The sequence below is a fragment of the Arsenicibacter sp. R0_47 genome, from assembly GCF_057652235.1.
The window spans coordinates 738,692-796,362 of record NZ_JBYFCJ010000001.1; the positions used below are offsets into that span (position 1 = coordinate 738,692).

Consider the following 57,671-nt stretch of genomic DNA (forward strand, 5'->3'; position numbering starts at 1 on the left):
GTAAAGACAGAAATTTTAATGACTACTTCATCCGGAAAGGATAAAATTTACTTAACGCCCATTTGCAGTAAGGTTTCCTTGATGGTTTCAACCCGTTCACGGCGCCGCAATAAAATCGGTTCGGCCTGACGTTCCTGACAATCAACGGCACGGCAGCGTTCACAGGACTCGTTTACCTTACGGTGGATAAGAGCAGGGTCAGCTAAGAACCTGATCCGGGCTTTGGTTGCCTCATTTACCAGAATGCCCATTGACACACTGTGATTAAGGTTTTTGATCGGTGTGAGCGGGCGGGCAAAGCCAAAGACCAGATAGGCGTTGTGGGAGTCGATGTAATCGGAAATTTGTGCCCGCAGGATAGGGGCTTTAGGCGCATTTGCCTGCTGCATAGCGGCCAGCTCAAACAGCATAGACAACGAAACCCACCGCCGGCAGTAATGTTCATTGGTAATGCCATGCGGGTTGTGCAGCCGTGCCAGGTGCATTTCCTTAGTAAGGTCAAACGTCTGACTGCCGGGCTTGTGCTCAAACCGCAGGAAAAAGAGCTGGTCAACGCCGAAGTACTTTGGCAGAAAGTTACTCATACGGTGCAGCAGCGTTTCGGGCGTAGCCTGTAGCTCATCGAGCATGCGATGCAGAAACTGACTGGCTTTTTCCCAGGTGGGCAGCGCCAGCCACTGTTCGAGCAGTGGTAAGACCTTGTCTTTTGGCATCAAAATGGCGCCGGCAAAGTAAGATGCCCGGAAGTTATTCAGCACCTGTTCAAAAGACGTCACCTCTACCCACGACGATGTCAGCGGTCTTTCTTTAATCTGTAGGCGCAGGAAACCGATTTCCCGCCCCAGCGTAAAGGCGCGCTGGTCGTGGGTAAGGATCCGGTTCAGCAGCAGTTTTTTCTCGCCCGGAATCAGAACCGACCGCAGACTGCCGAGGTTTGGAAAGTCCTGTTCGTCGAAAATCTGAATCGTGTAGCCGTATACAGCTTCCAGATGCTTCCGCAGGAACTCTTCACCCACTACCTTTTTGGCTTTAATGTTGGTTAAAAACGCTTCTGCGGCGTTTTCAATGTCTTCAAAGTAGTTCTCATGGATTTCCTGATAGGTCCGCAATACGGAGAAATACAGCTCTTCGACACCAAGGTTATAGTGACGGCTTATTTCCATCATGGTACTGATGAACGCACTGAGCTTGACCGGAGCATCTGACAGCAGTTCGAGCAGATCGGCGGGTTCAATACCAAACATGCTTAGCGGCAGATCCTTGAGCAGGTTCGACCGCAACAACTCATAGATGGGTTCCATCCGTTTGCTGAGCTGAAGCGAGACAAGGGCATCATACGATACGCTCATGGCTTGAGCGAGGGCAATGATCTTTTCTGTTTTAGGGTATTTCTTGCCCTTTTCAATCTCGTTGATATACGAAACCGATAACCCCGAAAGGTCTGCCACATCGTACTGCGTCATGGCTTTATCGATACGTAGCTGCCGGAGTTTAAGGCCAAACAGAATTTTGATGCTGTCCGAATTAATGTCCATTCAAGTGGGTATTTCTGCTTCAGTGTCAAACTTACGCATTTCATTTTTTACTACATAACCACACTGACGGACACCCGGACAGAACAAACCGGACAGGTTATGCCGGCTGAAGGAGGAAGTTAATGGAAAGCAGGGGAGACGATTCACCCCTGCTTTTTTTATTACTTGATCAGGCCGATGGCTTTTGCTTCATCGAGTGTCAGCCAGTCTTTAAAGTTGTCATTAATTACCCATTCCGGACGGCCGCGGAGTATACGCCATGCTTCCTCCAGACCACATCGTTTCAGCCACACGCCATGCACTTCAACCCGAATGTCATCCGGCTCAGCTTTTGAGATATTTTTCCTGATTTTCTGAATCAATGTCAGGGTATTTTCCTGTGGAGGTAACTCTTCTAAGGAAGAAGTTTCAGGTGAAAGGCTTTGCTGCGCTACCGACTGAATCAGGTTCGCCGTGATGGTTTTACCGGTTTGCTGCGAGGTCTCATTCACCTGTTGCCACACCTTTAACCGTTCGTCCTTAGGGATTGAGGACAACGCATTCGCGTGAGATTCCCGTTCGGGCATCGGGTAAGCAATATCGTTGTCGGAAATTTCCGACACAGCCGGTTGTTGCAGGCTGTTAACAACTTCGGCAGCTCCCATCAGCTCGTAGGCACGCTGGCGCTTGATGCCGAAGCGATTGCGGCAATAGACCTCAAACGTCCGGTATTTTTCACGGTACAGCTTGGAATGACGGATTTCAATCAGGGCATTTCCAACAGCCATGAATGTTGCCAGCCCTTCGTCGATAATACGCTCGCAGACGCTCAGTCGCTCCTGTTCGTCGACGCTAAGCGGAGACAACTCCGTCACATCATCGGAATCGAGTGCACCCAGTACCGACATGTTTACATCCGCCACCGGTTCGCTGTGCAGGTCGGTCAGTAGATTATCAAATGACTTGGCTCGTTTCATGCTGGTTGGTGTATTGTAAAAATTCGTCACAAAAATTCATCAGGTCATGCGCTCCCCGTGAATTGGGTGCGTAGTCGAAAATGCTTTGGCCGAAGGCCGTACACTCCATCAGACTGATATCCTGCCGGATTGAGGCGCTGAAAACCCGTACTGCCGGATTAGCCGACAGCTTCTGATAAACACTCTGGCCAAACTTTGTCCGCAGGTCGAATTTATTCATCAGAATACCGGCCAGCTTAATCTCCGGATTAATCCGGCGGCGTACTTTGGCGGCACACTGCAAAATCTCGTCAAGCCCGATATAGGCGAAGTTCTCTCCCTGCATCGGAACAATAAACCAGTCGGTAGCGCTGAGAGCACCAAACGTCAGGGCACCGAGGCTCGGCGGGCAGTCGATGATTACGTAGTCATACGGCCGGTTTTCCAGCTGTTCACGCAGCAGATAGCCGCTATCCGGTTCGGCGTTGAGGCGGTGCTCATAGCTGAGCAGCATGCGGCTGGCTGGTATCAGGTGTACGGTCGGGCCTGTAATCAGGGTTTCTTCCCACGATGCTTCGTCCATCAGCAGTTCACCCGCATGGTGGCGGGGCTGCCGGCAGCCGGTGGCAAGCGTCAGGTTGCCCTGTGCATCAAGGTCGATAAGCAGCACACGGAAGCCCTTTTTCTGCAAGGCAGCTCCCAGGTTCAGGGCCGTGGTTGTTTTGCCGGTTCCGCCTTTGTTGTTCGTTATTGAAATTGTAATCGGTCTCTTTGACATATCAAGGAGTTCTGTACGGCGACAGTATTTTTTCTGCTGAGAACGTTGCTGTAAATTTAACAGCTTTTTAAGCAGTGGCTAATACAAAAAAATAAACTTAGTGCGTCTTTCTGATAGCATTTGTTGTCTTGTTGCCTTATCGTACGTTCTTATCCTAACATGAAAAACCAATACAGTCGCCTGCGTGTATGCCTTCTTCTTGTTTTGCAAGTCATTGGCATTCAGTTTTTATGGGCACAACCTTTGCCTCATTACAGCACCAGCCAGAAGGCTACGCTGAAGACACTTCAGAAACAACTTCAGGACAATCAACAAAAGAATTACGAACGGGCAAGAACGCAGGCGCTTACGCTGGGCCGCCCGCTGACGGGGAATCTGGGCAACGGCCGGACATTTGCCCTCGATGGCGTTGATGAAGCCGGAAACCTGCTCTATGTCGCCAGTAACAGCACCACAAAAGCCGGGGTTACTACCCGTACCAACAGTCTGTATACAGGTGGCAGTCTCGGGGTGAGCCTGTCGGGTAATGGCTCGGCAGTCCGTGACCGGATGGGTATGTGGGAAGTACGTGGCAAGCCAAGAGCATCTCACGTAGAGTTTGGTACCCGCCTGATTCAGCGCGATACGCCGGCCAGTACTGATGCTACCGGAAACCAGCATTCTACGCACGTATCAGGGATTTTGATGGCGGCCGGCCGAAATCCGCTGGTGCGCGGCATGGCATACGGTGCCAACCTGCAGGCTTATGATCAGACCAACGATGTTTCGGAAATGACTGCGGTTGCGGCTGACCTGCTGGTGTCGAATCACTCCTACGGGACTATTTCGGGCTGGAATTATAATGCAAGCCGCAGTGGTTCAATTTTTTGGGAATGGTACGGCGACACAACCATCAGCGCCACGGAGGATTACAAATTCGGCTTTTACAATGCACAGGCGCAAAGCTGGGACCGTATTTCGTACAATGCTCCGTATTACCTGATCGTAAAAGCGGCCGGCAACGAACGGGGCGATTCAGGACCAGGCGCTAATCAGCCGTATTATCTGGTAAATCACAACAACCGAATCAGTACGCGTCCGCGGTACGACCAGAATGCATATGACCTGATCAGTACCTATGGTACCGCCAAAAATATCCTCACGGTCGGTGCCATTTCAAATACACTCAACGGCTATAATCAGCCCGGAGACGTAAAACTGGCCAGTTTCAGCAGCTGGGGCCCGACGGATGACGGCCGGATTAAGCCGGATATTACCGGGGTAGGGGTGAGTGTGTTGTCGACTTACAACACGACAGACAGTAGTTATGCTGTTTTAGACGGGACATCCATGGCTACGCCCAACGTAACAGGCTCCTTGTTACTGTTACAGGAATACTACAATCAGCTCAATACCGGCAAGTTTATGCGCTCATCAACGCTGAAAGGTCTGGTGCTGCATACGGCCGATGAAGCCGGCGATACGCCCGGACCCGATTATCGCTTTGGCTGGGGTCTGCTCAACATTGAACAGGCGGCTAAAGTGATTAAAAATGATGCACAGAATCACTTGCTTGAGGAGCGAACACTCGCGCAGGGAGAAACCTACACACGACAGATAACCGCATCGGGCAAAGGCCCGTTACGGGTTACGATTTGCTGGACTGATCCGGAGGGTACGCCCTCGGCCGTTAATGCAAGCGTTATTAATAGCCGGACGCCTAAACTGATCAATGACCTGGATATTCGGGTCAGTGACGGCCAACAAACCGTTTTGCCGTGGACGCTGGATCCGGAAAATCCGGCACAGGCCGCACAACGGGGTGATAATATCCGGGATAACATTGAGCAAGTACTGATTCCGGGCGCAGTGCCGGGCCGTTCGTACACCATTATCATTTCCCACAAGGGAAACCTGGGCGGTACCCGACAGGAATATGCCTTACTTGCCAGCGGAATTGGCGGAATCGCTTACTGCAGCTCAACGCCGGTATCGTCTGCTGATAGCAAAGTGCTTGGTTTTCAGCTAGGCCAGACACAGCAGAAAGGAAACGATAACTGTACTACCTATACGGATCTGACCCGGACAATTATTGACGTACAGCCCGGACAGACACTGCCGTTTTCGGTAAGTGTCGGTACATGCGGAACGCCGCAAAACACCATGCTCCGTGTTTTTGCCGACTGGAATCAAAACGGGAGCTTTTCCGACGCGGGTGATACGCTGGCCACTTCAGGAGTTCTGAATGGCATAGCTACATTCTCCCGCAATGTGCAGATCCCGTCGGGATTAAATAGCGGACAAGTGATCCGCGTACGCTTGGTTTTGGTGGAAACGACAGACGGAAAAGCTGTCTCTGATTGCGGGACGTACAGTAAAGGCGAAACAATGGAGTGGCTGCTGCGTACCATCCGTTCTGCCGCCGATGTAGGGGTAACAGCACTTGTGTCTCCTGATAATGCATTTTGCCGGGTAACAGATGAGATTCCGGTAGCAGTTCGTATCAGAAACTATGGTACCGATACACAGCAGAATGTGCCGGTACGTATCCGCATTGCCGATGCCGCTAACACAACCCTGACGGTTTTAACCGGTACATTACCGGCCATTAACGGGTTTAATGACGCCCTGTTTACCCTTAATGTGGCTGCCAGCCGCTTCACAGCAGGGCAGAGTTACCGTTTTGAGGCAACAACCGAACTCGCCAATGACCAGAATCCGGCGAATAATACCTTCGTTGATTCACGGACCGTAGCTGTGGCCGCAGTACCGTCGGCTTTAGCAGCACTGCAATGCGGCACGGATACGGTTGTTGCGCTGACGAATAACGGGCAAGGAACAGCATTCTGGTACGATGCACCGGCAAGTGGTAATCTGTTGGCAATCGGTAACCGGGCGACGACCAATATAAAGCCTGTGACCAATACCTATTTTGTTTCCCTGAACGACTTCAGCGGAGTATTAGGTCCGGTTAGTAAAAATGCGTTCGGCGGCGGTTCGTATGCGGGCAATTTTGGCCCTTCACCGTTAATTTCGACGAAGATACCGGTTGTACTGGAGTCGGCGAGGCTGTACATTGCCAGTGCCGGGCGGTTGACTTTTACCGTTCGCCGGTTAGATGACGTTGCTATTTCGAGTGTTTCGCTGGATGTAGCGCCAACACGTAATACCAGCCTGACTACCGTAAATGCTAACGGTCAACTATTGGATGACCCTGCTGATGCCGGAGCCCAATACCCGCTGAATCTGCGTATTCCGGCTGCCGGGGACTATAAAATTACCATTGAGTATGAGGGTGGAGCGTCAATTTTCCGGAGTAATGTCGGCGTAACCGGATTTCCGTATCGCCTGACAGCGCCTAACGGTATGACGGTAGTCAGCTCAAAAGGCTCACTGTTTCCGCAGAGCGGGCGGGTTGATACACTGACAACGGCCTGGTATTATCTCTATAACCTTAAAATTCGTTCGCTGGATTGCCCGTCTGCACAGCGGGTGGCCGTGACAAAAAGCGGAGGTACTGCCCCGTCTGCTTTGGTAACGATTAACGGCTCAACGACCATCTGCCGTGGTTCGTCCGTGGTATTACAGGCCAATACCGGTGATAATCTGTTCTATCAGTGGTTCAGAAATAACCAGGCAATTTCCGGAGCCGTGGCCAGCATCTATCGGGCAACCGATGAAGGCGTTTATTTAGTGCAGGTATCCAATAACTGCCAGCCTGCCAGTTCATCTGCTGTTCAGGTCAGCGTAAACGATCCTGTTGCGCCGGCGATTACGCTGAACGGGTTTGTCCTGACCTCAAACTCTGTAACAGGGAATCAATGGCTGCTGAACGGTGTACCCATTACGGGAGCAATCGGTCAGAGTTACACAGCGGTTCAGTCAGGCCGGTATTCCGTACGTGTCAATGCCAGCGGATGCGGGGAGTTGATCTCAACGGAGTTGTCGGTAATCATTCTGGGACTGGAAGAAGCGGCTGCCGGTGTGCAGGTGTACCCTAACCCAACCACTAACTACCTGACCGTTACGGTTGATGCTGCTATTGCCAAAACACCACCCGCTACGCTGATTCTGACCAATACGGAAGGAATACGGGTAAAAACGGGGATTATGAAGCGCGACGGAAAAAATTATTCAGGGATGTTTGATTTAACGTCATTGTCAGGCGGTATATTTTTTGTGACTGTTCAGGATAACCAGGGTCAAATACTGGGAGTAAAACGAGTCCTTAAACAGTAAACTTTTCGTTCTGAAACGATTTTCTACATATACGGAAGGGCGGTTGCCAACCTCTTATCATGCTGTTTGTCAGGTGGCAAACAGCATGATAAGAGGTGTTTTTTTATGCCTGGTCACCATTGTTCTGTTATCAGAACAGGCCGCGTCTCAACAGCGTCAGGAAGTGCCGGATCCTTACCGGATAAACCGGCAACAGGCCTTTGAACTGGCCGGAAAGTATAATTGGGCTATCAGCAAAAATTGTTCCAATGGCCGCATTATGGCGTTGCAGGGGGTTGACCCGACCGGTCACCCGATTTATTATATCACCCACAACGCAATTGCCGCGCAAATAACGCGGACTACCGCATTGCGTGCCGGAGGGTCGCTGGGTTTGTCGTTGAGCGGGAATTCGGCGTTTATGGCAGGAAAACTGGGCATGTGGGATGGTGGTCAGGCGCTTACAACGCATCAGGAATTTGCCGGAACAGGTACTGCACGAATCATTCAGGCTGATCAGGCAACGGTAGTCAGTGAGCACACAACGCACCTTGCAGGGACATTAATCGCTAAAGGCGTCAATGCCCAGGCAAAAGGAATGGCTTTCGGGGCGAATCTCCGGATCTGGGACTTTAACGATGATATCAGCGAAATCGGTACAGCGGCTAAGGACCTGCTGCTTTCTAATCATTCCTACGGTCCGGTAGCTGGCTGGGTGTACAACGCGGACCGGCCCGGTACCGATCCTGATCAGAAATGGGAATGGTGGGGTAACACCGGTGTCAGTCAGGTAGAGGACTATCAGTTTGGCTTTTACTCCTCACGGGCCGCCGATATTGACCGGATCGCCTACAGTAACCCGTATTATCTGATGGTCCGCTCGGCTGATAACAAGCATACGGAGACCGGTCCGCCGGCAGGAGTAGCCTATTATCTGCGTAATACCAGTGAAAAAAGTACCGTCAGCCGTAGCCGCAATGATGGATACGATGTTATTGCGGGAGAAGCCAACGCCAAGAATGTCCTGACCATCGGTTCGGCCGAGGCTACTTTACAAAATGGTCAGCCGGTTTTATTCAGTATTGCCCCCTACAGCGGCTGGGGACCGACCGACGACGGCCGGATTAAACCGGACTTACTAGGTTCTGGGACAAAACTTTACTCAACAATATCATCAGCCAATAACGCTTACGGAACAAATACCGGTACATCAATGGCCTGCGCCAACGTAACCGGCTCATTATACCTGCTACAGGAGTTGTATGCTCGGTTGCAGAACAGTACTACAGAAGGCCGTTTTATGCGGGCCGCAACACTACGGGGGCTGGCTATCCATACAGCCGACCGGATAAATGCCGCAGGCAATGTGCAGACCGGTATCGGGCCTGATTATAAGCAAGGCTGGGGCATTCTGAATGTGGAAAAAGCCGCTTCTGTCTTACTGAATCCTACCGGTTCACACATGCTGACGGAACAGATTCTGCAGCAGGGAGGAAAATATACAACTCAGATTAAAGCACAGGGAAGTGAACCGCTGATTGTAACCATCTGCTGGACAGATCCCGAAGCCACCGGTACGGCCGTAAACAGCCTCAATCTGGACAGCCGTACCCCGAAACTGGTAAACGACCTCGATGTCCGGCTATCAGACGGGCAGACAACAGCCTCTCCCTGGGTACTTGATCCCGCTAATCCTGATCAGGCTGCTACCGCGGGGGATAATATCCGCGATAACGTAGAGCAGATTATTATTAAAAATCCGGTGGCCGGGCAGGTGTATACACTCACCGTTTCCCATAAAGCGCAGCTGAAGTACAACGCTCAGCCGTTCTCGCTGGTGGTGAGTGGTTTATCCCGTAAAGCCTGTGTCCTTACGGTTGGCATCACACCCAATAAAGATACCTCGTTCTGCGCAGGAGCAGCCATTACATTGCAAACCGATCAGGCAAAAATAGCCTCTTCAAACGGCCAGGTATCTTCCCTTACCTATGAGTGGCTGAAAAACGGCGTTTCTATAGCCAATGCGGCAGGAGCTGCCTGTCAGGTTTCGCAAGCCGGGACGTACGTTGTCCGTGTAACCGACAGTAAAGGGTGTGTCGGCACATCTTCACCGGTTATTATTCAGCTAATTACGCCAACGGCAACCCTGACCCCATCGGTTGATCAATGGCTTTGCGAAGGCCGGTCCAGTGTACAGATAGCAGCTAGTGCTGAAGCAGGGACACAGTATGAATGGCTGAGAAACGGTCAGGTTATTTCCGGTAGCCGTAGTCAGTCTGTCAGCGCGACCCAAACGGGATTGTATCAGGTACGGATTACACAGCAGGGTTGCCAGCGAATAACAGACGGAGTGCGGGTAGGGCAGGCTGCCTCTCAGTTACCGGAGATTATACCGGTAAATCAGGTGATTGCTTTACCGAGAGGTGCTTCTGTGCAGCTAAGTGCCCCGGACGGAGAATTTAGCAGCTACCAATGGCTCCGGAATGATACTGAGATTAACAGCGCAACTACCGGTACACTATCAGTTAAGGACCCGGGTACGTACAAGGTCAAGCTTAAGCAGGCCGTATGCAGTATTCTCTCACAAGGGCGTGTCGTAAAATGGAGTGATGATACGGCTAATGACACCCTGATGACGATATCAGCTGACAGTACCCTGATGTTATATCCGAATCCGGCAAGGGACTATATATATATAAAGTACAGCTACCCGAAAGCAAACAGGATGGTACTCACCGTATATGATATAACGGGCAGGGCGTATGCCGAAAATGTAGCTATGAAACAGGTAAATAATACCTTTGAATATCAGCTTGATATAAGTACGCTACCGTTAGGTTATTATTTTATACGATTATACGATGGCTATCGTTACAAGGATGCACGCTTTTTTAAGTATTAGTTCTGGTTACCAACTAATTACACATTAGTATAAGACCTGCTCATTCGTTAATGACATGTTAATCGCCGGCTATTCAATCAATATCACTTGTCCGAACGGCGATTTATCGCGTACTTTACAATAGAAAAAGCTAATATTTCATTATTGGATATACATTTATATAACTGTATGAAATCTCGTCCAGCCCTCTCTTCGGTTTTTGTTCGGTGGGGATTTTTGTTAATCATGCTTTGCATGACTATAGCCACAACCGTTAATGCACAGAGCACACTAGCATTACTTGATCCTGCCTACGATTGTAACACCCGTCAGCTGACATTCCGCACAAGCGGGGGGGATGGTTCATCCGTTGAATATATGGCGCCGGGCGTAACCGGCTGGACAACCAAAGCGGCCAACGTATTGGATGCTGCAACAGCAGCTGATGGTTCGGTGACGGTGGTTAAGCTGTTTGCTCGCCAGGGCGGTAAGATAGTTAGCCGTGATTTTAACATCCGCCAGCTTTGCGGCAGCACGGGTATTATCCCGCCAAACAAAACCGGCGATATAGGCTCGACTGATATTACATTGGTAGATCCTTCATACGATTGTACTACCCGCCAGCTTACTTTCCGGACTAGCGGTGGTAATGGCAGTACGGTAGAATATATGGCACCAGGCGTAACCGGCTGGACAACGAACGCTGCTAATGTTGTTGAGGCCGGTACGGCAGCTGATGGCTCGGTAAGCGTTATCAAACTGTTTGCCCGTCAAAGCGGCAAAATCGTCAGCCGTGATTTTAACATCCGTCAGCTTTGCGGCAGCACAGGTATTATCCCACCAAACAAGACAGGCGATGTTGCTACAACAAACCTGACTTTAGTAGCCCCTTCATACAACTGCGCTACCCGCCAGATAACGTTCCAGACCAGCGGTGGTAACGGCAGTACTATTGAGTATATGGCACCAGGTGTGACTGGCTGGACAACGAACGCTACCAGCACTGTGGATGCAGCAGCAGCGGCAGATCCGGCAACAACAACACTGACGCTGTTTGCGCGTCAGAGCGGCAAAATAGTATCCTACAAATTCAATCTGAAAGATAGCTGCAAATAAGCGCTTTCTCTTGCCTGAAGAGGGTAGGGGAGGGGGAGTAACCGTCTTCAATGGCCCGCTAATAATTATAGCGGGCCACTTTCAATATACAACCATCGTAGAAAAACTGAAATAGTCATGTTACCAATGCAGACAAAGGTGTTTTTGAGTTTGCTACTTGTATTACCATATGTACTCATAGCCCAGACGAAAACGCCTGTAAAAAAAGCGGCCCCCGCGCAAATCAAAAAAGCGGCTCCTGCACCGGCTCCTCAGGCAACTCACCCGCCGGAACCTGACTACAAAAAACTTGGTGGCATTGCGTTCATGAAAGAGCCCATTGACACCGTTTTTGCGCAGGCGAAGAAAGTTGGTAAACCTGTATTCGTAGAAATATATTCACCCGATTGTCATACCTGTCAAAGCTTCATGCCGATACTGGCCGGCAAAAAAGTCGGTGATGTATACAACCAGTATTTTGTCAGCAAGAAGCTCGATCTGATGCAAAAGCCGACGCAGGAATGGCTGGAGAAGAAAAAGCTGTATATCCCGTCCATTCCGATGTTTCTCTTCTTTGATGCCGACGGGAATCTGCTGCATGCGACAATGACTAACAATGGTCCTGACGAGATCAATGGCCGTGCTGCCGCGGCACTGGATCCGCGTTACCGGAGCCAGCAATATCCGGATCGGTTTGCTGCCGGTGAGCGTGGTGCTGACTTCCTGATTGAGTACGGTCTGTTCACAAAGATTGTTAAAGATACAACGGCCAACTCGCGGGTTATGGAAGAGTATGCCAAACAGCAACCGGTGACCGAATATGCCAACGGTACAAACTGGCTGGTGTTGCAGAAAGTGATCATGGATTACACTAACCCGATTGCGCAGCATCTGATCAATAATCAGGGAGCGTATAAACAGTACGGCGAAGGTACTGCCCGAGAGGTTGCTGAGAACCTGCTGCTGTCTTCATTATACAGTCCGCAGGCTGCCCGCTTTGCTCCGGAGAAGATTCAGCAGATAAGGGAGCAGTTAGTGAAAATCGGTGTCGACCCTAAAATTGCCAATGCACGGACATTGATGCAGGAAATAAACGCCTACATCTATCAGAACAAGACGAGCCAGGCAGCTGCCCGCATGGATAAGCATGTAAATGACTTCCCGTTGTCTGCGCCGGAGTTTATCTATGTAGCCCACTATTTTAATGCAAACAGCAAAGACGGTAGTGATGTCCCATCAACGGTTAAATGGCTGGAAAAAGGGCTTGCGTTGCCTAAACTGGAACCAGCCGAAAAAGCCGATCTTTACTTCGAACTAGCCGATGCCTACAAGCGGGGTAATAAAGTGCAGGAAGCCTTAAAGGCAGCAAACAGCTCATTAACTGTAGCACAGGCCGCCAAGCTGAATACAAAGAAATACACGGAACAGGTCGATAAGCTTAAATAGGATTTTTTTTATTCGTCATTAAGACTTGATCCTATAAAAAGACATTTATGCTTACATTAGCATATCCCTCAAATTTCCGGCAATTGAAAAATAATAACATCACAAAGAGATCGAAACCACCGGTTATATAGAAAGGGTATATCAAATGGTATACTTAATATATATAGTTTATGCCTAACGACGACTTTGTTAAAAAATTTTCAATACCAGCCAGAAATTCGCTTATAATTCAAACAGTTTTTTTTTATTTGCATCCCGATGTGAGATTGTGCTAAATGTGCATATAACGTTCATGGAGAAAAAAAAGTCTATTCGAATTGTAGGTTGTTTGCCTTTTGTACATCTTTTATTGTTAAACATTAACCCTAACACCGTTGCGCCTATGATTTAACCACTGTCTGTAAACCTATTCGCATTCACTGAAGCTCTCTGTTGAAATGAAGCAGGAAACTGCTTAAAAGCTATGGCACCCGCCAACCCGTTACGGTTCAGAAAGAAACCGGTAAATCAGGCCTCAAAGCCTGATCACGCTAATTCACAAACAAAATCTATTTTAAACACTTAATTGCTGTTTATGTCTTCACGATTATACTTAGCTAAGATAACCGTTTGGCTATTGCTTATGCTGGGTGGGTATGGAGTGGTACAGGCACAGAACTCAATCACGAGTCTCTCTCTTACGGGTGGCTCTAATTTGACGGCGGCTTGTGGTGGCACGACGATTACAATCGTACCATCTATCCAGACAACAAACCCGACAACTGTGACGGCTGTCGTTTACTCTCCTGTGCTGAACGGGATTGTACAACCACAGTTCAATGGAGCAGGTGTAGGTTTCAATGGCTCATACACCCTTCCTGGTGTGACTACATCGTCAACATTAGTTGTTCAGGCTACAGGTTACTTCTCAAATGGTACGTCAAGTACCGCGTCTTTAACGATTGGTATATATCCATCAATTCAGACGCCAGTTAGTACAACTGTTTCGCCTGCCGCTATTTGTGCCGGTAGTTCTTCCTCTATTACTGTGCCATCAGATCTGACGATTCAAAGTGCGTCGGGTCCTGGTTTCCTGTCGTTGGTAACACCAACGCCGACAAATGTTCTGAATGTTACTACGTCTGCGGCTGCCTCAGGTATCCAGACGTATTCACTGGTTGTGTCTAATACATCTGGTTGTACGGCGTTAGCTACGGCTGACTTAAACGTAAACCCGATTCCTGCGATTTCTATTACGTTTAGCAATACGCTGTTGAACTGTACAAACCCTGCTACAGTTGCAACGGCTAACGTTACGCCTGCCGGTTCGTATACATATGTATGGTCTGGTGCTACTAGTTCTACAACAAGTGCATCATCTTACACATATACAGGTACTGGTACTGGCCCGATAGCCTTCTCTGTTCTGGTAACAAGTGCAGGTGGTTGTACAGCAACTGCGTCTGCATCTGTAACAGCTGACCGCGTAGCTCCAGCTGCCGGTCCTTCAGTTTCTATCGTTTCTGCCGGTACATTCAGCAACACACTGGTTGATGCAACGGCTGCCAATGCAAGTACATCCGGCACAGTTTGCCAGGGCACTTCGCTTGTACTGAGTATTTCTGGTTGTGTAGCTCAAGCGCCATCATCAACGTCAACAACAAATAACGATCCGGTTATTTTTGTGACAGGTCCTGGTGGTACAACAATCATCGGTGCATCAACAAGCACAGTGGTTGCCGGTGCGCCTGGTATCAACGTGTTTAACATTCCAACGAATATTGTAACAAACGCTGGTTCTCCATTTGTCTATACAATCCCATGTATCGGCGCGAATGGTTGCCAGAGCACGAATGTTGCAACACTGACGTTGACAGTTAACCCGACGCCTGCTGCTCCTGCTCCAATTGCTCCTCAAGTAGTTTGTGCGGGTCCGGTAGCTAGCCTGACAACAAGCTGTGCTTCGTCTACAGCGGTATTCAGCGGTGCAACGTCATTCACAGGTAATAGCTTAACGGTTGCTACAAGTGGTATTACGTCAGCAACAACACTGACTTATACTGTCGTTTGTACTAACGCTTCGGGTTGCTCTAGCTCTGCGATCACAACAACGTTGACAGTTAACCCTGTTCCTAACGCTGCTGCCCTGACCGTAACCGCCGGAACAACAACTAACATTGCAGGTGGTACATCAGGTAGTGTGTCTGTTTGCTCAGGCTCATCACTGACAATCGCTACAAACTGTTTAATCGGAACAACAACAAACGTAACGGCTGTTGGTTCTAACCCGCCACTGGTTGGTCAGAACACTGGTCTTAACGGTGTTGACAGCGGTACTGCCGGTGTAGGTTCAGGTTCAGGCTCAACGCCAGGTAACTCAACTACATCTTTGGTAAACGCCAGCTTCGTTGGTTCGTTCACTGCTACTGCAACACAGACATTCGTATATACTTTGATATGTACGAACGCTGCAGGTTGTACAAGCCCGACTGCTACTACGTTGTCTGTAACAGTTAATCCTCAGCCAGAAAAACCAACATTTGTTTCAAACGGTTTTGCTGGTGGATTGTCTGCTTCATCGACAACATTATGCCAAACGAACACAGTTCGTCGTTTTGCTTTCTCTTGCCCGACAGTTGGTACAGCTAGTATCACAAGTTCAGGATCAGGTACCGGCATTACAACAACAGCTGGTGCTGTTACACTGGCAGCCGGTGCATCAGGAGTATATAACTTCTCTGGTATTTGTGCAACATCTTCATGCACAAGCACAGCAACAACATACAGCTTTACAATCGTTGCAGCGCCAAATACGCCTGCATTAACGGTTGTAGGTAGTACTCCTACAGCATCTCCGGTTCTTGCCGGTCAGGGTGCATCTGTATCTGTTTGCGTAGGTAAAGTGTTAACTGTAAATACAGATTGCCGTATCAGCTCTGTAAATGCAGGTAGCGGTCAAGTTGTAGCGCCAGGTTTCACTGGTATTAATACTGGTGGCAGCAACAGCGATTCTGGTGCTGGTGTAGGTGGTACAACAGGTGGTAGCTCAGCTACTGCATCTCCTGCAAGTACTACATTTGCTTCATTCAGTGCTGTATTCGCAAGTGCTACGACATCTCCTTATGTATATACATTTAACTGTACAAATGCATCAGGATGTCCTAGCTTGTCTGTAACTAGCCTGACGGTAACGGTTAACCCAACGCCTGCTCAACCAACGGCAGCTTTGGCTTCTGCAACAGTTTGCGCCGGTACACCTGCTGTTCTGACTTCAGGATGTACAAGCTCAACTGCACTGTTTACAGGTGGTGATTTAGGTGCTGGTTCTTTCTCTGGCAACGCATATACAGTTGTAACAACAAGTTTCCTGTCTGCAACTGCAGCAACGACTCTGTCATATACTGTAGCATGTGTGAACTCATCTTCATGTGCCAGCGATGTTAAGATTGTAACGGTAACGGTTAACCCGACACCTAACAACGCATCTCTGACTGTGACAGGTGGTGTTCCTGCATCTGTAAGCGTTAATGCTTCTAACAGCTTTGTAAACGCAGTAACTGTATGTGCTGGTAGCACACTGACTGTTAAGACAGACTGCCAGATCAGTACAAGTACAAGCACTACTAACCCAACGACAAACCCTGGTTTCAACGGTATCAATACTGGTGTTACAGGTGTAGATCAAGGAGGTAATGGTACTGCAACTACTGGCGGTGGTACAAATGGTGGTTCAACGACAAGCCCTGTGTTTGCTTCGTTCTCTGCTACATTTACAGAAAGTGCAGTGGCTTCTACGCCATACACATATACCTTCAACTGTACAAACACAGCCGGCTGCTCAAGCCTGACGGCAAGTACTTTGTTGGTAACAGTAGTTACTCAGCCACAAGCACCAACTGTTTCTGGCTTCGCTTCTGCGACAGCTCCGGCAGTTGTTTGTCAGAGTGCAACTAACTTAATTGCTACGGCGGCTTGCCCAACTGGACAAACTGCAGTTGTGACAGGTACAGGTATCGTACCAGGTACAGCAGGCCGGACAACATCAGCAACGATTGCTGCCGGTTCAACAGGCGTATTTACGTACACGGCTGTTTGTACTAACGGTTCATGCACTAGCACAAAGGTTGTTAAGAGCCTGACTGTTGTTGAAGCTGCTCCGGTAGCTACCTTTACAACAGTTGCCGATGGTGTAGTTGCGCAAAATGTAAACGCTGTAACAGTATGTTCAGGTAAGACATTAGTGATTAACACAAACTGTCCGATCGTAACATCTGTAACAGGTACAGCAGGTAGCTCAAATCCTGCCTTGACAGGTATTGGCGCCGGTAATGCTGGTACAGTTACAAACGGTGGCAGCACAGGCAGCACATCGGGTACTGTAACAACGTTTGCTTCGTACACAGGTGTGTTCAACGAATCTGTAACAACAACTTATACATACACATTCGTATGTACTAATACAGCAGGTTGCTCAAGCACAGCTGTATCTAGCCTTGCTGTGACAGTTAACCCAACGCCTGCAGTAGCTTCTGTAGCTGGTATCAGCAACATGAGCGTTTGCCAGTCTACGTCGCCAATCAACATCACAGCAACTTGCACAAGCGCAAGCGCAGTGGTAACTGGTAGCGGAGCCGGCTTTATCCCTGGTACATTCGGTACAACGACAACATCTACAATCCCTGCTAACGCAACGGGTGTATATGGTTATACTGTCGTTTGTACAAATGCTACAGGTTGCTCAAGCGACTCGAAAGTATACAGTCTGACAATCGTTCCTGCTCCAAACGTAGCGTCTATCACGCTGGTTAACGCTGGTACAGGTTCATTAGTGAATGCTTCTTCTGCAACAGTATGTTCAGGTCAGTCTCTGACTGTATTGACAGACTGCTTCGTTAGCTCATCGACATCAGCTACAACGATCACTAATAACCCTCCATTCCAGAGTGGTTCTAACGGTATCGGTGGTTCTGTTGGCGGTGGCGTAGTAGGTGGTGGTGTAACAACAAACAGCAATGCGTTCTACACAGCTACTTTCTCATCAGCTACAACACAGACGTATGTATACACATTAGTGTGTACAAATGCTTCAGGTTGTTCAAGTACAACGGTGACAAGCTTCTCGGTAACGGTTAACCCGACACCAGCTGCTCCAACACCAGCTGCAACTTACGTGGCTTGCCAGGGTACAGGTCCGATCTCGGTATCTGCTAACTGTGCAACAGGTACAACACTGATCGGTGGTCGTATCGCTGGAACAACGGCTGCAGGTAATACTACAGCAACTGCTGGCGTTTATACAATTGCTACAAGCGCAACAGGTGTAGGTAGCTATACTATCGCTTGCCAGAACTCGTCAGGTTGTGTGAGTGAAGTGAAAACGTTCTCTGTAACTGTAAACGCTGCGCCAAACAACGCAACAATTACAGCTTCAGCTAGCGGTAACACAATCAATAATGTTGTAGGTAATTCAAGTCAGATGCTGACAATTTGCCGCAATTCACCGGTTTCACTGACAATTGCTGGTTGTACAAGTGTGTTTATCCCTGGTCAAGGTACTATCTCAGGTGGTATCTCAGTGACGAACACAGGTGCAGTTGGTGGTATCAGCGGTGGCGGTACAGCAGGTACATCGTCTAACACATTAGTAGGTACATTGCCAACAGCAGGTATCCCGACAGGTGTTTACACGGTAACGCTGGCTTGCCAGACAACAGCAGGTTGTACAAGCACACTGGTATCAAGCTTCTCGCTGAATATCACGGATGCTCCTGCCGGAAATGTAACAATTTCTGGATTTGCTGCCGCTTGTGGTCCTAACGCTACAAATACGTCAGGTACACTGTCATGTGCTACTGGTTATGTTTCATACACAGTAACAGGTGGTACGTCAATAACTGCCGGAACATCTAACGTGGTATCTATCACAACTACTGGTGCAGGTGTTTACACAATTGCTGCTCAGTGTGCAACTGCTCCGGAGTGTGCAGGTCCAATCTCAACAACGGCATTTAACAACCGTGTTGCGACACCAGCACCAACGAATATCGAAGTATCACAAAACACACTTTGTGCCGGCACAACAACTGTTCTGTCAGTATCAGGATGTATTGGTGGTATTGTAAACTGGTATGTACAGGGTTCAAATGCAGTAATTGGTACTGGTGCATCATTAACTGTTGCTCCAACAACATCAACTGCTTACCAGGCTAACTGTACATTAAATGGCTGTACAAGTGCAAAAACGACTGCAGCAAACGTAACGGTATCTCCAATGCCAAGTGGTGTTCCGTCAATCCAGGCTCTGCCAAACCCTGTAGCAGCAGGTGCTTCAGTAACACTGACAGCATTCGGTTGCCCGGCTGGTTCGCAAGTGATCTTCTATACAGATGCTGCGGGTACAGTTGAAGCAGGACGTAGCGCAACTGGCTCACTGGTGGTTAACCCAACTGTAAACACTACGTACTATGGTGCTTGCTTCAACGGTTCATGCCGTGGTATCGTTAGCACAGGTGGTACACCAGTTACAGTTCAGGCTTGTAACTTCGTAGCGAACGTTACGCCATCTTCGGCAACACTTTGCCCGGGTGGTAGCGTAGTACTGACTTCATCAGGCGGTTCAAGCTATGTATGGAGCAATGGTGCTGGTAATGTTCAGTCAATCACTGTTCAGGCTCCAGGCGTTTATAACGTAATCGTAACAAACGCTTCAGGTTGTACAGCACTGGCTAGCGCAACGGTAGTAGCAGGTTCTGCTCCAGTTGTTGGTATCACTGGTAACACAAATATCGTACAAGGCCAGACAGCAGTACTGACTGCAACAGGCGGTGTAACTTATCTGTGGAACACAGGTGCAACAACACCGACCATCTCTACACAAACAGGTGGAGTATACAGCGTAACAGTAACGTCTCTGGCAGGTTGCTCAGCTTCAGGTCAGACAACTGTAACGGTAACTCCTCTGCCGGCTGCTCCTTCAGTAACGCCAGGTACAAACCTGCAGGCTTGCTTAGGTCAGAACGTATTGTTAACTGCTGCTTGTGCAACAGGTACTCCACGTTTCAACCGTGGCAACGCTTCGTTCAACCAGCCAACATACTCGGTAGAAAGCCCTGTAACAGGTACAGTTTCTATCAACGTAGTCTGCGTTGTGAATGGTGTTGAAGGTACTGCTACTCCGGTAACAGTAGCGTTCAACGCTTCACCAAACGTATCGATTGCAGGTGATGGTAAGATTTGTGTAACAAGCGGCGTTGTAACAGGCGCTACATTGACAGCTTCTGGTGCATCTAGCTACCTGTGGAGCAATGGTGCAACAACACCATCGATCACAGTAACTACGCCAGGTGTAATCAGTGTAACAGGTACAACTGCAGGTTGCTCTAACGTAGCTCAGATCAACACATTCTCAGCAGTGTGTGGTACTGGTCAGGCGTTGGCAATCACAGGTGCATCGATCAACTGTACAACTCGTCAGATCACAATCAACACTGTTGGTGGTGACGGAACAGCTATCCAGGGTCGTATCCTGTTAGTAACGCAATTCCAGTCAATGGCTCAGCCACTGATCCTTGACGCTGGTGTGTTTGCAGAACGTAAGCCTGTACAATTGCAAGTGATGCAGAGCGGTGTAATGTCGCCGGTATTCACATTCGATTACAGTGCACAGTGCTCAGGTGGTGGTACAGTAACACCTCCTCCAACAAGCACAACAACTGCTACTGGCAACACAATCACAGTTTGTGGTCAGCCATATGTATTAACTGGTGCTCCATTCAGCGTATCGGCTACATTCACATGTAACCCTGGTACAACACCGCACGTTGTTAACTTCATTCCTACAGGTGGTGTAGTTGATGCTAACTCGGTGATTGAATTCATGAGTATTGGTATTACTCCATGGACACAGGCTTGCTCAGAAACGCTTGACTTGAATAACTTTGATAATAACACGTTTACTATCAATGCTCGTCAGCGTAATACACAGACAGGTGCTATCCTGGCAACTTCACAGATTGTAGTAACATCACCTTGCGTTCGTAAAGACGGCGCAGGTCGCGAAGCTACAACTGCTGATGCTCTGGACGTAACGGTTCTGGGTAACCCAACTCTGAGCGACAAGGTTGAAGTTGAAGTACGTGGTGCTGAAGGTCAGCGTCTGCAACTGCGCATGACTGACGGTCAAGGTGCTTCAGTAAGTGAAATCGCTGTAGAAAAAGCAAACTCAGTAGAACGTCAGACTTTAGGTCTGGGTCGCTCGGCTGGTATGTACTTCCTGCAGGTAATCACGCCGTCGAAGGTTAAAACGGTTAAAGTTATCCGTCAATAATTAACCTTATCAATAGGAAAACCCCGCCAACTGGCGGGGTTTTCTGTTTTACAGGGCACAATAAAAAGGCATGGTAGTCACCATGCCTTTTTAAATAAACAAGGGGGGGGGATATTAAATGAAGTTTACCTCAGGGGAAATGGCAATTCCGAATTTTTGAAGGACCGAGGCCTGGATATCCTTTGAAAGACTAATAATATCAGACCCGTTAGCCATGCCATAATTCACTAAAACAAGTGCCTGTTTAGTGTGTACACCGGTGTCTCCGGACCGGAATCCTTTCCAGCCCGCTTGTTCAATCAGCCAACCCGCAGGAACTTTAATAGTAGATGAGCTGGTCGGGTAACCAGGTAAGGAAGGATACGTATCTTTGAGTGCCTCAAATTGGCTGACAGGAATTTCGGGATTTTTAAAAAAACTACCGGCATTGCCAATATCAGTCGGATCGGGTAATTTGCTCCGACGAATCCGGATGACAGCGTCACTGACATTTTTGATGGTCAAGGACTCAGCAGAAACCCTCATATCAGCTAAAGTGTCTTGGATGGCGCCATAGGAAATATGAAATTCAGGCTGGCTGGATAGTCTGAATGTTACATCAGTAATAATATATTGCCCTTTTACGGAATGCTTGAATACACTCTCACGATAACCGAACTGGCAATCGGAGTGGGTAAACGTCCGGATTTCACCTGTTTCAATATGAAGAGCAGTAAGGGATTCAAAGACCTGCTCAATCTCAACGCCATAGGCACCGATATTCTGCATCGGAGCAGCGCCAACAGTACCTGGTATCAGCGATAGGTTTTCAAGGCCGGCATAGTTATTTTCAACACAAAACATAACAAAATTATGCCAGTTTACACCCGCTCCGGCTTTTACCAGGAATGCTGATTCTGAAAGTTGAGAGACGGAAATACCGCCGATTCGCATCAGAATTACCAGACCGTCAAAATCTTTGGTGAAAAGTATGTTGCTACCCCCGCCCAGTATAAGCTTAGGCAGTTTAAGGAAATCATCTCGGGTCAGTAATGCCTGAAGATCTGAAATAGAATGTACCTCAGCTGCAAACCGGGCAGTTGCGCCAATTCCGAAAGTATTATAATTCCTGAGGGAGAAATTATTCTGTATAGTAAGCATAAACCAATAAAAGTTGGCCAAAAATAGTAAATCATTTAGACCCTTCCCTCAGAACAAGGAGGGGATTACGGAATAGTAATTGGATATTTACTATGTTTGCAATTCGTTTGAAAGATATGAAATGTATCGTAAACAGGCTGTTAGTCGTTGCTATAGGTGCATGCTTTTTTGGATGCGCGGCTAAGTCAGTTCCAAATTCAGGTAGGACAGGCAATTATAATGATTACACGGAAGATTTGAGTGATGTAAGGCCTGCCTATACACCAGTAATTGTTAAAACGGAACCCAAAGGTACTTCTAGTACACCGGAATCGAAAAAAGTAATTCCGTCTATGGGTGCGGAAGCTCAACATGTAAACCGGCGGCTGGATGAAGTTATGGAAGCTTCTGCAGCCAAAAATAAAACAATCCGGTATGCAGCAGGATACCGGATTCAGGTATATACCGGTAATGAAAGACAAAGTGCCGAGGCCGCAAAACTGCTTGTTTATCAGAATTTTCCGGAATTGAATCCTTATCTCTCTTATAAACAACCTACGTACAAACTAAAGGTGGGAGATTTTATGCGGAGACTTGATGCTGAGCGGTATTATAGTCAGATCAAATCATTATTTCCAACGGCTGTTTTACAGCCTGATAAAATTGATATACGGTATAGTATGTCAATTAATTAAATTTGTCAGACGGGTTTATCTATATCGCTGAGCCTAAGTTAAAGTCAATGAAAAAAGCGCTAATCACCGGAATCACAGGCCAGGATGGGGCCTATTTAGCCGAGTTACTTCTCGAAAAAGGATATGAGGTACATGGTATCAAACGGCGTAGTTCGCTGTTTAATACAAACCGGATCGATCATTTGTACGAGGATCCGCATGATCAGAATGTACGCTTTCATTTGCATTATGGTGATCTGGCCGATTCAACAAATATAATCCGTATCATTCAGGAAGTGCAGCCGGATGAAATCTATAATCTGGGTGCCATGTCGCATGTACGGGTAAGTTTTGATGAACCTGAATATACGGCTCAGGTTGACGGCATCGGTACGTTACGGATTCTGGAAGCAGTACGGTTACTGGGATTAACTGAAAAAACACGGATTTATCAGGCATCGACGTCGGAACTTTATGGTGGTGTACAGGGCCATGCTCAGTCAGAAACAACTCCGTTCTATCCTCGTTCGCCTTATGCAGTCGCCAAGTTATATGGTTACTGGATTACTGTGAACTACCGGGAAGCGTATAACATGTATGCCTGTAACGGGATTTTGTTTAATCACGAATCACCATTACGCGGGGAAACATTCGTAACGCGCAAAATCACTCGTGCGGTGGCCCGTATTGCGTTAGGTTTACAAGATAAGGTGTATCTGGGTAACCTTGATGCGCAGCGTGACTGGGGACATGCTAAGGATTATGTTGAGGCAATGTACCTGATCCTCCAGCAGGACACGCCTGAAGATTTCGTTATTGCAACAGGACAAACAACCCATATCCGTGATTTTGTGCGGATGGCATTTGCTGAGGTTGGTATTGAACTGGAGTTTACAGGAACCGGCGTTGATGAAAAAGGCATTGTAGTGAAATCAACGAATCCGGCTTACCAGATTGAAGCTGGTAAAGAAGTGGTCTGCATCGATGAGCGGTATTTCCGTCCGACAGAGGTTGACCTGTTGCTGGGCGATCCGACTAAGGCCATGACGAAACTCAACTGGAAACCTAAATACGATTTGAAAGGACTGGTTGAAGACATGGTATCGGCTGACCTTAAACTGTTCCAGAAAGACCAGATTCTGGAGAAAAGTGGTCATCGTGTACCGAATTACTTTGAATAAGCGCTTTCGGCTATAAACAAAAGCCGCTCCGGACCGGAGCGGCTTTTTTATTGCTGTTTTGCCAGCCGTGCGGCGTCAATGGCTGTAAGCAATGACTGTAATCCGTTTTGTTCCGTTATTTTCCGGTGTGCCGCCGGATCATGCAGATAATTGGTCTGGTCAGTGAACATGTGTCGTAACAACTCACCATAGAGGTGCATTTTTTGCTGATCATGTCCATACGAGATGCTGATTTGCTGCCAGGCATCAATGTCTTTGTGACGGCCCCGGGTTTCGCGGTCATTGCCGCCATAACTGGCACTGATGTCAAGACGCGCGCCGGGAAATAAGTCCATCAGCGCGCGGGTAGTCGCTTCGTCGGCAAGGCAGCGGATGTTGATCCGGGTAGGTACCCATTCATGCAGGGTAATATCACCTCGTTCAAAGAGGATGCGCATTTCCTGCCGGTCCATCCGTCCGGGTTGGGTAAAGCCGTGATAAAAATTAACCGTAACACCACCGTAAACAACCGTACAGTTTACCTGCTCTTCAATATCTGTATCGGGACGCTTAACGCTTTGTGCTGAGACTACCTTCCCCTGCCCGAGCCAACCCTCGAACAAGTCGAAAAAGTGTACACCATGCTCAATGAAAATACCGCCGCTTTTCGACCGGTCCCAAAACCAGTGTTCGGCCAATAAACCTTCATCAGCAGCATAATTTTCAAAATAGCCATGCAGGGGTAAGCCCAGTAATTGCTTATCGATCAGGTGCCGCACACGCTCAAACATCGGATTATACCGCTGCATGAGATTCGTAATCATCAACAGATTTTTTTCAGCGGCCAGTTTGATCAGTTCATGCCCTTGTTCGGCAGTGACGGCCAGCGGTTTCTCGCAGATTACATGTTTACCCGCCTGAAGTGCCAGCAGCGCTTGCTGATGATGTAGAAACGGAGGCGTGGCAATGTATACAATCGAAACGTCCGGATGCGCTACTAAATCGTCCAGGTTGTCCAGATGCACTGCACCGAAACGTTCGGCAGCAGCTTTCGCTCCCTCACGGTTGGTGCCGGCAATGGCCACAAGACGGGTGCCGGGAATCTGGAGAAAGTGTTGTGTGGCAAACAGACCAAAGCCTCCCATGCCAATCACCCCAATTCCGAATTCTTTTTTATTCTCTTGCATGATGTCGGTAATCAGTTTCTGAAAAAACCGGACATCCGTAAAACTGTTGGAGAAAACTAGCTAAGAGGTGGAGTTAAGAGTTGGGGACGCGGGATAATGCCGAAGTGATCATTCGCCAGTAACAGTTCAAAAAGCCGGGTTGTTGCCAGCGCATCTCCCATGGCACGGTGGCGGTTTGAGACAGGAATAGCGAGGCTTTCACAGATATTTCCCAGACTATACGAATTGTAGCCCGGAAAGATTTTCCGGCTCAGCCGGACTGTGCAAAGCGTACGGCGCAGAAAAGGCTGTTCGAGCCAGCCGAGTTCTTTCTGTAAAAAACCGAAATCAAAACTGGCGTTATGTGCCACAAAAATGGCATCGGCGGATAAATCAAGAACCTGCCGCGCAACCTGATCAAAAGTCGGGGCCTGCTCAACCATGGCATCAGTAATGCCGGTTAACCGGCAGATAAACGGGGGAATCGGGCAGCCAGGGTTCAGTAAGGTGTGAAACGTATCGACCACTTGATGGCCATCATGACGAATCATGGCGATTTCGGTAAGCCGCGAAGGGCCGGGGACACCTCCCGTGGTTTCAACGTCTACGATGCAATACACTAACTAAAATTTGATGTGTTAAGATAAAAAGCGATCAGTTCATCAAGCCAAACTTATGAAACAACGGATTTATTTCAAACCAAAAACTTATCGCGATGCCTGAAAAGACCGGAACGTACCTGGTTTTCGGGCAACGGCCCCTTTGCGGATCAGTTCAATTGCTTTCCGGATCATAAAATCATTGCCGGATAAAATGTCGTCGTATGTGCGCTCAGCCGCAAAATCCGGTTCAACGGTAAATCCGTTCGCATGTTCAGCGATAACCGCGTGTGTGAGCTTTTTGAGGGGAATACGGACCTGTAAACGGGAATTTGGCAACGTAATTGTTTTGAACTGCCCGGCAAAATCACCCCAATAGGCACCACCACATGCTTCGCCGATAAACGTGCCGACACCTGCATTAAGACTTTTGGCCAGCACAGAGGTAGTGGCGGAAAAAGACGCTCCGTTCATCAGGAAATACAGATTGCCCTTGAAGGCCAGCTTTTTCTTCGGGCTAAACAACCGGTTGTGCGCTCGGCTCGCAAAGCCGCCCTTCCCATCAGATTTGTACTGAAGGTGAAAATTCAGCATCGAAAACGGGTTCCAGCGGGTAACCAGCTCGGCACGGGCTGCCCGCTTCATGTGTTCCTTTTCCATCATCCGGTACGATTCCGGCATCCAGTACTGTAACAGCCGCGCCGAATTGAGCACCAGCCCGCCGCCGTTGTTTTGGAGATCGACAACGAGGTTTTCAATGCCTGCCGCTTTGATATCCGTAAATGCCTTTTTCAGTTTACGCTTAAAGGCCAGCTCAAACGGATCGTGCTTTTTAGGGCTCATAAACGTTGAGACCCGAAGAACCGCTGTACGGGTAAGGGAATCAACCATGCGGACGGACAGATTCGGACGGCGGTCTGCCTCCGCGCGATAGCGTTTGAAGAATGTTGTCCGGAACTGACTTAGGGTAACGCCTTTTACTGATTGTTGCTGAATAAGCGTATCGGCGGGTTGCCGGTAGGTAATCACCAGTGAATCTGCCGAACCAAACCAGGCCAGGTAATAGTCTGCAAACTGGTATAGGCTCCACTGCCGCCGGCCGGTCAGGTTATCGCCGTCGGAGCCGGAATGGTCTGAGTCCATCAGGATCTGATGCAGGTCTCTGATGTTTTTGCCGTTGATCGTTAATACCTCCGCACCTCGCCGGATTGTGGTATCAGCCGCCATCGTATGGGAAATATAGTACCGGTTATCAACCGAACGCAGGTAAAACGGAATATACAGGGTTTGTTTATTGATGTATTGCCGGCGGTGGTTCAGGTTTGTATGCCCGTCTTTAAGGCTGTTGACTAAAGGGGTAACCCGGTGAAAAAACGTCAGGTACCCGGTTGGTGATGTGAAGGTATTATACAGCGAGTCGTACAGATACTCATAACGGGGCAGGGGCGTATAATAGCCGACACCAGGATGAAAAGTGTCCAGTTTTTGCTTCAGAAAGGCCAGGTCTTCGCGGGCTTGCTGTGGTGAAAGAACCTGTGCGGGAGCAGACACACTAACTACGCAAATCCAGCCAAAGAGGAGGAACAACTTCACGAAATTCATCTTCACGAGTTACGGAATAATGTATGCTTAAAAAAGGAGGCAGGGTTTAATACTATGGTGAAGTTACCAAAAAGTAAAATAATTCACAAGTAATGATGACTTATGCCGCATGAAAAAAGCCCCTGCGAAAAAAAAAGGGTAGGTTTGCCGGAACGCATGAAAAAACGAATTAACTAGCATAAAAACGATCACCGGTTTATGGAACCTCTAACCAACCCGACTCAACTGCCGCCTGCTCCGTTGCGGCCACAGTTTCTGACCATATTGTGCATCCTGACGTTCGTCTCCTGCGCAATTGATCTCTACAATGGTATAACGACAATTGCGTCCGCAGATTTTGTCGCGTCAACAACACAGGAGGTAATGGGAGAAGCGGCCGATAAGATTAAAGACAATGGCGGCGCTAACTTCATTGAAAAGATTATGAGCAGTGTTTCGGCCGGCATGACGGCCGAAAACATCCGCAAGCTGGGAATCTCAAAACTGATTTATGCCGCACTGACCCTGTTGGGCGCGTGGCTGATGTTTAGTCTGCGGAAACAAGGATTTTATGTCTACGTAGCGGGAGTTGTACTGGGGTTTCTGATTCCCATTATCTGGGTCGGCGGAATTATAGGAATTGGTTCTTCGGGCGGCGTATTTTTCAGCGTTATTTTCACCATTCTGTACGGACTAAATCTGAAATATTTACGGTAAACTGCTGAATATGAGCCTGACTGATTAGGTCAGGCTTTTTCTTATAAAAAATAACTAAACATTTAGTTTTAAAACTAAGTTATTAGTCTAACTTTACATCAGAATTCAAACAAGGAATCATGCAAGTACGCGAACTGACAAAAGCTGAAGAAGAAATCATGCGCGTTTTATGGCGGTTAGAACGGGGCTTCGTAAAGGATGTCCTGAACGAACTGCCTGATCCTAAGCCTGCTTATAATACGGTATCGACGATTATCAGGATACTGGAAAAGAAGGAGCTGGTCGGCTATACGGCCTATGGTAAAACGCATGAGTACTTTCCGCTAATCACGGAAGAGCAATACCGTCGTTTCCAGACGGAACAACTGATGGCAAATTACTTCGATAATTCGCTGAAGAAGCTGGTATCGTTTTTCGTGAAAGAAAAAGATGTCAGTTTAGGCGAAGCTGATGAAATCATTAAACTCCTGAACCAGACAAAAGAGCCATGACCATCTTCGAATATATGCTGAGGGCTAACCTCTTCCTGATTTTGTTCTATGCCTGCTACTGGCTTTTCCTGCGCCGGCATACGTTTTTCGGCCTGAACCGTGCGTATCTGATCGGTTCGGCGCTGGCGTCGTTTGCCCTGCCGCTGATTGAGCTGCCGCAGGAAACGGTGCAGACCGTAACCTTACCGATGGCAGTCGCAACACTACCGGCCATCATTATTCAGCCGGAATCGACCGGGCCGGACTGGGAACTGATTGGCTGGGTGGCATACGGGATGCTGGCCTTATGGATGCTGGGGCGTCTGGAGGCGCGCACCATGAGCCTGCTGCAGTTTATCCGCCGCTCCGATCAGCAGCCGATGGATGATTATACGCTGGTGTGGCCCCGTGACCCCAAGACGCCGACGTTTTCGTTTTTCCGCTATCTGGTTATGAACCCGTCCGATGCGCAGGCGGAACCGGTACATCGTCACGAACTGGTGCATATCCGGCAGTGGCATAGTATTGATGTCGTCTTTTTTGAAGTTCTACAGGCTGTATTCTGGTTCAACCCGATTGTCTGGTGTTACAAGCAGTCGATCCGGCAGGTACATGAGTTTCTGGCCGATAAGGAAGCTGCTAATGAGCAATACGCCGCCTATCTGGTCGAATATGCTTTTGGTGTTAAGCCCGACGGACTGACCAACAGCTTTTTCAATAAATCACAACTTAAAGCAAGAATTACGATGCTACGGAAAAGATCCACAAGCCGCTGGGCATTGGGTAAATACCTGGTAATTCTGCCGCTCGCTATTGGCTTACTGGCTATGACAACGGCAAAGGATCAGCTGAACGCCCTTGTCGGACAACAGGCAACAAAACAAGGCCCCGTGTTGGGGCAGGTAAAAAACCAGCAGGGCCGCGCACTGGCCAACGTGAGCGTGATTCTGAAAGGAACAACGACCGGAACAACGACTGATGGTGAAGGCATGTTTGAACTGAAAAACGTACCGGATAACGGCGTGCTGGTGTTTAGCTACGTTGGTCTGGGGACAACTGAGGTGGAAGTTAAAAGCCGTAAGCTGATCAATATTCAACTGGCCCCGTCGCGGCAAAAGCTGGACGAAGTCGTGGTGGTTGGCTATGCTATGAAACCGGCTGCAACGACTACTGCTGCTACGTCACCGGCAACAACGACAAAAAATAACGAGGTATTTACGGTTGTCGAAGAAGCACCGACCTTCCCGGGCGGAACCGGTGCCCTGGGACAGTACCTTGCTAAAAACATACGTTACCCCGCTGAAGCGCACAACAGAGGTGTTCAGGGTGAGGTACAGATTCGCTTCATTGTGTCGGAAACGGGCGCTGTACGTCAGCCACAAGTCATACGGGGCATCGGCAGCGGCTGCGATGAAGAGGCCCTGCGGGTTGTATTAGGCATGCCACGCTGGAATCCGGGTAAGCAGCATGGGAATCCGGTTGACGTAGAGTATGTCATACCGATCAAATTTTTGCTGGAGGGAGAAGGCCGTAAGGTTACCGGTAAAGACACAACCGGCTGGAATCCGATGGGAAATGAACGGAAAGTGATCCTTGAAGGAACAGGTCACTTCGCTGGTAGTCAACAGCCAACAATTCAGTTAAGAGGAGTTAGCCCGCTTGGGAAGCAGCCACTTTATCTGGTGGATGGTGTAGCGATTGACGACATTGACATGAAGAAGCTGGATCCGAATACGATTGAGAGCATCAGTGTATTGAAAGGCGTGTCAGCAACAGCTGTCTATGGTGAAAGAGCTGTTGATGGCGCAATCATCATAAAAACTAAAAACACCGGCTTCGGAATAAAGAAATAAAACTAATTCCTTACCCTTAAATCATCCATTGACCATGAAAAATAACAATCCGCAGGTTGACCCGAACATTGTGCCGGGCTACGAATTAACGAACGCGTTTTTGTCGCCGTCGCAGCTGAAAGAGCGGCTCCGGATGCTGACTACAGCACCAACGCAGAAACGAGCCATGTGGCGGTATGCACTGATTGTGCCGGTTGTTGCCCTGCCGATGCTCTATCTGGCGGCCTGTGACCGGAAGGAGAAAGATCTGGTAGGCTCGGGCCGTAAAGCGGTCGTGGAAACACCGGCCAATGAACCGGCAATTATAAAAGGGAAGGTAGTGGGGCCGGATGGCAAACCATTGCCGGGTGCTATAATTGAACTGGTTGGCTTGCAAAGCGGTACATCAACCGATGCGGATGGCAACTTTGTATTCCGGTTACCGAAGCGTCAGGTCAAATCGCAGCTGGAAGTATCGTTTCAGGGCTTTCCGTCGCGGCGCATAACGGTTCAGCGATCGGGTATGTTCATTATCTCACTGGGCAATGATGCGGCTGTGGTTGAAGAAAGCCTTCCGGTTACAGATAAGACAGAGCAGAAAGGTACATTGACTGTTATTGAAACACGGAAAGATGTCTTTACAGTTGTAGAGCATCAGCCCGAGTTTGTTGGTGGTATGAAGGCATTGTCTGCATACGTAAATGATAACCTGAACTACCCCGAGGCAGCCAAACGCGCAGGCGTTGAGGGTAAGGTCTTCCTGAGTTTTGTGGTTGATAAGGAGGGCGGCATTCATGACGTTAACGTACTGAAAGGGCTCGGCTTTGGATGTGATGAAGCGGCGATACGCTTAGTTTCTAAGATGCCTGCATGGAAGCCCGGCAGGCAGGATGGCAAATCAGTTGCTGTGAGATATAACATTCCGATTCAGTTTACACTGAAGTAAACAACATAAAAAAACGGCACTCATCATCGGAGTGCCGTTTTTGTTGTTAGTCTTTCATCAGTTTTCGTATGACGTTCCCCTTAGGCGTTTCGACCGTCAGGATATAAACTCCGGACGGCAGCGTGGCCAAAGATAAATGCGCTGTGGTGCTGCGGGTAGCGGGCTTTTCATGGCGCAATACGCTGCCGGAAAGGCTCGTAAGTGTCAGTTGCTCAATCGTATGACCGGCGGGCAACTCCACCCATACATCGGATTTCGACGGATTTGGATAAAGCTTTACGGCCTCCTGCCAGGTTGGCTCCAGCCCTAGAATGGTCATGACCGTGAACGAGCGCTCAACCGGTGTGGCGGCATAGAATTCGCCGTTGCCTTCCTGATAAGCGCGGACAGTAACCGTACCCGGACCGGTAACCGATACCTTATTGCCTGTGATCTCGGCGGGGCCTGAAACAATGGCAAAGCTGACGGGAAGTCCCGACGAGGCGGTGGCTGCCAGCGTAAAGGCCGGATCGCTGGCATAGCGGTTGGACAGGGTATTAAAGGTAATCGACTGATTGGTCCGCGTAGGAATTGTCCGCGTAGCCTGCGTGTACCAGACCGGCCATTTGGCATTATTGTACAGGTTCAGGAGCGAACCGCTTGGGGTGATTTTGTCTGCCGCCAGGTTGATGCCACCCACATCGCCCCGGTCATTCGGGCCAAGTACGTTAAATACGAGGCGGTTGTCGAGCCGCGAATAGCTCGGGAAACCCAGCGTGTTGTTTTCGTAAATCAGTTTTAAATTGCCTTTGTTCAGGTCGGCGGCCAGCACATAATACTGCTCCGAAGAACCATCTGAGTAGAAGTAGTCAAAGGACACAATGTCGGGTGAGTTTTTCGAATACGACGGATTCCCGACGCTTTCGCCTTCTTCCAGGTCATTGAACAGTTTCTCAACGGCGCCATCACCGAAATCGTTTTTCGCACCGTCCCAGGCACGTAGGAAACCTACATCCCAGTAATCAATCGGCTGGCCGTCGGCGCTGTTAAGGGCATTATAGCCGTCATAGATGATATACTCGCCGGCATGGTCCCATTCAAACGAATCGGCATACCGCACCGCGCCTGTTGCCACGCCTTCGGAGTAGGTCGGATTATAGAGCTTAAACTGTTTCCATTGCTTTTTAGTAAAGCTGTAAACCCAGATCGAGGCATCCTGTTCGTCGCTGAGGGCGGCCAGTTTGGTGCCATCGCGGGAGATCGCCACGTTGCTCCAGCGGGGTTCATTCTGGATCATGCTTTCGGTCGGTGTACCGGTTAGGCTAACGGCGCGTATCCGTTTATCGGCCGACACAAAGTAGGCAAACTGCCCGTTGTCGGTAACGCTCGGGCGGTGCCGGAGGCCTTGCACGGTTTTGAGGTCAAACTTAGAGCCGCTTGTGACCACCGTCGTGGAATATAGCTTGCTGTCGCTGCCGTAGAGCAGCAGCAGATCCTGACCCTGTGCCACGGGCGCATCCGGTTTGTTCGTTGGCGTCGTTGTGGTACTTTCCACAATCCCGACGGCATCAAACGCCGCTTTGGCGGCCGTAACCTCGGCACCGGTTGCGCCATACAAATCGCCGGTCGCTTTGATGACCGCCAGCCGCAGATCAAGGAACTTAGAGGTCCGGGTCAGGTACGTTGTCAGGGCGCGGTAATACACCTTCTCCGCCTTGTCGCGGCCGACGCTGTTGTTGGTCGCAAAGAGGTAAAACGCGTAGTTCGGAATACCGCTGTTGACGTGTACGCCCCCGTTGTCGCCTTCTTCCGTGACGGGCAGTGATTCATACTGGCCCATCGTTTTCGGCTGATAGCCCCGCGTACCTTTTCCGCCCTGATTCGGGTTCGACATGCTCCGGAGCGCGCCCGATTTGAAGTAGGCCGTCTGCACCACATCCTCACCAATCGTCCAGTCGTCGCGGTCGATCATTACCCCGAAAATATCGGCAAATGACTCGTTCAACGCCCCCGACTGGCTTTTGTATTCCAGATTGGCCGTGTTTTCGATCACACCGTGGGTCATTTCGTGGCCGGCCACATCCAGTCCGCCCGCCAGCGGTTTAAACCCGAGCTGCCCGTTGCCATAGCCCATGAATGCACCGTTCCAGTATGCATTGTCAAGGCCCTTACCGTCGTCGTCGGCCAGGTTAATGACCGAAATAATGGTGCCGCCTTTGCCATTGAGTGAGTTGCGGTTAAACGTTTTCTGATAGTAATCAAAGGCAATGCCTGAGTTGTAATGCGCTGATACAGCCGTCGGGGTCCAGTTTGTATTGTTGGCGGACGTAAGCTGGTACATCTTGGTATTATCGCCGAAAGTATTCTGGGCGTCAATGGTCCAGAGCGCACCCACCGGGCTATCGGGCAGTTTCGAGGTCTGTCCGTTATACATGCTCCGGGTCGCATCGATCATGTAGTATTTCGTACCCTGCAAATAAGTCTGCAACGTGCGGGTGGTGCCGTTCAGATCTTTGGCCGTTGCCTTGACCGGCCCGTCGACGCCGCACGTGTGGTTATACTTCTCGATTACAGCACCGGTCTGAGCGTCAATCAGGTACTGCCAGCGTTCGAGCAGGTTGGGCCGTACAGTGACGGAATACGCCAGTACCGCGCCACCATCCAGCGGATACAGCATCAGTTCTCCTTCCGATGGCTTCAGTTTCAGGAAATTATCGCCGAACGACCGTACCAGCGAGTGCTTCCGGACATCCCGCAGGGCGAAATCACCGGCCTGTACCGCCGTAAGCTCCGGCTTAGTAGCCGTACCAGCCGGAATGGTCTGATAGCGGCCGTTGACCAGCTCAACAGTCTGGTCGGACAGGTGCGCAACCAGCTCACCGCCGTATACCGGAATCCCCTGAAAGGTCTGGGTTAGCCGGACGTGGGTTTGGCCCAGTTCATCCGTAAGCGTTTGTTTGAGGGTAAAACTTTCTTCTGCACGGTTGATCCGCAGCAAGCCCTTAACCTGATTCAGGAACTGGAACGTAGTAGCTTGCGCAGCGGCGGGAGTAAGCGCCCGCCGGCCGGCTCCGTTCGCGGAGGTTTTAACCGCGTTGCGGTTTTCGATGTAAACAGGTAGCCCCGTCGCTGAGTCGCGTACCACCCGCAGGCGCAGCGGCTGCACCGACATTGGGCTGGTGCCCGTAGCCGCCAGCGTTTGCCGGCCGGGGCGCTGCTGTGGTACCGGAACCTGACCGGCATGCAGGATTTCGGCCAGCCCGGGTTGGGCAGGCGTAGCTTTCCGCTTCGAATCAAAGCCTTTGCCCGGCGTTTGTCCGTAAAGGGGTTGTATGCCCGCCGTCAGCAGCGCGGCCAGGAGCCAGGAAGCCGTAAACCGGAGGGAGGAGTGCTGGTTTGTAGACAGTATTTTCATCAGTTGTTGTTGTTATTTCTTCCGCATCATGGCCATAAACGAATCGTAGAATTTCGGATAGCTGACTGGTGGTTTCTGTTGTGCATCGCCCCAGACGACACTGAACTCCTGCTTGCCTTTTTTCCACCGGACAGACTTGTATAGATTACCGGGATGGTTAAATGAGGTCGTTTTGATCTGGCAGGTTGTTTCCAGCGCCGAAAAGACACGGCTGGTGTTGGCGCGTGTCTGCACGCCAAGGAGTGTATAGACCGAATCGGTGCTGCCTTTGGTAAAGAGCTTACCGTCGTCGAGCAGGTAATAGCTGATGCTCCGCCCTGTGAAGCCGCCGCCGCTGCCCACAATGATCTGGCGTCCCTTATACGTAGCCGGTGTCGCAGCCTTTTTGGTGGTTTGCGCCGAAACCGTGATGGCTACAAAGCAGAAAAGCGCAGCGAGTAGTTGTTTAGTCATCGTATTCATGTAAAATGTTGAAAAAGAAAAAGGGAAACCGCCGAAACAGTTTCCCTCCGTTACTATCGCCCTGTCCGGCGCTCAGGGCGTTGGTTTACCGTACGTTTCTTCGTAAAGATGCACGCGCTTGCCGAAGAGCGTATGTCTGATCCGGATGAACAGTAAATTATCATAATCCAAATGCTCAATTTTAGTCATGGACGGTTTGGTGCCCAGCCCCTTTGCGATCTCCAGAATGGTATTGCTGTGGCCGACCACCAGTACGCTCCGGTCGTCCAATTTAGCTAAGCGGCTGATAATGGTACTCGTCGGGGCGGCCGGATATTGAGTGAACGGCAAGGCATTTAGCGAAGCGACGGGCATGGTGAGCAGGGGTGGTTATCTGGCGGCGATACGTTCATGTGGCAGGGTATAACCGGCTTTTTGTCGGAGCTGCACCAGTTCCGTGTCTTTCTGTGTGACTTGCTGCCGAAGGCGTTCTATTTCGGCGTCTTTAAGAGATGACACCTGCTTAAGGCTTTGAATAAGCTCATTGTAAAGCAAATGAGCCTCAATAGTGAGTGGAGGCAAACCGGGGGGATTATCGTGGGTAATAGTAATTGTCGTTTTTTCAGGTATTAAGTCAAGCGGGCTAATATGAAAAATATCCGCTAAGCGAGGCAGCATTTCAATTTTGTACAGGCTACGGTCTGATTCCCAGCAGTTGTAGGTACTAACGGCAATGTTAAGTTTTTCGGCAATCTGTGTTTGGGTGAGGCCATTTTTCTGGCGGAAATGTAAAAGGCGTGTTCCGTAAGTCATGGAGGTGATAAGGTTTGGATGGATGAACATGATGTAAATGTAATACAAGGGTGTTTAGGTAAGTACAGAAGTATTGTTTTTTTTTTTTTTGAGTTAATTTTCTTGATAATCAATGCATTAATTGATGATTTCTTTTCTTTAGAAAATTATGCTTAGTATAATTTTATGATTCACTATAAAAAAATTCGGAAAACGCTGTGCTGATTTTCGGAATTTTTTAGAGCTATCCGGCGGATTTGGATGAGTTTTGTGTCAAGGTTAACATTCAGTCAATTATGGCGCAGACGCTACTCTATTCAGGCAGACCAACAGGGCCCACGCCGGAACCTGTGTCTCTACAGCCCGCCGGAACAGGTATGGGTGTAAAGCCAGTCGTATTGGTAGTACCTGCGTCGATTCGGAGCCATGTGTTGCCTTCCCTGTATTTAGCCGATATTTTGTCGGAGACCTATGAGGTTGTGTATGCGGTGACGAATGACACCCTTGCCGAAATTGTCACCCAAAATGGCTACCGTGTGGTGCGGAATTCAGAATGGCGGGTGGGGTATAACCAGGAGAGTGGTTTTCTGGTATCTCAAAAACAAAAACTGACGTATAGACGTCTGCTGAAAGCCTATCGCACGAATGAACTTTATGCGTTTCGGCAACGGGAGTTATATGCAGTGGTCGATGAGCTACGTCCGGCAGCCGTTATTATCGACCTGTTTGCCTGTACCGATTTTTGGGTATTAAATCCGCGTAGGGCTGAGTTTTCGCTGCTGTTTTTCAACCCCATGCCTTCGACGTATCGGGTTGCCGGTTTTCCAACGGTTTCGGAGGGTTTCTGGCCGGCAGCTCAAGCGGAAGCGCAACCAAAAATGCCGTGGACGGAACAGCTTATTCACTGGCTACGACGCCCTGCCGTAGCGCTAATGCAGGAGACGGTACGGCGGCATCGGCAGCAATTACAGGTAGTGGCCCAAAGCCTGCCCGATTTTCCCGTCGCTCCCGAGGCTACAGTTACATTACTGATAGCCAATGTGCCCGAAATTGTACTGGCTCCGCTGGCGTTTGAGTTTTCGCCGGCAATTCGCAAACCCAATCAGCACTACCTGGGCCTGTGTATGCGCGAACACCGGCAGGATACCGAACTCGACCCGGCCTTCGCGGCCGCATGGCCGCAGATCAAAAATCGTGTCCGCGAAGGGCAACGGCTGATATACTGCAGTTTCGGCACGTATTATCAAGGCCCCGACCGAACGCTGTTAACGTTTATCGAAAACCTGCTGGATGTAGTCCGTGAATTAGCCGATGTGCAGCTGATTTGCTCGGTCAACCGGCTGGTTATCGAAACCGTCAGGGCGTGGCACCGGCAACCCGGCAATGTGTATTTTTTCAGCCGTGTACCGCAGTTGCCGGTGTTGCAGCAGGCCGATGTGTTTATTACACACGGCGGTTTCGGGTCGATCAAAGAAAGCATCTATTACGAAGTACCAATGCTGGTCTATCCGCTCGACCCGCACTATGACCAACCCGGAAATGCCCTGAAAGTAGCGTATCACGGGCTGGGGCTGCGGGGCATGTTTCAACACGAACGCCGCGCAGACCTGGCCGGAAAACTCCGGCAACTGCTGGAAGAAGACACGTTCAAAGCCAATATCCGGCGGTTTAAAGCAACGTGTACTGAAAAAAGCGAAACCATCCTTACCCTGTTAACCGATACATCTGCTCTTTCGGATTCCCGGATCCGAAAGTCAATGAGTGCGGATGTCAAATCTGCCTAAACCTGTTAACCCATACCGGCCATGAAGCTAACCTCCGTTGAGAAAAATGCGTACGATGCCCTGGCGTACCTGATTCAGGCGACTGACTTGCCCGTTACGGCAACATCCGTGAAAGAACAACTGTATCTGCACCCCGATTTCCCGTCGCTGCTGGCGATGAGCGATGTGCTGACAGAGTGGAAGGTGCCGAATCTGGCAACCCGGATTTTTCGGGAACAGCTTACCGACATACCGCTACCGGCTATGGCGTATCTCGAGGTCAATGGCGGCTATTTTGCGCCTATCCGGAAAGTAGCCGCCGGACAGGTCGAGTGGCTCGATACCAACCGGGGCTGGCAAACCGAAAGCGTGGATGAGTTTTCGCGCAAGTGGAACCATATTGTGTTGCTGCTTGAGCCGAACGAACGTTCCGGCGAAGCTGATTATCGCCTGAAAAAGCGTGAGGAGCTCCTCCGTAATGCGCGTGTGCCGGTTGTGATTGTGGGCTTGCTGCTTTGTGTTGCCGCGTTGAGTAAACTGTTCCTGCCCAATATACTGCCTGGCGATTGGGCCTTAATGGGTTTACTGCTGACTAAACTAGCAGGTATCGGAGTAACGGCCTTGCTGCTCTGGTACATGATCGACACCAACAACAGCCTGCTCCGGAGCCTGTGCAGTCTCGACAACCGGACCGACTGCAACAGTGTACTGACCTCCAACGCGGCTAAACTATGGGGTTGGCTGGGTTGGTCCGAAATAGGGTTTACCTACTTTGCCGGGAGCTTTATTGCGTTACTGATCGGGCCTGACACCGGGCAATTATCCATAGGGTCGTGGCTGTTAGTGCTCAATGCACTGGCTTTGCCGTATACCGTGTATTCCGTTTATTATCAGTATGCCATTGCCAAATCGTGGTGTACGCTCTGTTTGCTGGTGCAGGCCCTGTTGTGGGTGGAGTTTGCGCTTGGACTGCCACACTGGCAAGCCGTTACCCTTTTGGTAGATGGGTACACGATAGCTGCTCTGGGATTCTCCTTTCTGCTGCCGGTGGTGATTTGGGTTTTGCTGAAGAAGCCCCTGCTGGAAGCAACACAAGTGTTTCCGTTACGGCGTGAGTTGCAACGGGCCAAATTTAACCCGGAATACGTCGAAAGCCTGTTTGCGCGGCAACCGCAGATGCCCCCGATTTTTGACGACATGCGGGTCGTGACAATGGGTAATCCTGATGCCGGGCATACGCTAACCATAGTGACTAACCCGCTCTGTGGCCCCTGTCGACGGCTGCACCCTGATCTGGAGGCCTTAGTGCGTCGTACGGATGCTGTAAACTGTCAGTTTGTGTTTATCGGCTCGCCGGCTGCGGTGCCCGTTACGCAAAAGCTCTTGAGTCTTTCTCCTGACGATGCCGAACGAGCCATGCACTTGTGGTATATGGGTAGTTACCGCGATGCCGCAGAGTGGAGCAAGGCACTAAGCGACACTACCAACTATACCGATGTCGTTGAGCAACTACGCCTACACGTCCGTTGGTGCGAGCTGGCGCAGATAGCGGGAACGCCAACGCTTTACCTGAACGGGCGGCAACTACCGCTCGCCTACACCCTCAACGATGTAGAAACCCTGTGCCGCATACTACAGGCGGCACCTCAACCAACGGAATTGGCCGATTCACATAAATCAATTGTTTAACGATTAGCTAAAATAACTTCTTATGTTTCAAAAATTGTCATCTTTTTCAGTAAATGCTCTAACGAAAGAACAAATGCGCTCAATAAAAGGAGCAATGGCAACAGTAAAGTGTAACTGCGCTAACGGTAAGTCTTGGTCTGGTATAATACATACTAGCCAAGATGCTAAGATATTTAGTTATTATAACTGCGGTTCAGGGGTACAGTTTAAATGCTGGCATCTTGGGCCAGATGGGAAACCAATTTAATTTATAAAATATAATTTATCCTTTACAGGTAAAGGATAAATTATATTTTATAAATATTTAATAATGATTCGGATTGTAAAAATAAAATTTTTATTGTTAAATTAGTTTTAAGTAAATGTCTTTTGAATTATGAAAAGATTATTTCGAGATTTAATGAAATTATTCTTTATTATAGTTCTTCCTATCATTGTTAATGCACAGGCTAAGAAAATAGATATAACAAGTGACTCTTATCCAATCAGTATAGAAATATTACGTCACCGTGATCCGTTTCACCGAGAGTCAATCAGAAAACTTACATTAAGTAAACCAATAAGTTTTAGTTTAAATGTAGAAGACATTGATACGTACATACTGACTCAAGAAGGTAGTAGTAGATTTTTAGTATTTATTTGGGATGAGGATATTAAAATTTACCTCAAGGCTGATAGCCTTGATAAATCAGAGATATTAATGTCTCCATTGACTATAGAATTGAATAACTATGAAATATTAGCAGAAAAAAAAGTTTTTAGCCATTTGCGAACTATTGAAAAAAAAATAGATATAATGTATGATGAGCAAAAACACAAGAATATAGATTCGCTGGCCGTAATCCAAAAACTACAAAAGCAGAGAACTCAAATGATGAATGCATTGAGTGATAATTATAGCCAATTCGCAAGAGATTATCTTAGAGAATATCCAAAATCATTTATTGGTATTTATATGCTACATTTTATGGAGATAATTCCAACAGAATCGGATAAAAAGATATTAAAAGATATGCCTGAAGAATATAAAGTAAACTATAGATATAAAGAACTCATGGAACGTCGCTGACCCGAATTGATAGGAATTGTTTTGACTAAGAAATTGGCCGATTTACATAAATTAATTGTTTAACTTTTAAAGGATACAAAATCATGTTATCAAGATTTGCTGATGCTGCTCTGACTAGGAGCGAAATGAAGAATGTAAAGGGAGGTGGGAATTGTGGTTCAAAATGCTATTGGAAGAATGGCGCTATGGATTCACAATGGAACTTAACAATGGCGAAAGCTAAAGAAGCTGCCACTCAATGTGCTCTGGATGGTGGAAGAGGCTACTGGTGTTGTGCTAGTTGCTAATGTTTAATTTTTAGGCTGGGAATGGTAAATATATTTCCAGCCTAAATGTAATTTTTTTTCAAATGAAAATCTCCTTTTGCTTAGTTGTTACTATATTGCTGTTATTTCAGCCTAAAAATATTCAAATAAAGACAAGTGAAATAGAAATAAATGTATTGGACAACCCATTAGGAAACGAGCTTCGTGTACTGGAAGTGGGTGGAGATGATTATAATTTGCCTAAAGGATTGTCAATAATTCCTGAATCTTCAGCTATTTATGATGCTGATTGGCAGCATAAAACAGTTTTTTTGTTGCCAAATATTAATTCTTCAATTTATTTTACTAAAGACAAGGACGGCTTTTGGATTGGCAAAGATAAAAATGGTAAAGATTTATATGAGGTTAATTTTGATGTAAGCTATAGAAAAAATATTGATCCTATCAAGAGGGTATCTTGGGGTAATATCTTTAATAATATTAAATATATTACAAATTTACATAGTAGAGATAAAGCGATTGTAGATTATTATAATATTAAAAGAAGTTATCTAGGAAAATATGTGGATAAATTTAAGTTGAATGATGAATCTTTTGAAAAATGGAAATCTCAAATATATTATGAAGAGATTGCCACTAGAACAGATTTGGATAACTTTTATGGTAAATTTCCTGAACAATATTTAAGATCTTTATTGAAAGGTATTTATCTGGATAATGAAAAGGATTTATTCTTGCCTAGTTACAGAAAAACACTTTGGAATATACTGTATTTGAAATATTACCTAAAATATGGAAATCAAGAAATACTTCTAAAGTCAATTTTTGAAATAGCTAGCTCTGATTTTTCAGGAAGTGACAAGGATTATTTGAAATTTTATTTATTAATAATTGCTTTAGATAGCAAAAGGAATATTAAATTTTCTAAAGATATTTACAAGACGCTTCTTGATAAATTTATTAATGAGAGCAAAAATAGCTATTATAAAGAATATTTAATAAAAAATAAACTGCCAGATAATTATCTGAATACAAACGAACAATTAATGAATTTGAACCAAGAAGTAGTTAATTTTTCGAATCTGTATGATAAAAAATCTATAATATACGTGGATTTTTGGGCTTCTTGGTGCGCTCCATGTCGTGCTGAAATGCCTGCTTCTAAAAAGCTATATGAAGAATATAATAAAAAAGGGGTTGATTTTCTGTATATTTCTATAGATGATAATCCTGCTGCTTGGGGACGAGCAGTAAAACAACTTAATTTGCCTAAAGAAATAAACTATTTAATTTTAAATACAAAAAAATCTCAGTTATTGAGGAAATATAATATTAATTCAATTCCGAGATATATAATACTAAAAGATGGAAAAATAATTTACTCTGACGCCCCGCGACCAAGTGATAATAGAATACATAGTATATTTGATTCAATACTAAAGATTTAATACAATAAAATTAGGTATATTTTTTAATGAAATAGTGTATATATCATTGGCTTCGGTTGTGTATATCAATGAAATTATAAAGACGTTTTAACTCGTTTGATATTAATCAAGGTATTTAAAAAAACACATAGAGATAGTAAGTTTCTTTCACCTTTGCATTGTTTGCGGGTCCTAAATAAAAATTACTATGTTTCTACAGCTAAAATATATCTGGCTCACGAGGTTAAATAGCCTAACTAAGCGCTATTTGCAGTGGAAGCACAAAAGGCAGTATGCCATGCTGAAACGAAAAAGTATGGCTACTATTAAAAGCTTACAGCAGCAACCCCTCGTTCCGAACCGGAAAGAAATACGGCTTTTTGCTATTATGCGTAATGAGTCGCTGCGATTGCCGTATTTTTTGTCGTACTATAAAACACTTGGGGTAGACCGGTTCTTTTTTATTGATAATAATTCAACCGATAATTCGGCAATGTTGGCCTTAAGCCATCCACAGGTGCATGTGTTTCAAACAACGGATAGTTACAGAAATCACTGGTACTGGATGGAGCATCTGTTAGAAAAATATGGTAAAAACCAATGGTGTGTGGTGGTAGATATTGATGAGTTATTAACCTTCCCCTATGCCGATACACTCCGGCTCCCCGATGTGTGTGCTTTTCTGGAAAGTACGGGCGATACAGCCCTACGGGCATTACTGTTGGATATGTACTCCGATAAGCCGGTACAGGAAGCCGTTTATGAGCCGGGAGCAGATCCGCTACAGACCACTCCATTCTTCGATGCGTTCCACTATGAAGTCACCTTTCCCTATTTCGACCGGAAACGGTGGCAATCATTTCCATCTACCCACTACACAGGCGGCATGCGCGAGCGGGTGTTTGGCATCAGTACACCTGTTACCTCGCTTAATAAGTTTCCGTTATTTAACTATACACCGGAAACATATCTGGGGCAGGGGATGCACGCCATCAATGGGGCACGGGTTAGTGCGATGCAGGGTGTTGTGTTCCATACCAAATTCCTGCATGATTTTGTTCAGGAGGCCGCTGAAGAAAGTCTGCGCGAAGAGCATGTCAATAATGCGGCCTACTACAAGGACTTTAACCGAAAGTTGCATCAGCACCCTGACCTGTGTTTGGCCAATGCGGAGTCAGTACGTTATGAAAACTGGCAACAACTGGTTATGCTGGGCCTGATGAAAACGACAACGGCTTTTGAAACCTATGCGTCACGTTTAGCGCAAAAGAAGTCAGAATTAGTAAGTTAACCCCATGCCTGATTTCCCCCACTACCGCCAACCTGATGCCATGGATTGTGGCCCTACCTGCCTGCGTATGGTGTCGAAGCACTACGGGCGTAGCTTTTCGATGCCGTTTTTGCGGGACAAAACCGAAATCGGGCGGGAAGGGGTTTCGTTGCTGGGCATTGCGCAGGCCGCCGAAAGCATCGGTTTCCGGACGCTGGCCGTGAGGGTGTCGTTTGAACGGCTTGAGGGCGAAGCGCCCCTGCCCTGCATCGTACACTGGGGACAGAATCATTTCGTCGTAGTCTATAAAATCAAACGGGGAAAGGTCTACGTTGCCGACCCCGGCGCAGGGCTACTCACCTACACCCGTGACGAATTTGAAAGCCGGTGGGCGACTACCGTCACCGATGGCGAGCGTACCGGCATTGCCTTATTACTCGAAACAACACCCTTGTTTTTTGAGGATGACGACACCGAAACGTCAGACCTCCCCTCCCGTGCTTTTCAGGGGAGGGGCCGGGGGTGGGGTATACTATTCGGCTATCTGTGGCAGCATAAACGCCTGTTGATACAGCTTGGGCTGGGACTGGCTGTAGGCTCGGTGCTGCAACTGATATTACCCTTCCTGACGCAGTCCATCGTCGATACCGGTATTCAGACCCGCAACCTGCATTTTATTTACCTGGTGCTTGCCGCGCAATTGGCCTTGTTTATCGGCCGCATGGCCGTTGAGTTTATCCGTAGCTGGATATTACTCCACGTCAGTACCCGTATCAACCTCAGCATTCTGTCTGATTTTCTGATCAAACTCCTGCGACTGCCCGTCTCTTTTTTCGATACCAAACTCACCGGCGATATTCTACAGCGAATCGGTGACCACGGCCGTATTGAGCAGTTTCTGACCGGCACGTCGCTCAATACCCTGTTTTCGGTGTTCAACCTACTGGTATACAGTGTGGTGGCCGCTATGTATAATCTTGCCATTTTCGGCGTGTTTGTGCTGTCGAGCGTCCTCTATACCGCCTGGATTGTGCTTTTTCTCCGCTATCGTAAACAACTGGACCATAAGCGGTTTGCCCTCGCCTCGCAGAATCAGAGCAGCCTGATTCAACTGGTGCAGGGTTTACCCGAAATCAAGCTCAACAATGCTGAGCAGCTGAAACGCTGGGAGTGGGAGAACCTGCAGGTGAAACAGTTTAAACTGAGTATGAAGGGCCTGGCAATCGGGCAGTATCAGCAGGCCGGGGCGTTGTTTCTGAACGAAGGCCGGAATATCATCATTACGTTTCTGGCGGCAACGGCGGTCGTAAACGGGCAGATGACCCTGGGCGGTATGCTGGCCATGCAGTACATCATTGGGCAGCTCAACGGGCCGGTTGAACAGCTTATCGGGTTTATTCAGCACTATCAGGATGCACAAATCAGTCTCGAACGGCTGAACGAAATCCATGAGCAGGCGGATGAGGAAGTGACCGGAGCGGTTACACTTGCTGCTTCGGCCCCCAAATCAGTTGCGTTGCATGACCTTTGGTTTACCTATCCCGGTGCCGGTAACGATCCTGTGCTGAAAGGCATTAATCTGCACATACCTGCCGGCAAAGTCACTGCCATTGTTGGCACGAGCGGCAGCGGCAAAACAACCTTGCTGAAACTACTCCTCAAGTTCTACGAGCCCACAAAAGGGGAAATTTACCTCACTGAAAACCAATTTCAGTCCCCCTCTCCTGAATTCAGGCCGGGCCGACGATTCGGGAGGGGGCAGGGGGGTGAGGTTGCGGTCAGACTACCCGACATTTCGCACCGCACCTGGCGGGCAAGGTGCGGGACGGTTTTGCAGGACGGCTTTATTTTTTCGGATACGATTGCTAATAACATTGCTGTTTCTGACGCAACGCCTGACCGGCAAAAACTGGCCAATGCGGCACGGGTAGCTAATATTCACGGATTTATTGAGAGCCTGCCCCTGAAATACAATACAAAAATCGGGTCTGACGGGAGTGGGATCAGTCAGGGTCAGCGGCAACGGATGCTGATGGCACGGGCCGTGTATAAAGACCCGGACTATCTGTTTCTGGATGAGGCGACCAATGCCCTGGATGCCAACAACGAGCGTGTGATTCTGCACAACCTGGAGCAGTTTTTTAACGGTAAAACGGTAGTGGTTGTGGCGCATCGGCTCAGTACGGTCAAACATGCGGATCAGATTGTCGTGCTGGAGCACGGCGAAATTGTGGAGGTCGGTACGCACGCGGAGTTGACGCAACGTGCCGGCCGGTATTACGAACTGGTGCGGAATCAGCTGGAACTGGCGGAGGGGTAAAGAGTGAGAGAGTGAAAGAGTAAAGGGTGAGCTATGGATTTACGTGATTATGTGGGGGGGCGGAATGGCAGGGCCGAAGGTGAACTTCCGCCCGTTGCCGTTGACTGGTTGTCGGGTCCGGCTATGCAGCCGGAACAGCAGCCGGATGTTATTGAACTCCGTAGCCCGGATGTGGATGAGGTACTCAGTAAGCCACCGGCCTGGCTGGTACGCTGGGGTATTACAGTATTGGCGTTTGTGCTGCTTGTGCTGGGAGGTGTAGCCTATTGGGTCGAATACCCTGACCTGGTTAAGGCTACATTGAAAGTGGTGGCCACGCAATGGCCCAAATCGGTTATTGCCCGGACAGAAGGCCGGTTGATACGGTTGCTCGTTCAGGAACAACAACCGGTTAAAGCAGGCCAGCAACTGGCGTTTCTGGAAAGCACAGCCAATACCGGCGATGTATTGATGCTGGATAAGGTGGTTGATTCGCTTATCAGGCTTGAACAACGGGGGCAGATTCAGGAGATGATCCGGAACCCGTTGCCTTCCTTTTTTCAGCTGGGTGAGCTACAGCAGAGTTATCAGACGTTTCAGGAAACGAGTGTCCGGGCCAATGCGCTTACCACTTCGGGAGCCTATAGCCAAAAGCGGGAGGTGCTGCAAAATGATTTACAGCAGTTAACGGCCCTATCTGTAAACAATGAAGCCCAGATTCAGCTATACGAGCATGACCTGACGCTGACCGAAGCCGAACTGAAAAGCCAGGAACGGTTAATGAAACAGGGCTACGTGTCCCAAAATGACTACCGGCAGATGCTGAGCCGTTATCTGAGCAAGAAACAAACGGTTGCGCAGGCGCGTAATGCAGTTCATAGTCATCAGATGAGTCAGAACCAGAAAAAACAGGAGTTAGTCGAGCTGGACCGAACGGTACGGGAACAGCGGAATACGATGCTGCAATCGCTGCATACCCTGAAAAGTCAGCTGGAGGCCTGGAAGCAGCGGTTTGTTGTTATGGCACCCACCAACGGCCGCGTTTCGTTTCTGACCCCATTGCAGGAGGGGCAATCTGTAAAGGCGGGTCAGGAACTGCTGTATGTGTTGCCTGCCGGTGCGGGGTATACCGGCGAAATGTATGTGGGCGAATACAATTTTGGTAAAGTCCGGCAGGGGCAACCGGTTATTGTCAAGTTTAAAAGCTACCCCTATCAGGAGTTTGGGGTAGTGACGGGTAGGGTGCTGGCTATTGGGGATATACCCCGCGACTCGCTCTGGCGGGTTGCGGTGCAGTTTCCGCAGGGGCTCAAGACATCAACGGGCCGGCAGTTGCCTTTCCGGAATGGTATGATGGCATCGGCCGAAATCATTACCGAGCAGGTCAGCCTGCTGGAACGCTTCTTCTACGACCTTCGCAAGCTGATCCGATGAACTATTTTTTTGTTTCAGTAAAGACGCGTTTAACCCGGAACGCCAGCCTGATCGTTTACTCTTTCACTCGTTCACTCTTTCTCTGTCTCGCTCTTTCACCACTACACGCCCAGCCACTATCGCTTCAACAGTGTCAGGACTATGCCATTCGCCATAGTCTGGCAATACGTCAGGGGGAGTTGCAGGTCGAAACGGATCGGCTCACACAGCGTCAGACCGAACGGGCAGTCTGGCCAACGTTGGCAGGAAGCGTATCAGAGGGGCTTAATTTTGGCCGGACCATTGACCCGTTCAGCAACGGATTTGTACAACAGACAATTCATTCGGGCAGCGTTGGCTTAAACAGCAACTGGAATCTGTTTAACGGATTCCGGCAGCAACATCAGGTACAGCAGCAAACCTACATGCGGCAGGCCGATGAGGCTGAACTAATGCGGCAGAGGCTGGAAGTGCGCCAACGGGTAATTGGTGCCTATATGCAGGTACTGCTAAGTCAGCAACTGGCAGGGCTGGCGGAGTCGCAGCGACAAACCATTAACCGGCAGCGGGATCGTACGAAGGCACTGATTCAGGAGGGACAGGCCGCAACTGTTCAGTTAACGGACTGGGATGCACAACTGGCCGCAGCCGACTATGAGGTAGTCAGTGCCAGAACTTCCCTGCGGCAAAACAGCCTGCTCCTGCAGCAATTATTGAATTGGCAGGAAGCCGCGCCGTTAACTATTCAGGTGATTGATGTTCCGGAACCGGCAGCGCCACCAGTAAATGCGCAGCAATCTGACCGGTTACGGGAGCTACTGCCAACGCAGCCAATGGCGCAGGCGGCCGGTTGGCGTCTGAAAAGTGCTCAGTCGGGTTATGCCCTTGCCCGAACCTCACTACTGCCAACGATTTCGGTGGGAGGGGGTATTAACACGGCTTATTCCAGTGCTGCCCCCCGTGAACTATTCCCGATTGGCCGGCAATTGCAGTATAACCTCGGTCAGTATGTGCGTTTATCTCTTTCACTGCCTGTTCTGAACGGGCAACAGGCCCGGTTCCAGATCGCCCGTGCCCTTATTGCCCAAAAAACAGCTGAAATAGATGTGCAAAAGGTACGTTTACAACTAAATCAGGAAATTGAGCAGGCCGTGTTCGCGCAAACACTGGCATTTGAAAAGTGGCAAAGTGCACAACGGCAGGTTGAGGCGCAGCAAAAGGCATTACTGGCCGGTAAAGCACGGTTTGACGAGGGCCTCATTCACGTAATTGAGTATGCAACGTTGCAGACAAACCTGAACCGTGCATTGTCTAACCGGCTACAGGCACAGTATGAGTACTATTTCCGGAAACTCATCGCGGATACGTATCACAACTAACCTGCTCAGGGCGTTGGTTTACCGTACGTTTCTTCGTAAAGATGCACGCGCTTGCCGAAGAGCGTATGTCTGATCTGGATGAACAGTAAATTATCATAATCTAAATGCTCAATTTTAGTCATGGACGGTTTGGTGCCCAGCCCCTTTGCGATCTCCAGAATGGTATTGCTGTGGCCGACCACCAGTACGCTCCGGTCGTCCAATTTAGCTAAGCGGCTGATAATGGTACTCGTCGGGGAGGCCGGATATTGAGTGAACGGCAAGGCATTTAGCGAAGCGACTTTGGCCGCCGTCTGCTGTGTCCGGAGGTAGGGCGTGACAAAGATTGTGTCGAGGTGGATGCCTTCCAGGCGTTTGGCCAGGGCAAAGGCCCGCTCATGCCCCGCTGCTGACAGGCTTGTTGTGTCTGAATCATTGGCCCGCTCGCCGTGCCGGACGATGTAGATCGAAGCCGTCCGCGTACAGGCCGTGAAGCTGATTAAAAGTGCAAACAGAAGAATGTGTTTCATATAAAGTGTCGTGTTTGTCGGGACTCAATAAAAATAACCCATCAGCTGCCCGTTTGGTTGGTACATTTACTGATGGGTTATGGAATGCATGCATACGATGTTTAGCAGCAGGCATAGTTAGTATGCGGTGGCGGGCTTATGTACCCTGTTCGCTCTTTCACTCTTTCATTCATTCGCTCTTTGCCAGCTCCTGCACCGCCAGCCAGGCCATCAGGCCGGGACCGGTTTCGAGGGCGGCCTCGTCAATGTCGAATGTGGGCGTGTGTACTCCCGATACAATGCCACGGGCTTCGTTACGCGTACCGAGCCGGTAAAAACACGAATCGACAACCTGCGAATAAAAGGCAAAATCTTCGCCCGCCATCCATAAATCAAGGTCAACAACGTTGCTTTCGCCCATGTAATCCACGGCCGCAGCACGGGTCCGGCGGGTCAGTTCCGGATGGTTTTTCAGGTAAGGATAACCACGGACGACTTCGAAGTCGCAGCGCGCGCCCATGGCTTCGGCAATGCCCTCCGCCATTTTCTGCATCCGGCGCAGGCCGTCTTCCCGCCATTCTTCGTCCATGCAGCGGAACGTTCCCTGAATGGTAACTTCGTTCGGGATGACGTTGGTAACACCATCGGCGATAAACCGGCCGAACGACAGCACCGACGGATTAGCCGGTTTACGGTTGCGGCTGATGATCTGTTGCAGCGACACGATGATGTGCGACGCAATCAGGACGGGGTCAATCAATTGGTCAGGCATGGCGCCGTGGCCGCCTTTGCCTTTTACCGTCAGGTAGAGTTCATCGGTGCTGGCCATGTACATGCCTTCGCGGAAACCGATTTTACCCACCGGAATATTCGGCGCTACATGCTGGCCGAGCATGCTGCCGGGTGCCGGGTTTTCGAGTACACCGTCTTTGATCATGAGCGATGCCCCGCCCGGTGCTTTCTCTTCAGCCGGCTGAAACACCAGCTTAACCGTCCCTTCGAACTGGTCGCGCAGCACGTTCAGGATACGGGCCGTGCCAAGCAGACTAGCCGTGTGTACGTCGTGCCCGCAGGCATGCATTACGCCATCGACCGTTGATCTGTACGAAACGTCGTTGGCTTCCAGAATAGGCAGGGCATCCATATCGGCGCGCAGACCGACGACGCGGCCGGAGGGCGCTTTGGTGCCTTCGATCAGGGCAACCACACCGGTATTGGCCACGCCTTCCTGCGGGGTCAGGCCGAGGGCTTTGAGTTGTTCGGCCACATACCGGGCAGTATTGTACTCGTGAAACGACAACTCGGGGTTGGCGTGCAGGTGCCGGCGCGTAGCAATGCTATCGGCAGCGTATTGCTTCGCCAGTGATTTTATGGAATCGAGCATAGGGCGTTACTGCGTTGCTAAAAACTGATAATCATTAACGATAATTTTGAGGTAGTTGTAGTCCGGCAGCATAGTCATGGTGCCGGTAACTTCCTTTACTTTCTGAGCGGTACGGGACAGGGCATCGGCGTCGCCCCGTAACATAACCTCACGGATAATATGAATGTCGCGGTCCGAAAGTACGTTTACTTCGGGGAACGTAACCTGATAATCGGCCGGTAAATGGCTGACGGTTACTTCATCGAGCGATACGCTGGCTTTCAGCCGGACCACGGTGGTGCCCGCCGCAATGTCGCCAATACGCTGGCCGCGTTCGCTGGCGGCAATGGCAATAATGGCTACGAGTCCGCTGAACAGTTTGGTATCGACGAGGCGCAGCAGCCACCGCATCAGGTACGCGCCGATGCCCGGCTGAGAACCGTCGAGCATGACCACCCGGATGTTCATCGCGATTTTGCCTAATGTCTGGCCATTCAACTGCCACTCACAAACAAAGTCATAGAGGAAGATAGGCAATGCCCCGACCAGGATGACATAAAAAGTTCCGAGCGGTACTTTCGCTGCCGCCGGTAGGGCGAGCGTTAACAGTATCCAGCCGATGAAAACGGCATAATCAATGAATGTTGCCGCAATACGTTCGCCGATGCTGGCCGGCTCGTACTCCAGCCGTACGTTTTGTGATGTGAGGATAGAAACAGCCACCAGGTCGTTATCAAGTCAGGTCAGAAAAAGGAAACCGCCAGCTGCAACAGCATACAGATGGCTTTTGATGAAAACCGATTTGCAGACAAACATGGTTCATCAAATCAAAAGTAGTATCAAAAAGTTGGGTATTTACGTTTAAATTCTCAAATTTCTTCCCTGTTCGACCCCGCTTGCGTTAACACAAGCCACATCTGTTACTGATTCCTATGCGTGAAGCCGCGTTTATCAAGAAAAATACTGACAAATGGCGTGATATTGAGATTAATCCGACCCGCGACCCGGATGAGCTGACGGAGCGGTTCGTCGAACTCACGGATGATCTTTCATACGCACGCACATTTTACCCGCAATCGCAGGTGACCCAATACCTGAATGGGCTGGCGGCGCAGATGCACCGCGGGCTGATGCAGAACAAGCGCGAGGAGCGGGGCCGGTTTATCACGTTCTGGAAATACGAACTGCCAACGCTGTTTTACCAATCACACCGGCTGCTGCTGGTTTCGTTCATTGTTTTCCTGACGGCCTGTCTGGTCGGCTGGGTGTCTGCGGCCAACGATCCGACGTTTGTGCGGCTGATTCTGGGCGATGGCTACGTGAACATGACGCTCGAAAACATCAAAAAAGGCGATCCGCTGGGCGTGTATGGCAGCGGCGATCAGTCGACGATGTTCCTCCAGATAACGCTGAACAACATTATGGTGGCGCTCCGGGCGTTTGTCATGGGGATTGCCGCTTCGTTCGGCACCATTGTGATGCTGTTTTATAATGGCGTGATGCTGGGCTCGTTTCAGTATTTCTTTTACGAACGCGGGTTGCTGCTGGAATCAGTGCTTAAAATATGGATACACGGCACGCTCGAAATTTCGGCTATTGTCATTGCCGGCTGCGCGGGCCTCACAGTAGGGAATAGCCTGCTGTTTCCGGGTACCTATTCCCGGCTGACCTCGTTTAAACGCGGTGCGAAGCAGGGCCTGAAAATTGCCATCGGCCTGATCCCCGTTTTTATTGCCGCCGGTTTTCTGGAAAGTTTTGTAACCCGTCTGCCTTTGCATCCGGCCGCAAGCAGCGCCATTATTCTGATTTCGGCCGCATTCATCATCTGGTATTTTATCCTGTACCCCATTCAGCTGAACCGGCGCCAATAGGATAGGTATTCTGTTGCGCATCGCCTGAATTTTCGTTAGGTTTATAACTATTGACCGCATACATCCGAACCATGATTACTCTTTTTCAGCAGCGTGACTTTGGCGAAAAGATCAACGCTACCTTTACCTTTATCGGCCGCGAGTTTAAGCCATTCGGAACCGCTCTGATTTACATTGTAGGTCCGCTGGCGCTGGCAACAGGCATTGCGTCGGGCGTTTACCAGTCAAATATGCTGGCGATCACCCGGGGCCAGGGCAGCGAACTGCCGTTTGAGACACTGGCCCGCATTTTCAGTCCGGCGTATTTTCTACTGGTTTTGTTTTCCATTCTGTCCAATATACTCGTTAACCTGACCACCTACAGCTACATGAAGCTGTATCATGAGCGGTCCGGCGGGCCGATTGGGGTCAGTGAGTTGTGGGCCGAAATTCAGCGGCATATCGTGGCGTCCCTGCTGTTTTCGTTTATCAGTTTTGTCGCCATTGTTGCCGCCTCTATGTTTTTCTTTATTCCGGGCCTATATATCGGGGTGGTGCTGTCGCTGGGACTGGCTGTACTGGTGTTTGAAGAAACGGATTTCGGCGCCACCTGGAGCCGCTGCTTTCAGCTGATCCGTGATAAGTGGTGGTCTACGTTCGGGCTGATCGTAATCATGTTTATTATCCTGATGATCAGTAGCCTTGTCTTTTCTATACCGGCAGGTGTAGTCAGCATGCTGGTGAGTATGAAACTCGTGCCCGATATGCCGACAATTGTAACGATTATCACCAATACATTGAGCACTGTTGGCAGTACGCTGATGACTGCCCTGCTGGCCATGGCACTTGGCTTTCAGTATACTAACCTTGTGGAGCGAAATCACGGCACAGGGCTGTTATCTGCTATTGATTCAATCGGGAGCTCCCAAAGCCGCCCGAATACAGCCGATGAAGGTGAATTTTAAAAACTGCGTCTCCATTTCCCGGGTATTGGGCTGCGGCATCCCGTTCTTCGTCTTGTTGCTTGGACTGCTGATGGCGGCCGTACCGTTGCGGGCGCAGTCGCCGGAAAAACCGGCCTCGAAAACCGTCTCGTTCCCGGCCCCTGACGACCGCTTGCCGGTGACCGTCCGTTATCCGCCGGCCGACCGGCTGGACGATTACCGGTCGCAACGCGATTATCAGTATGACTACGACACCAAAATTCCGGAAAACCCGGTGGCCAAGTTCTGGGCGTGGCTGAGCCGGAAAATCAGTGATTTTCTGCGGAGTAAGGCTTACCATAATTTCTGGCAGTATGTGATTCTGCTGGTGATTGCCGGGGTTGCCATCTGGCTGCTCAGTAAGGCCAATGTGCTCCGGTTTATGTTTGGGGCAAAAGCCGCTGAGCAACCGCTCGATTACGAAAACATTACGGAGAATATACACGAGATCAACTTCGACGTCGCCATTGAAGAAGCTGTAACGCAGCGGAATTTCCGGCTGGCGATCCGGCTGGTCTATCTGCAGACGCTGAAACAACTGGCCGACAAGCGGCTTATCGACTGGAAACCGGATAAAACCAACCGGCAGTATCTGTATGAGCTCATGAATACCCCGTTTCAGCAGGATTTCGACCGGCTGACTACCCGCTTCGAGTACGTCTGGTACGGTGACTTTCCGGTAGATGAGCTGAGTTACCGGCAGTTTGCATCGGAGCGGCAGGCGATGATTGACCGTAAATAAGCAACCTGAATCGTTTGATTTTACCTAATTCCGTATCCGTTGAAGCCCAATAAATACCTGTTGATACTGGCGGCGATGCTGATCGCTTATGTGGTGTTTGAGTACTACCGCCCGAAACCGGTTGATTACTCGCCGACGTATCAGAACAACCATAAAATTCCGTTCGGGACAAAAGTGCTTTACGAGTTATTGCCTGGCCTGCTGAAACAAAAGGAGGTCCGGACCATTCGGATGCCGCCTTATAACCACCTGACCGAAGATACCCTCGCCGCACGGAGCAACTACATTACAATTTGTTCACAGTATGGTATCGATAAAAACGATCAGCGTGAGTTACTGAACTATGTGAAGCGGGGAAATAATGCGTTTGTCTCGGCCTATGACTGGCCTGACTCGCTTGCCAAAGCGCTGGGGTTTAAGGCAGAAATTAAAGCACCCCGCCTCCGCGACACCACGTTGCTGAACAATTTTGTGAATCCGCAGCTCCGTAAAAAGGGCGGATATAACTTTTTCCACGATGACGGCCGGAATTACTTTACGATCCTGAAACCATCGGGCATAACCGTGCTGGGGCGCAACGCACGGAATGAGCCTGTTTTTCTGAGAATCCGGTACGGCTCAGGTTATTTTTATGCCCATAATCTGCCATTGGCATTTACGAATTTCTTTGTCCTGAGTCCCAAAACCTCAGATTATGCGTTTAAAGCCATGTCGTATTTACCGGCCTGGCCAACCAGTTGGGACGAATACCAGAATCAGGGCCGTTTTGCCGAAGATGAGCAAAGTATCCTGCGGTTTATCTTCGCGCAACCAGCGCTGACGTGGGCGTATTACATTGTGATACTGGGCCTGATTCTGTACGCATTTTTTGCCGGCAAACGGACACAGCGGGTAATTCCGGTTGTAGAGCCGCCTAAGAATACATCACTGGAGTTTGTTCAGACGGTTGGCCGGTTGTATTTCCAGCAGGGTGATCACCATAACATTGGTCAAAAGAAAATTCAGTATTTTCTGGCAAATCTCCGCGAGCGCTATGGGCTGAACACCAATACGCTGAACGCTGAGTTTGCGGAGCTACTGGCGCTCAAGAGCGGTATTGCCCGTGGCGAGGCCGAAGAGCTGGTACGGGTGTTGCAAAGCGCCCGCCGGAGTATTACGCTGACGGAGTATGACCTGCTGGTGCTTAGTGCGGCCATCGAGAAGTTCAACCACGAAGTCAGACAGGGGTAACCAAAAAGTCAGGAAGGGGCATAATGATCATAACAAAAACTCGTGCCGCTTCTGGCTTAGCACCTTTGTGGTAACTAATTATATCAAAACAGAACGTCTTTACATACATGGAATCGTTTGAATCCCGCTTAGACCTGAATCATCTGAAAGCATCGGTAGATGCCATCCGTGCCGAACTCGGAAAAGTAATTGTTGGCCAGCATCATACCATCGACCTGCTGCTGACGGCGCTGCTGGCCGACGGCCATGTCCTGATCGAAGGGGTGCCCGGGGTAGCCAAAACGCTGCTGGCCAAGCTGCTGGCCCGTACGATTTCAGTTGATTTCAGCCGTATTCAGTTTACGCCCGACCTCATGCCGTCGGATGTGTTAGGTACATCGGTCTATACGCCGAAGCTGAATGACTTTGAGTTTAAACAAGGCCCGATTTTCTCCAACCTCGTCCTGATCGATGAAATCAACCGTGCACCGGCGAAAACGCAGGCGGCCTTGTTTGAGGTAATGGAGGAGCGGCAGGTGACGAACGATGGAACGACCTATAAACTGGCCAATCCGTTTATGGTGCTGGCTACCCAGAACCCGATTGAGCAGGAAGGAACGTACCGGCTGCCGGAAGCCCAGCTCGACCGTTTCCTGTTTAAAGTGGTTGTGGGTTATCCTGAAGCCGATGAGGAAGCTGCCATTTTGCGGGGCCATCACCAGCGCCGGAGTTTAGCCGATGCCGTAGCGGCCATTGAACCCGTGATTACGGCGGAAACACTGGCCGGATTGCGGGCCAGTGTGCATCAGGTTCATGTTGAAGAACAGCTGTTCGATTATATTGCGCAGATTGTCCGGAATACCCGTACCAATAAATCGCTTTATCTGGGTGCGTCTCCGCGGGCAGCGGTAGCGTTGCTGAACGGCGCCAAGGCGCTGGCTACGTTGCGGGGCCGCGACTTTATCACGCCCGAAGATGTACAGCAACTGGCTGCACCCGTATTGCGCCACCGCGTCCTGCTGACGCCGGAACGGGAAATGGAAGGCGGTACTGCCGACGATGTGATTGCGCAGGTTGTGCAGAAAGCCGACGTACCGCGATGAAACTAATCCGGTCTCTATACGTTTCGGTCCGCGTCTGGCTGGCGTTGGTAGGTTTTACCCTGTTGTTTGTCGCGGCCTTTGCGCTGCCGGTACTTTTGCCGGTTGCGCAGGTGGGGCTGGTGGTATTTATCCTGCTGCTGGCTATCGAAACGGTGCTGCTCTTCCGGCTCAAAGACGGCTTTTTTGCCCGTCGCGATGTACCGGACCGACTCTCGAACGGCGATGAAAATCCCCTGAGTATTTATCTGGAAAACCGCTATAGCTTTACCACGCCCGTGGAAGTGGTTGATGAATTGCCCCCGCAGTTTCAGCGGCGTGACGTGCTGTTCAGGGCTGAACTGAAATCGCGCGAAAAGCAGGTGATCCGCTATGAATTGAGGCCGGTGCGGCGGGGCGAATACAACTTTGGCGCGGTTAACGTGTTTGTGATGACGCCGTTACGCTTATTGAAGCGGCGGTACCAGTTTGAGCAGGGCAAAACAGTGGCGGTCTATCCCTCGTACCTGCAGATGCGGCAGTATGAGTTGCTGGCGGCAACGAACCGGCTGAACGAACTGGGCATTAAGAAAATCCGTCGTATCGGGCACAGCATGGAGTTTGAGCAGATCCGCCCCTATACGCGGGGGGATGATGTGCGTACGGTCAACTGGAAAGCAACGGCCCGCCGGACCGATGCGCAGGCAACCACGCTGATGGTGAACTCGTTTCAGGATGAGCGGTCACAGCCGGTATATTGCCTGATTGATAAGGGGCGTGTGATGCAATCACCGTTTGAAGGTCTGACCCTGCTCGATTATGCGATTAATGCATCGCTGGTTCTGAGTAATATCGCTATTTTCAAGCAGGACCGCGCGGGGTTGCTGACTTTTTCCCACAAGATCGGGCAGATGGTCGCTGCCGACCGGAAACCGGGCCATATGCTGCGGATACTCGAAGTACTCTACCGGCAGAAAACCCAGTTTCTGGAGACTGATTACGAAGCGCTCTACGCAACTGTCCGGACGCATATCCGGCAGCGGAGTTTGTTGTTGTTATTTACTAACTTTGAGACAGTCAGTGCCTTACACCGGCAGCTGCCGTTTCTGCGTCGCCTTGCAAAAGATCATCTGTTGCTGGTCGTTTTCTTTGAAAATACAGAACTGCGTTCCCTGCTTGACGAACCGGCGACAGATACTGAAGCGGTATACCTGAAAACAATCGGCGAGAAGTTTTCGTATGAAAAGAAGCAGATTGTTAAGGAGTTACAGCAATACGGTATTCAGACGATTCTGACTGCTCCCCAAAACCTGACGGCC

Annotated in this window: 40 protein-coding genes (1 of these 40 cut by a window edge); 26 read left to right on the plus strand and 14 right to left on the minus strand. The window is 49.3% G+C overall.

Annotated features, from left to right (window positions below):
- Nucleotides 1-47 precede the first annotated feature (47 nt).
- The 3 genes from AC23NW_RS02970 to AC23NW_RS02980 all read right to left on the minus strand — a co-directional run bounded on the left by AC23NW_RS02970 (nt 48) and on the right by AC23NW_RS02980 (nt 3,248).
- Nucleotides 48-1,535, minus strand: a complete 1,488-nt coding sequence (locus tag AC23NW_RS02970; RefSeq protein ID WP_487447588.1) for a helix-turn-helix domain-containing protein — start codon at nt 1,533-1,535, stop codon at nt 48-50.
- Between the two features lie 161 nt (nt 1,536-1,696).
- Nucleotides 1,697-2,491, minus strand: coding sequence for a hypothetical protein (locus AC23NW_RS02975; protein ID WP_487447590.1), 795 nt, complete (start codon nt 2,489-2,491; stop codon nt 1,697-1,699).
- The gene (locus tag AC23NW_RS02980) at nt 2,469-3,248 is read right to left on the minus strand and encodes a ParA family protein (RefSeq protein ID WP_487447592.1); all 780 of its coding nucleotides are present in this window, start codon (nt 3,246-3,248) and stop codon (nt 2,469-2,471) included. Before AC23NW_RS02980 ends, AC23NW_RS02975 begins: the two co-directional genes overlap by 23 nt.
- Nucleotides 3,249-3,407: 159 nt before the next feature.
- Between AC23NW_RS02980 and AC23NW_RS02985 the strand changes: the two genes are divergently transcribed.
- The 5 genes from AC23NW_RS02985 (at nt 3,408) to AC23NW_RS03005 (ending at nt 21,172) form a co-directional block, all read left to right on the plus strand.
- A complete protein-coding gene (locus tag AC23NW_RS02985; RefSeq protein ID WP_487447593.1) occupies nt 3,408-7,466 on the plus strand; it encodes a S8 family serine peptidase in 4,059 nt (1,352 codons plus the stop codon).
- An 85-nt stretch (nt 7,467-7,551) separates the two neighbouring features.
- Nucleotides 7,552-10,347 carry a S8/S53 family peptidase gene (locus AC23NW_RS02990; RefSeq protein WP_487447595.1) on the plus strand — a complete coding sequence of 932 codons (2,796 nt, stop codon included), beginning with the start codon at nt 7,552-7,554 and terminating at the stop codon, nt 10,345-10,347.
- A 225-nt stretch (nt 10,348-10,572) separates the two neighbouring features.
- Nucleotides 10,573-11,442 carry a hypothetical protein gene (locus AC23NW_RS02995; protein ID WP_487447597.1) on the plus strand — a complete coding sequence of 290 codons (870 nt, stop codon included), beginning with the start codon at nt 10,573-10,575 and terminating at the stop codon, nt 11,440-11,442.
- A 144-nt stretch (nt 11,443-11,586) separates the two neighbouring features.
- On the plus strand, nt 11,587-12,867 hold the full coding sequence (locus AC23NW_RS03000) for a TlpA family protein disulfide reductase (protein WP_487447598.1): 1,281 nt from the start codon (nt 11,587-11,589) through the stop codon (nt 12,865-12,867).
- A 574-nt stretch (nt 12,868-13,441) separates the two neighbouring features.
- A complete protein-coding gene (locus AC23NW_RS03005) occupies nt 13,442-21,172 on the plus strand; it encodes an Ig-like domain-containing protein (protein ID WP_487447599.1) in 7,731 nt (2,576 codons plus the stop codon).
- A 114-nt stretch (nt 21,173-21,286) separates the two neighbouring features.
- Here the strand turns inward: AC23NW_RS03005 and murB are convergent, their stop codons facing one another.
- Complete coding sequence (murB, locus tag AC23NW_RS03010) at nt 21,287-22,312, minus strand: UDP-N-acetylmuramate dehydrogenase (RefSeq protein ID WP_487447601.1); 1,026 nt, start codon at nt 22,310-22,312, stop codon at nt 21,287-21,289.
- 92 nt (nt 22,313-22,404) lie between these two features.
- Between murB and AC23NW_RS03015 the strand changes: the two genes are divergently transcribed.
- Both AC23NW_RS03015 and gmd read left to right on the plus strand, forming a co-directional pair.
- Entirely contained in the window at nt 22,405-22,986 is a 582-nt protein-coding gene (locus AC23NW_RS03015) for an SPOR domain-containing protein (RefSeq protein ID WP_487447602.1), read from the plus strand.
- A 47-nt stretch (nt 22,987-23,033) separates the two neighbouring features.
- Nucleotides 23,034-24,146, plus strand: coding sequence for a GDP-mannose 4,6-dehydratase (gene gmd, locus AC23NW_RS03020; RefSeq protein ID WP_487447604.1), 1,113 nt, complete (start codon nt 23,034-23,036; stop codon nt 24,144-24,146).
- Between the two features lie 47 nt (nt 24,147-24,193).
- Here gmd and AC23NW_RS03025 read toward each other — a convergent pair whose 3' ends face one another.
- The 3 genes from AC23NW_RS03025 to AC23NW_RS03035 all read right to left on the minus strand — a co-directional run bounded on the left by AC23NW_RS03025 (nt 24,194) and on the right by AC23NW_RS03035 (nt 27,492).
- Nucleotides 24,194-25,312, minus strand: coding sequence for a Gfo/Idh/MocA family protein (locus AC23NW_RS03025; RefSeq protein WP_487447606.1), 1,119 nt, complete (start codon nt 25,310-25,312; stop codon nt 24,194-24,196).
- Nucleotides 25,313-25,368: 56 nt separating this feature from the next.
- Entirely contained in the window at nt 25,369-25,911 is a 543-nt protein-coding gene (locus tag AC23NW_RS03030) for a 3'-5' exonuclease (RefSeq protein ID WP_293834834.1), read from the minus strand.
- An 87-nt stretch (nt 25,912-25,998) separates the two neighbouring features.
- Complete coding sequence (locus AC23NW_RS03035; protein ID WP_487447607.1) at nt 25,999-27,492, minus strand: S41 family peptidase; 1,494 nt, start codon at nt 27,490-27,492, stop codon at nt 25,999-26,001.
- Nucleotides 27,493-27,690: 198 nt separating this feature from the next.
- Here AC23NW_RS03035 and AC23NW_RS03040 point away from each other — a divergent pair, with 198 nt between their 5' ends.
- From AC23NW_RS03040 to AC23NW_RS03055, 4 genes are all read left to right on the plus strand, one after another.
- Complete coding sequence (locus tag AC23NW_RS03040; RefSeq protein ID WP_293834837.1) at nt 27,691-28,188, plus strand: hypothetical protein; 498 nt, start codon at nt 27,691-27,693, stop codon at nt 28,186-28,188.
- Between the two features lie 119 nt (nt 28,189-28,307).
- A complete protein-coding gene (locus tag AC23NW_RS03045) occupies nt 28,308-28,679 on the plus strand; it encodes a BlaI/MecI/CopY family transcriptional regulator (RefSeq protein ID WP_293834839.1) in 372 nt (123 codons plus the stop codon).
- Nucleotides 28,676-30,511 (plus strand): M56 family metallopeptidase, encoded by a 1,836-nt coding sequence (locus AC23NW_RS03050; protein ID WP_487447608.1) that lies wholly within the window; start codon nt 28,676-28,678, stop codon nt 30,509-30,511. Before AC23NW_RS03045 ends, AC23NW_RS03050 begins: the two co-directional genes overlap by 4 nt.
- Nucleotides 30,512-30,545: 34 nt before the next feature.
- A complete protein-coding gene (locus AC23NW_RS03055) occupies nt 30,546-31,436 on the plus strand; it encodes a TonB family protein (protein WP_487447610.1) in 891 nt (296 codons plus the stop codon).
- A gap of 46 nt (nt 31,437-31,482) precedes the next feature.
- Here AC23NW_RS03055 and AC23NW_RS03060 read toward each other — a convergent pair whose 3' ends face one another.
- The 4 genes from AC23NW_RS03060 to AC23NW_RS03075 all read right to left on the minus strand — a co-directional run bounded on the left by AC23NW_RS03060 (nt 31,483) and on the right by AC23NW_RS03075 (nt 36,084).
- Entirely contained in the window at nt 31,483-34,830 is a 3,348-nt protein-coding gene (locus AC23NW_RS03060; RefSeq protein ID WP_487447611.1) for a M4 family metallopeptidase, read from the minus strand.
- A gap of 12 nt (nt 34,831-34,842) precedes the next feature.
- Nucleotides 34,843-35,283, minus strand: coding sequence for an FAD-binding oxidoreductase (locus tag AC23NW_RS03065; RefSeq protein WP_487447613.1), 441 nt, complete (start codon nt 35,281-35,283; stop codon nt 34,843-34,845).
- 81 nt (nt 35,284-35,364) lie between these two features.
- Entirely contained in the window at nt 35,365-35,646 is a 282-nt protein-coding gene (locus AC23NW_RS03070; RefSeq protein WP_487447615.1) for a hypothetical protein, read from the minus strand.
- 15 nt (nt 35,647-35,661) lie between these two features.
- Nucleotides 35,662-36,084 carry a helix-turn-helix domain-containing protein gene (locus AC23NW_RS03075; RefSeq protein ID WP_487447616.1) on the minus strand — a complete coding sequence of 141 codons (423 nt, stop codon included), beginning with the start codon at nt 36,082-36,084 and terminating at the stop codon, nt 35,662-35,664.
- Nucleotides 36,085-36,359: 275 nt separating this feature from the next.
- Here AC23NW_RS03075 and AC23NW_RS03080 point away from each other — a divergent pair, with 275 nt between their 5' ends.
- From AC23NW_RS03080 to AC23NW_RS03120, 9 genes are all read left to right on the plus strand, one after another.
- Nucleotides 36,360-37,847: a glycosyltransferase gene (locus tag AC23NW_RS03080; RefSeq protein ID WP_487447617.1), complete on the plus strand. Its 1,488-nt coding sequence runs from the start codon at nt 36,360-36,362 to the stop codon at nt 37,845-37,847.
- 21 nt (nt 37,848-37,868) lie between these two features.
- A complete protein-coding gene (locus tag AC23NW_RS03085) occupies nt 37,869-39,515 on the plus strand; it encodes a vitamin K epoxide reductase family protein (RefSeq protein WP_487447619.1) in 1,647 nt (548 codons plus the stop codon).
- A gap of 376 nt (nt 39,516-39,891) precedes the next feature.
- Nucleotides 39,892-40,584, plus strand: coding sequence for a hypothetical protein (locus tag AC23NW_RS03090; protein WP_487447621.1), 693 nt, complete (start codon nt 39,892-39,894; stop codon nt 40,582-40,584).
- A gap of 83 nt (nt 40,585-40,667) precedes the next feature.
- Complete coding sequence (locus AC23NW_RS03095) at nt 40,668-40,871, plus strand: TIGR04149 family rSAM-modified RiPP (protein ID WP_487447622.1); 204 nt, start codon at nt 40,668-40,670, stop codon at nt 40,869-40,871.
- A gap of 62 nt (nt 40,872-40,933) precedes the next feature.
- Nucleotides 40,934-42,298, plus strand: a complete 1,365-nt coding sequence (locus AC23NW_RS03100) for a TlpA family protein disulfide reductase (RefSeq protein WP_487447624.1) — start codon at nt 40,934-40,936, stop codon at nt 42,296-42,298.
- 295 nt (nt 42,299-42,593) lie between these two features.
- The gene (locus tag AC23NW_RS03105) at nt 42,594-43,568 is read left to right on the plus strand and encodes a glycosyltransferase family 2 protein (RefSeq protein WP_487447627.1); all 975 of its coding nucleotides are present in this window, start codon (nt 42,594-42,596) and stop codon (nt 43,566-43,568) included.
- A gap of 4 nt (nt 43,569-43,572) precedes the next feature.
- A complete protein-coding gene (locus AC23NW_RS03110; protein ID WP_487447628.1) occupies nt 43,573-45,867 on the plus strand; it encodes a peptidase domain-containing ABC transporter in 2,295 nt (764 codons plus the stop codon).
- A 33-nt stretch (nt 45,868-45,900) separates the two neighbouring features.
- Complete coding sequence (locus tag AC23NW_RS03115) at nt 45,901-47,280, plus strand: beta-barrel domain-containing protein (protein ID WP_487447629.1); 1,380 nt, start codon at nt 45,901-45,903, stop codon at nt 47,278-47,280.
- Nucleotides 47,277-48,638 (plus strand): TolC family protein, encoded by a 1,362-nt coding sequence (locus tag AC23NW_RS03120; protein WP_487447630.1) that lies wholly within the window; start codon nt 47,277-47,279, stop codon nt 48,636-48,638. Before AC23NW_RS03115 ends, AC23NW_RS03120 begins: the two co-directional genes overlap by 4 nt.
- Nucleotides 48,639-48,643: 5 nt before the next feature.
- On the opposite strand, the gene AC23NW_RS03125 is transcribed toward AC23NW_RS03120, so the two are convergent.
- From AC23NW_RS03125 to AC23NW_RS03135, 3 genes are all read right to left on the minus strand, one after another.
- Nucleotides 48,644-49,147, minus strand: a complete 504-nt coding sequence (locus AC23NW_RS03125) for a SixA phosphatase family protein (protein WP_487447631.1) — start codon at nt 49,145-49,147, stop codon at nt 48,644-48,646.
- Between the two features lie 169 nt (nt 49,148-49,316).
- Complete coding sequence (locus AC23NW_RS03130; protein ID WP_487447632.1) at nt 49,317-50,510, minus strand: M20 metallopeptidase family protein; 1,194 nt, start codon at nt 50,508-50,510, stop codon at nt 49,317-49,319.
- Between the two features lie 6 nt (nt 50,511-50,516).
- On the minus strand, nt 50,517-51,212 hold the full coding sequence (locus AC23NW_RS03135; protein WP_487447633.1) for an RDD family protein: 696 nt from the start codon (nt 51,210-51,212) through the stop codon (nt 50,517-50,519).
- 209 nt (nt 51,213-51,421) lie between these two features.
- Here AC23NW_RS03135 and AC23NW_RS03140 point away from each other — a divergent pair, with 209 nt between their 5' ends.
- From AC23NW_RS03140 to AC23NW_RS03165, 6 genes are all read left to right on the plus strand, one after another.
- Nucleotides 51,422-52,360, plus strand: a complete 939-nt coding sequence (locus AC23NW_RS03140; protein ID WP_487447634.1) for a stage II sporulation protein M — start codon at nt 51,422-51,424, stop codon at nt 52,358-52,360.
- A 71-nt stretch (nt 52,361-52,431) separates the two neighbouring features.
- The gene (locus tag AC23NW_RS03145; protein ID WP_487447636.1) at nt 52,432-53,304 is read left to right on the plus strand and encodes a hypothetical protein; all 873 of its coding nucleotides are present in this window, start codon (nt 52,432-52,434) and stop codon (nt 53,302-53,304) included.
- Nucleotides 53,288-54,064 carry a DUF4129 domain-containing protein gene (locus AC23NW_RS03150; protein WP_487447637.1) on the plus strand — a complete coding sequence of 259 codons (777 nt, stop codon included), beginning with the start codon at nt 53,288-53,290 and terminating at the stop codon, nt 54,062-54,064. The genes AC23NW_RS03145 and AC23NW_RS03150 overlap by 17 nt, the downstream gene beginning before the upstream one ends.
- A 39-nt stretch (nt 54,065-54,103) precedes the next feature.
- Nucleotides 54,104-55,294: a DUF4350 domain-containing protein gene (locus AC23NW_RS03155; RefSeq protein ID WP_487447639.1), complete on the plus strand. Its 1,191-nt coding sequence runs from the start codon at nt 54,104-54,106 to the stop codon at nt 55,292-55,294.
- Between the two features lie 107 nt (nt 55,295-55,401).
- Nucleotides 55,402-56,376 (plus strand): AAA family ATPase, encoded by a 975-nt coding sequence (locus tag AC23NW_RS03160; protein ID WP_293834860.1) that lies wholly within the window; start codon nt 55,402-55,404, stop codon nt 56,374-56,376.
- A protein-coding gene (locus AC23NW_RS03165) for a DUF58 domain-containing protein (protein ID WP_487447642.1) crosses the window boundary here: on the plus strand, nt 56,373-57,671 show its 5' portion. The gene runs 48 nt beyond the window's last position; only the first 1,299 of its 1,347 coding nucleotides appear in the window; it begins with the start codon at nt 56,373-56,375; its stop codon lies beyond the right edge, outside the window. The genes AC23NW_RS03160 and AC23NW_RS03165 overlap by 4 nt, the downstream gene beginning before the upstream one ends.

Excerpts from the sequence above, each read along its gene's own strand:
- AC23NW_RS02970 (WP_487447588.1), bottom strand. The coding sequence starts at position 1,535 with ATGGACATTAATTCGGACAGCATCAAAATTCTGTTTGGCCTTAAACTC.
- AC23NW_RS02975 (WP_487447590.1), bottom strand. The coding sequence starts at position 2,491 with ATGAAACGAGCCAAGTCATTTGATAATCTACTGACCGACCTGCACAGC.
- AC23NW_RS02980 (WP_487447592.1), bottom strand. The coding sequence starts at position 3,248 with ATGTCAAAGAGACCGATTACAATTTCAATAACGAACAACAAAGGCGGA.
- AC23NW_RS02985 (WP_487447593.1), top strand. The coding sequence starts at position 3,408 with ATGAAAAACCAATACAGTCGCCTGCGTGTATGCCTTCTTCTTGTTTTG.
- AC23NW_RS02990 (WP_487447595.1), top strand. The coding sequence starts at position 7,552 with ATGATAAGAGGTGTTTTTTTATGCCTGGTCACCATTGTTCTGTTATCA.
- AC23NW_RS02995 (WP_487447597.1), top strand. The coding sequence starts at position 10,573 with ATGCTTTGCATGACTATAGCCACAACCGTTAATGCACAGAGCACACTA.
- AC23NW_RS03005 (WP_487447599.1), top strand. The coding sequence starts at position 13,442 with ATGTCTTCACGATTATACTTAGCTAAGATAACCGTTTGGCTATTGCTT.
- murB (WP_487447601.1), bottom strand. The coding sequence starts at position 22,312 with ATGCTTACTATACAGAATAATTTCTCCCTCAGGAATTATAATACTTTC.
- AC23NW_RS03015 (WP_487447602.1), top strand. The coding sequence starts at position 22,405 with ATGTTTGCAATTCGTTTGAAAGATATGAAATGTATCGTAAACAGGCTG.
- gmd (WP_487447604.1), top strand. The coding sequence starts at position 23,034 with ATGAAAAAAGCGCTAATCACCGGAATCACAGGCCAGGATGGGGCCTAT.
- AC23NW_RS03025 (WP_487447606.1), bottom strand. The coding sequence starts at position 25,312 with ATGCAAGAGAATAAAAAAGAATTCGGAATTGGGGTGATTGGCATGGGA.
- AC23NW_RS03035 (WP_487447607.1), bottom strand. The coding sequence starts at position 27,492 with ATGAATTTCGTGAAGTTGTTCCTCCTCTTTGGCTGGATTTGCGTAGTT.
- AC23NW_RS03040 (WP_293834837.1), top strand. The coding sequence starts at position 27,691 with ATGGAACCTCTAACCAACCCGACTCAACTGCCGCCTGCTCCGTTGCGG.
- AC23NW_RS03045 (WP_293834839.1), top strand. The coding sequence starts at position 28,308 with ATGCAAGTACGCGAACTGACAAAAGCTGAAGAAGAAATCATGCGCGTT.
- AC23NW_RS03050 (WP_487447608.1), top strand. The coding sequence starts at position 28,676 with ATGACCATCTTCGAATATATGCTGAGGGCTAACCTCTTCCTGATTTTG.
- AC23NW_RS03055 (WP_487447610.1), top strand. The coding sequence starts at position 30,546 with ATGAAAAATAACAATCCGCAGGTTGACCCGAACATTGTGCCGGGCTAC.
- AC23NW_RS03060 (WP_487447611.1), bottom strand. The coding sequence starts at position 34,830 with ATGAAAATACTGTCTACAAACCAGCACTCCTCCCTCCGGTTTACGGCT.
- AC23NW_RS03065 (WP_487447613.1), bottom strand. The coding sequence starts at position 35,283 with ATGACTAAACAACTACTCGCTGCGCTTTTCTGCTTTGTAGCCATCACG.
- AC23NW_RS03070 (WP_487447615.1), bottom strand. The coding sequence starts at position 35,646 with ATGCCCGTCGCTTCGCTAAATGCCTTGCCGTTCACTCAATATCCGGCC.
- AC23NW_RS03075 (WP_487447616.1), bottom strand. The coding sequence starts at position 36,084 with ATGACTTACGGAACACGCCTTTTACATTTCCGCCAGAAAAATGGCCTC.
- AC23NW_RS03080 (WP_487447617.1), top strand. The coding sequence starts at position 36,360 with ATGGCGCAGACGCTACTCTATTCAGGCAGACCAACAGGGCCCACGCCG.
- AC23NW_RS03085 (WP_487447619.1), top strand. The coding sequence starts at position 37,869 with ATGAAGCTAACCTCCGTTGAGAAAAATGCGTACGATGCCCTGGCGTAC.
- AC23NW_RS03090 (WP_487447621.1), top strand. The coding sequence starts at position 39,892 with ATGAAAAGATTATTTCGAGATTTAATGAAATTATTCTTTATTATAGTT.
- AC23NW_RS03095 (WP_487447622.1), top strand. The coding sequence starts at position 40,668 with ATGTTATCAAGATTTGCTGATGCTGCTCTGACTAGGAGCGAAATGAAG.
- AC23NW_RS03100 (WP_487447624.1), top strand. The coding sequence starts at position 40,934 with ATGAAAATCTCCTTTTGCTTAGTTGTTACTATATTGCTGTTATTTCAG.
- AC23NW_RS03105 (WP_487447627.1), top strand. The coding sequence starts at position 42,594 with ATGGCTACTATTAAAAGCTTACAGCAGCAACCCCTCGTTCCGAACCGG.
- AC23NW_RS03110 (WP_487447628.1), top strand. The coding sequence starts at position 43,573 with ATGCCTGATTTCCCCCACTACCGCCAACCTGATGCCATGGATTGTGGC.
- AC23NW_RS03115 (WP_487447629.1), top strand. The coding sequence starts at position 45,901 with ATGGATTTACGTGATTATGTGGGGGGGCGGAATGGCAGGGCCGAAGGT.
- AC23NW_RS03120 (WP_487447630.1), top strand. The coding sequence starts at position 47,277 with ATGAACTATTTTTTTGTTTCAGTAAAGACGCGTTTAACCCGGAACGCC.
- AC23NW_RS03125 (WP_487447631.1), bottom strand. The coding sequence starts at position 49,147 with ATGAAACACATTCTTCTGTTTGCACTTTTAATCAGCTTCACGGCCTGT.
- AC23NW_RS03130 (WP_487447632.1), bottom strand. The coding sequence starts at position 50,510 with ATGCTCGATTCCATAAAATCACTGGCGAAGCAATACGCTGCCGATAGC.
- AC23NW_RS03140 (WP_487447634.1), top strand. The coding sequence starts at position 51,422 with ATGCGTGAAGCCGCGTTTATCAAGAAAAATACTGACAAATGGCGTGAT.
- AC23NW_RS03145 (WP_487447636.1), top strand. The coding sequence starts at position 52,432 with ATGATTACTCTTTTTCAGCAGCGTGACTTTGGCGAAAAGATCAACGCT.
- AC23NW_RS03150 (WP_487447637.1), top strand. The coding sequence starts at position 53,288 with ATGAAGGTGAATTTTAAAAACTGCGTCTCCATTTCCCGGGTATTGGGC.
- AC23NW_RS03160 (WP_293834860.1), top strand. The coding sequence starts at position 55,402 with ATGGAATCGTTTGAATCCCGCTTAGACCTGAATCATCTGAAAGCATCG.